This window comes from Nostoc sp. DedQUE05 (assembly GCF_034530955.1).
In the GTDB taxonomy this organism is placed as follows: domain Bacteria; phylum Cyanobacteriota; class Cyanobacteriia; order Cyanobacteriales; family Nostocaceae; genus Nostoc.
The window spans coordinates 1-42,512 of the sequence record NZ_JAVRCB010000062.1 but is presented as its reverse complement, the minus strand read 5'-3'; the positions used below and the strand labels follow the sequence as shown (position 1 = coordinate 42,512).

Below are 42,512 nucleotides of genomic sequence, written 5' to 3'. Positions count from 1 at the left end.
TAAAAACCAGATTCGTAAACGACTCCAGACTTGTGTGTACACCGTAGCTTATAAAGGGGGGAGACCGTAAATCTAGTTCCCTCCCCTTTATAAGGGGAGGGTTAGGGTGGGGTAAAACCCTGGTTAATCAGCTATTTCAGACTTGTGTGTACACCGTAGCCTTAAAGGAAGAGAGAAATAGAAGTGAGGTTTTCCAGATACCGCGATAAGTCAGGTGCGGGAGCTAGATCAGTAAGTGCGGGAGCTAGATCAGTAAGTGCGGGAGCTAGATCAACAAGTGCGGGAGCTAGATCAATAAGTGCGGGAGCTGCATCAACAAGTGCGGGAGCTGCATCAACAAGTGCGGGAGCTAGATCAATAAGTGCGGGAGCTGCATCAACAAGTGCTGGAGCTGCATCAACAAGTGCGGGAGCTGCATCAACAAGTGCGGGAGCCGTGTCAGTTGTCATTTTCACAACTACAGCTTTTTACAACTAGCAAAAATCGTTTTTTCTGCCCCCTGCCCCCTGCCCCCTGCCCCCTGCCCCCTGCCTCCTGCTTCCAAACCCATAATTTTATACTTTATGCAAAAGAAAACTGCTGTATGTTATGAGTAATCAGCAAGAACCGGAAAATTTAGCTTTTGATAATCAAAGTTCATTACAAACTTTAGTCAGAGCAATTACCTTTTCTCAGGGGCAGTTTTCGCTGATTATATTGCGCTGTAACTATGCTGCTTTACGTCAGCGAATGGTAGAACGGCTGCACCAATTATCTCCTGTACAGATTCACGAAATTACTTTACCTGCATCAGTCAAAACGCTTTACACAAATATACGCGAACAATTGGGAGATGAACAGCCACCTGCATTGATGGTTTTTGGTTTGGAGTCAGTTAAAAATATTGATACAGTTCTGACTTCAGCGAACCAAGTACGAGAGGAGTTTAGAAAAAACTTCCCGTTTCCGATATTGTTGTGGGTTAATGATTCAGTTCTGCAAAAATTTATTCGATTAGCAACCGATTTAGAAAATTGGGCAACTATCATTGAGTTTGAAAACCCTACGGATGAATTAGTCAACTTCCTTCAGCAAAAGACTGATGAAATCTTTGCTGATGATGTAACGCCTAATTCTCAAATGTGCCGGGAATTAGAAACCGCTCGTGAAGATTTGCAAAATCGAGGAGAAGTATTAGAAGCAGCAGTTGAAGCAAGTTTAGAGTTTTTGTTTGGCTTGAATGATTATCTACATGACCAGATAGATTCTGCTTTAACGCATTATCAACAAAGCTTGGAGTTCTGGCGACAAAGTAATTATTTAGAACGACAAGGTATATTACTTGTTAATATTGCTTTAGCTTATAACCGCCAAGCCGAAAAAAATCAGACAGAAAATCAACGCTATTGGCAAGAGTCGAGAAATTACCTTCAGCAAGCTATTGATATTTTTGAACAAGCACAACGTACAGATTTAGTTGCAAAACATATTACTAAACTGGGTGGAGTGCTACGACGTTTACAAGCATGGTTAGAGTTGCAAAGCCTTGTGGAAAAGTCTCTGCCGCTACATCAAAATTATGGCACGCCGTTGCAGTTGGCTCAAGATTATGGCTTTTTGGCAGAGGTAGCTTTAGAGCAGTCACGCTGGGATGAAGCTCATCAACTTGCAGGGCAAGCATTGCAAATATTAGCTGAGATACCTAATTTACAATCAAATGAATTTGGCTTGTATCGGTTTATTTTAGCTAAGTCTCAACAGGGTTTAGGTGAAATTCCAGCAGCAATTAATAGTTTAAAAACTGCAAAAGCTGAAAGTAATCATCAGTATAACCCACGATTATATATATCTATATTAGAAAGGTTGCGCTTACTCTATTTTGAACAAGGTGAATATCTTAAAGCGTTTTATATTAAGCAAGAGCAGTTACAAATTGAACAACAGTATGGTTTTCGTGCTTTTGTTGGTGCATCTTTTCTAAATCCCCAGCGACAGGCAATTAATTTTGCACAGTTGCAAGTAGAAAATCTTGAAACAATCGCTCAAGAAATTGCCGCTTCTGGTCGGGGACAAGATGTGAAGCGGTTGCGAGAAAGAATTGGCGGGACTGAGCATAAATTGACTGTAATTCATGGTCAGTCAGGAGTGGGGAAAAGTTCGATTTTGCAGGGTGGATTAATTCCGGCGCTGCAACAGCAAGCAATTGGTGAGCGAGATGCTTTACCCATTTTGTTGCGAGTTTATACAGATTGGGTAGGGATGTTAGGGCAGAGTTTGGCTAAAGCTTTCGAGGAAGTCAGAGGTAATCAATTATCTGTTAATCTTGATTCTTCAGCAGCTATTTTAGAGCAATTACGGAGAAATGCCGATCGAAATTTGTTGACAGTTTTAATGTTTGACCAGTTTGAGGAGTTTTTCTTTGTTTATCCAGACCAAGGTCAACGACGAGCATTTTATGAGTTTTTGCGAGTTTGTCTAGATATTCCTTTTGTAAAAGTAATTCTGTCCTTGCGGGAAGATTATTTACATTATTTATTAGACTTAGAACTTCTGTTTAATTTAAGTACAATTAATAATAATATTCTCGATAAAAGCATTCGTTATTACTTGGGTAACTTTTCGCCAGACGATGCTATGGCTGTTGTGCAGAGTTTAACAGAACGCTCTCACTTTTACTTAGAGCCTGCATTGATTGATGAATTAGTGCGGGATTTAGCAGGTGAATTGGGGGAGGTACGCCCCATTGAATTACAAATTGTGGGTACGCAATTGCAAACTGAAAAAATTACAACTTTAGAAAAATATCTTCAGTCGGGAACAAAAGAAAAACTAGTCGAGCGATTTTTGGAAGCAGTTATTAAAGACTGTGGTTCTGAAAACGAACTCTGTGCCAAAGTAGTTTTATATTTGCTAACAGATGATAAAAACATTCGTCCACTCAAAACTTCCAACGATTTAGCGGAAGGTTTAAAAACAGCAGATATAGTCTTAGAAAAAGAACAACTAAATCTAGTTTTAGAGATTTTAGTGGGTTCGGGACTGGTGTTAAAAATTCCTGAAGACCCTGCTGACTTATATCAACTGGTTCATGACTATCTGGTATCTTTTATCCGGCAGCCACAACAAGCAAGAGAATTAGAAGAACGGGAAAAGCAGAAGGAAACACAACAAATCGTTGAAGAAAAACTCAATCGTATTTTAAAACAACAACGAAACTTGGCGATCGCTGGAAGTGCCATAATGACCTTCTTAGCAACCGTATCAGTGATATTCGGGTTTCAAGCAGAGTATCAAAGAAAACAATCAGAGTATCAAAGAAAACAATCAGAACAAAACCAAAAAATAGCCATTATTGAAACTTCAAAAGCACTTTTTACCTCACACGAGACATTTGATGCCCTCAAAGAAAGCATCTATGCTGGAATATTACTGAAAAAATCGCCTTTTGCACAAAGCGATAGTCAACTTCGCAGCCAAGTTATAGCGGCATTACAACAATCAGTTTACTGGATAGTAGAGGGCAATCGCTTGGAGGGACATCAGGCTTTGATCTGGGGTGTGACTTTCTCACACGATGGTAAGTTGATTGCCTCAACTAGTTATGACCATACTATAAAACTATGGAATATAGATGGTAGTTTGCAAAATACGCTCAAGGGACATAAAGATAAAGTCTTGGGTCTGAGTTTCTCACCTGACGATCAGACAATTGTCTCAGGCGATTTCAAGGGCATTATAAAATTTTGGAAGCGTGATGGCACCCCGCTAAAAGAAATCAACACACATAGTAAGGGAGTTTACGATAAGGGAGTTTATAGTATCGATTTCTCACCTGATGGTCAGACAATTGCCACAGGAAGTCGGGACGGCACACTCAAACTCTGGAAGCCAAATGGCATTTTGTTAAAAACAATTCCTGACGCGCATAAAGATGGAGTTAATAGTGTTGCCTTCTCACCAAACAATAAGATGATTGCCACTGGTGGACGGGACAAAACTGTGAAACTCTGGACACATGATGGTAAGTTTATTCACAAGATAGAAGACTATGAAGACTCTGCTTGGGATGTTGCTTGGTCAAGCGATAGCAAAACAATTGCTGCTGTGGCTGGTAGCGACAACAGAATAAGAATCTTCAACCAATACGGCACTTTGTTAAAAACAATTTTGAACCCACATAAAGATGGAATCAATAGTGTGGCTTTCTCACCGGACGGTAAGATGATTGCTACAGCTAGTGATGACAAAACTGTAAAGCTTTGGAAGCCTGACGGTACCTTCCTTACAACTTTATCAGGACATACCAATGGAGTTTATGCTGTCAGGTTCTCACCTGACTGTAAGACTCTAGTTTCTGCCAGTGCTGACGATACAATCAAACTTTGGCCAATTGGTAGTATGAACTGCTCACGCAACGCCAAAACTCCTGCTTCTGCTAGCGCTGACAGCACGATGAACATTCCGTTTGGTACTGGCGTGGTAAGCATCATAAACGCTCATAGCAATCGGGTTAATAAAGTAAATTTCTTACTTGATGACAAAATAATTGCCTCAGCCAGTGATGACAATACGGTGAAACTCTGGAGGCGGGATGGAACTTTGGAAAAAACTCTTGACAGGGATAGCAATAACGTTAGTTTCTCACCCGATCGTAAGACAATTGCTACCGCAAGTGATGATAATACAGTGAAACTCTGGAACCGTGACGGTAAATTCCTCAGAACCCTTTTTCAAAACAGAGATAAGATATACGACTTGAATTTCTCGCCCAACAGTAAGTTTATCGCTTTAGGTAGCAGGGATAACAAAGTAATAATATTAGGGACAGATGGCACTAAGCGTCAGGTTCTCGACAAACATGACGACTGGGTAAAAGCTGTAGCTTGGTCGCCAGACAGTCACATACTTGCTTCAGCTAGTGATGACAATACAGTAAAACTTTGGAAGCAGGACAACAAGGGCGAGTTTCATATCTACAAGACTCTTGCAGGAAAAAACGGGCATAATAGTTGGGTTTTGAGCGTTAGGTTCTCACCTAGTGGTGACATGATTGCGACGAGTAGTAATGATAAGACGGTGATACTTTGGAAGCAGGACGAAAAGGGGGAGTTTCGCTGGTACAAAAAGCTGAAAGGTCACACCGCTCAGGTTAATAGCGTGACTTTTTCAAATGATGGTAAGATGATTGCTACAGCTAGTGATGATAAGACCGTAAGACTCTGGACAAGCGATGGTAATTTAATCAGAACTCTGACTGGGCATAGCGATTACTTGTTAAGCGCGACTTTCTCAGCCGATGGCAAGACTCTTGCCTTGGGCAGTGCAGATGGAGCTATAATTCTCTGGAATTTGAATGAGCTAAATCATCTCAATAATCTAGATAGCTTACTGGGGCGTGGTTGTGATTGGTTACATGATTATTTGCAGAATAACCCCAATTTGAGCGAGAGCGACAAGCGCCTGTGCGACGATATCAAGTAAGAGCCAAGTGAAAAATTATGCATCGCCGGATTAATTATCAGCTTGCCAGATGAGACAAATAAAACGTCATTGCGAATGCAACGAAGCAATCACAATGTCTCTGCGATTGCTTCACTGCACTTCGTTCCGTACCCTACGGGAACGCTAAAGGCGAACGCAATGACATATCACAAATATACCGAACATTATATAATTGCTCGATCCGGTAGCAATGCGATCGCCAGAAAACAGATTCTCATTGTAGGACAGGCGATCGCCTCTGCTTGAATTTGGCAAAAAAACCAACTCATCTACTCCCAAAGCCTAGATGCGATCGCCTGCCTGCATCAGCCATTTTGCACCATCCAAACCAGTTTGCCCAAAATTTGCTCAACAGGTGGCAGTGGATAATCGGTCAGGTCAATCGTCACAGTTTGCCCTTCTAGTTTAAGAAACCGCCAAACTGTACCACTCGTTACTGTTCCGTAGATGGTTGAAATCGGCTGCTGCTTCTGTTGATTAAAACGTTGAGCTGCCACCATCTCGGCTAAACATTGTCCCAGTGCTGGTTTAAGGTCTTCTTTCTTCGCTGACACCAAAACCACCGCAGGAGCCTTAATAAACAACTGCTCTGAAGAGCGACTAATTAGAAAATCGACATAACCCGTCAAATCAACCTCTGGCTGCACGCTGAACTCTTCACCCGAAAAGACACTAATTTGTCCTTTGAACTGACGTTTGACTTCTAACAAAACTGGATTGATAATACCTTCAGAACGCGCTTTTTCAGTACTGACTGCGATCGCCCAAGGCAGCGTTTCTTTGAGTGTATCTTTGAGTAAAGAACTTGGATTGACTGGGGAAATTTCAGGCAGAAAGCGATCGCCCTCAATGATAGTGAGTTGAAAATCCTCTACAGCTTTACTGAGAGTAAATTTACTATAAGGCATGAGGATTTTCCCTATTATTTTTTTATATAAAAACTATTTAATTAACCCGTAGCGAGCAAGATGCTTTCAATCCCACACTCGTCGCAAATTCAAGACAAAACCCGGCAACACCGCTTCACCCGACAACTCAGCAGGATTCTCTAACACTTCCACATCCTTAGCCAGTCGATAAATTTCCACCCGTCGCTGCTGCGGATCTAGTAACCAGCCTAGTTTCGCGCCATTGTCGATATACTCCCTCAATTTATCTTGCAGGGACTTGAGGGTATCTGAACTAGAGCGTAACTCAACTACAAAATCGGGGCAGATATTAGCAAACGTTCCTTTTTGTGCCGAAGTAAGCGCCTGCCATCGTTCTCCACTCACCCAAGAGGCATCGGGGGAGCGAGTCGCACCATTGGGTAAAATGAAGCCTGTAGAAGAGTCAAAGGCTTTACCAGGTTCGCCTGCATTACGCCACCACAAATACAATTCGCCAGAAATACTCCAATTACGTCTTCCAGTTTCCCAGCCTGTTGGTGGGTTCACTATTAATTCTCCTTGTGCGGTTCTTTCTAGTCTCAAGTCTCGGTTGGCTGCGGCTAAAGCAGCAAACTGTTCTTGGGTAACATACAGCCCAATGGACTTAGGCAACTCAATCAATAGGGTTTCGGTTTCTGGACTAGCGGGTGTTTGTACCATCTTGACCTCAAGGATTCGTTTAGGAGGCAGGAGGCAGGGGGCAGGGGGCAGGGAGCAGGGGGCAGGAGTTAGAAAGAAGCTTTTTCTGTTTGATGAATCAGTGCTGCTTGTAGTTCACTTACTTGCAATCTGCTGTAATTATAAGCGATCGCCTTCTCAACTCTTACCCTGTTCTCTTCTGATGGGACGATGAATTAAAATATTTGCCATGCCATCATCAATGAAACAAAACGTCAGTCGAGGTTTTTCATGGCTTTAGAGGGAGTGATTTTAGATATTGATGGCACACTGGTATTAAGTAATGATGTTCATGCAAATTCCTGGGTAGAAGCATTTGCAGCTTATGGCTTAGAAGTGCCATTTGAAAAAGTCAGACCACTTATAGGTATGGGTGGAGATCAAGTGATTCCCAAAGTAGCGCCAGAATTAAATAGCGAAGAAGGAACTGGCAAAGCGATCGCTAAACGGCGCAAAGAACTCATATTGAACAAATTTACATCGCAAATTACTCCTGCCAATGGTACCAGAGACTTAATATTAAAGATGCAAAAATCGGGATTACATCTAGTTGTTGCTAGTTCAGCAAGTTCTCAAGAACTTGACATATTACTCAAAATTGCTCAAGTAGATGATTTAATATCGGAAGTAACTACATCCGATGATGCCGAAGCGTCTAAACCTGCCCCTGACATTGTACAAGCCGCCTTGAAAAAAGGGCAAATGACCCCCGATAAAGTAGTGATGCTAGGTGATTCTCCTTATGATATTGAGTCTGCCGGCAAAGCAGGAGTAGGTGTAATTGCTTTGCGCTGCGGTGGCTTTAGCGATGAACAACTATCGCTTGCGATCGCAATTTACAACGATCCAGAAGATTTACTACAGCACTATGACTCTTCTATTCTGGGTGCAAATGCTTAAATATTAAAAGAAGGAAGAAGGGTAGGCGATCGCACTCGATTCATTAACGAAGCTGTGCAATATTATACTACTCAAAAAGCCCTAGTCAATCTTGGAGAACAGTTATAGCAAGGAACTGGGGACTAGAAACTGGGGACTGGGTGAAAAGCCTTTTTGTGTCTAAATTTTATCATCTGTTAATGTCCTAACCATTTTGGCTGTTGCTATAAAAGAAAAAGCCATCCAACGGGCGGGACTTGATTTGAAGTTGGTAAAATTTTGAGGCGATATCTGGTGAAAAGCTACTTTGCATCTGCGTTTCCCACTTTTTTAGAAGACGCGATTAATCGCGTCTCTAACCTTTGGCTCAGACCTTAGTGTAATTATTGATTACCTTAGCTAAATCTGGCACTGCTTCTTCTACGTGCTTTTTGGCGGAACCGCGAAGTTTTTCATAGGTTCCTCGCACAATTTGGCGGGTTGAGTTCTTGACTCTCGCATCGGTAACACTCAGTAGCGCGTCTGCTGTATCAGAGCGATTTGCACTCAGATATTCAACTGGATCGCCTTTCTCTACGCCTCTACTCCAGATGGGATCGAGAGCTGTAAAGCATTGCGGTAATATCTGCTCAACGACATAAGGAATATACCCTGGCTTAATCCCTTTCAAAGCAGCAAAGGCAGTTTTCAAAGCGATGCCGCTCATGCCTGACTTGGATGCAAGCTGTCCTTCAATCATGTTGCAACAATCATCTACGACCATAGCCTTTTTGGTCGGATTTAAAAGTCCCTCACTAAGTCCCATTTCACTCTTCCTTATCTAAGTACTAATTCTATTCGGCTAATTTTTTTAGCAAGCAGGAAATTACAGAAAATGGTATCAGAGTTAGAGATGTTGTGGATAAGCTGATACGCTTTTAAGCTGCATAGTTGAAAAGAGGCAAGGGGGCAGGGGAGAAATCAATTCAAAATTCAAAATTCAAAATTAAAGAACTTCTGCCCCCTGTGTATAAGACTTAAGAGCTTATCCCATCCTCCTGAGACCTAAGTTGCGTCTCTGGATGACTTGAGCCAGCAGGTAGAACTTCATGTCTAGTTCCCGAAGCTCCATTTGGTGAATCTGGTGGATTTGAACCTCCTCGCTTCCGAGGTAATATAGCCTGAGCCAAGCTCTTAACCAAAATATAGAGAATTGGCACTAAAAACAAACTCAAGAATGTGGAAAGCATCAGCCCCCCAAACAGCGCTGTTCCTAAAGACCAACGGCTGCTGGCTCCAGCCCCTTGAGAAATTACCAGGGGCAAAAATCCTAACAACGCTGCAAAGGATGTCATTAAGATCGGTCGCAAACGTTCTTGTCCCGCTTTCACCGCCGCCCGCGTGTAGCTCATGCCCTGCTCATGCAGTTGATTGGCAAATTCCACAACTAGAATTGCATTTTTTGCAGCTAGACCAATCAAAGTCACCAAACCTACCTGGCAATAGATATCATCTACTACCTTGGGAAAGAGGCTACCTACCATGAAAATATTGGAACGCAGCCAAATCGCTGTCATTGCTCCCAAAACTGCCAAAGGAACTGTCAGCAAAATAATAATTGGGTCAACGTAGCTTTCATACTGAGCTGCCAGCACCAGAAAGACAATAACGATCGCTAAGGCAAAAATCAAACCTGTAGCTCCCCCCGATGTCTTTTCTTGGAGATAAGTGCCTGTCCACTCATAACCAAACCCTTGAGGTAAATTCTCTGCTGCTAGTTGCTCCATTGCTTTAATCGCCTGCCCAGAACTAGCACCGGGAGCCGGAGCGCCCTGTACTTTGATTGACCTGTACAAGTTGTAATGCGCGATGGTTTTCGGCCCTACAAAGGGAGTAATTTTTACCAAACTGCTCAACGGAATCATCGCCCCATTGGCAGAGCGAACATACAGCTTGCCAATATCCTCTGGATTAGAACGGAACACTCCATCTGCTTGGACATATACCCGATACTGTCGCTGTCCCTGCACAAAGTTATTCACATATTGCGACCCCAGATAAGTTTGCAATGCCCCAAAGATGTCGTTAATTTCAACATTGAGAGCTTTGGCTTGGTTGCGGTTTACCTGAATGTCAAATTGGGGAGTATCTGCGGTGAACTGAGTGAAGACTCCTTGGAGAACAGGGCTTTTACGTGCTGCCCCAATCAATTTTTGAGCAGCATCAATTAGGCTTTCAATCGGCGCACTGCCGGTTTTGTCTTGAACGATAAACTCAAAACCACCCGTAGTACTTAATCCTCTCACTGGAGGAGCATTTACTGCGATCGCTCTGGCTTCTGTAATTGTAGAGAGCTTTGCGTTCAGTCTTTGAAGTATGCCATAAACAGATTGAGATTGTTCAGTTCTCTCTTTCCAGGGTTTCAGGTTAGCAAAGGCAATGCCTAAATTAGAAGCATTACCGTCGAAACCAAAGCCACTGATCATAAAACTAGCTCTAACTTCGGGAGCCGATGTGACTTCTTTGACTACCTTATTCATCACAGATTCAGTATATTTCAAAGAAACCCCGTCAGGCCCCTGGACAATGACAAAGAAGTAACCTTGATCTTCCTCTGGAATAAATCCGGTAGGTACTGCTCTGTACATCAAAACTGTTGCTAATAAACCAGTGAGAAAAACGCCAATTACAATCGGCTTGATATGGGTAAGGTAGCTAATAAACCCGACATATCGCCGCGTGAACCAGCTAAATCCTCGATTAAATTGTGTAAAAAACCACCCCAAAGGGCCGCGTGGAGTCTGAGCAGGGCGCATGAGGATGGCTGCCATACTCGGAGAGAAGGTTAAGGCATTGAAGGTGGAAATGCCAATGGAGCAAGCAACGGTTAAGGCAAATTGTTTGTAAACAATCCCAGTAGTACCTGGAATAAAGGCAACTGGAATAAATACCGCCATGAGTACAAGTGAAGTGGCAATGATTGCCCCAGTTAACTCCTTCATGGCTTCCACAGCCGCCTCAAAGGGTCTCATACCCTGCTCTAGTTTGACTGCAACTGCCTCCACCACAATAATGGCATCATCCACGACGATCCCGATCGCGAGAACAAAACCAAATAAGGTGAGTGTATTAATTTGAAATCCTAAAACCAACAGAGCCGCACACGTCCCAATCAAGGAAACGGGAATCGCCACAGTCGGAATGATCGTGGTACGCCAGTCTTGTAAAAAGACAAAAATTACCAAGACCACTAGGACAATTGCCTCAACTAGAGTGTGCAGAACTTCTTCTAAAGAAATTTCTACAAACGGAGTGGTATCAAATGCCAACTCGGCTTTAAGTCCAGGTGGAAAACTTTTCTCTAATATTTTGATCTGTTCTTCAACAGCATGAGCAACGTTCAGGGCATTACTACCGGGAAGTTGATATATCCCCAAACCCACGGCTGCCTTGGGAGCATTTCCTGGAATAGTGAATTTGGCATCAGCCAGATAGTTCTCTGCTCCTAGTTCAACTCGACCGACATCTTTGACTTTAACTAAAATGCTATTGGTGCTATTACTAGTGCTATTAGTAGTGTTATTACTGGTGCTACTAGTAGTACTGCCTGGAGTAACTTTCAGCACCATATCCTCAAATTCAGCCGCATCTTTAAATCGACTGGTTGCCCGTAAAGCAAATTCAAAGCTTTGATTATCTGGTGCTGGTTCCTTACCAATCGACCCTGCACCCACTTGAATATTTTGTTGTTGCAGGGCAGCTGTTACATCTTGAGGAGTTAGTTGATGTTGGGCAAGCTTGTTGGGATCGAGCCAGAGACGCATCGCATATTTGCGTTCTCCAAAAACCCTGGCACTTCCTACACCAGGAAGCCGTTTGATCTGATCGAAAATATACAGATCGACATAGTTACTGATAAAAATGTTGTCATACTCATTATTTTCTGAGTAAAACCCATAGACCAGCAATAAACTGCTCGATGCTGTTTCAACAGTTACACCTGTTCGTTGAACGGTATCAGGCAATTGAGGTGAAGCCAGTGCTTCTTTATTTTGAACGTTTACTTGAGCAATATCGCTATTGACATTAGTGGGAAACGAGACAGTTATATTGCTCGAACCATCATTACCCGTATTAGAAGATATATAAGATACATCTTTAACACCATTAATTTGTCGCTCAATAATGTTGGTGACAGTATTTTCTGTTGTTTGAGCATCTGCACCAATATTGTTGGAGCTAACTGTAATTTGTACTGGGGCAAGGTCTGGTAGCTGAGAAATGGGAAGAATCGGTATACAGATGCTTCCCAGCAGCAAGATAATGAACGTGCAGACCGTCGTCAGCACTGGCCGCCTGATGAAGGTATTGACAAACATAAATCAAGCAATAATGGAATTGTTTCAGACTGGTTAGGAACGTAGTAGCTTTTTATTAATATAAGGATTTATTAAGGCTTAATGTCGGCGATCGCACAAGATTGGGGATTGGGTACAAGAGGCAGAGGAGCAAACGCGGACAGAGGCAGAGGAGCAGAGGGGAAAGACTTACTGCAACTTCTCCCCTGCTCCCCCGGTTACTGAGCGTAGTCGAAGTATGCTCCCCTGCTAGGAAAAGTCACGGTAGGGTCGCATCAACTGAAAAATGCGGTAATGAATCTAAATTTCTAATTATCTTTGCCATTACTCGAAAAATTTAACGATTGCTCGTCATTGACCCAAATTGCTTGTTGAGGGACAGAAATCGAAATTCCCGCTTCGTCTAAGGCAACTTTTAGGCGGCGGCGAAACTCGCGTGCTACATCCCATTGCTTGAGGGGCAGTGTTTTAATCCAAACACGAATAATCAAACCGCGATCGCCAAATTGATCTATTCCCAAAACTTGCGGCGGTTCCAAAATTTGACTTTGCCATTGCATTTCTTGATTCATCTTATCGGCGATAGTTGCAATCAAGTTCAAAGCCTTTTCTGTATCGGCTTGGTAGGCGATGGGAATTGTTAAATCGGCTCGCGACCAACGACTAGAAAGATTGGCAACAACTTTAATTTCACCATTGGGGATCGTGATTAAACGCCCTTCAGAATCCCGCACTTGGGTCATCCGCAGATTCAGAGTTTCTACTAAGCCTCCCACGTTCCCCACATTAATCACATCGCCTAAAGCATACTGGTCTTCTAAAATGATCAAAAAACCGTTAATCGCATCTTTAATTAAGTTTTGCGATGCCAAAGACAATGCAACACCAACTAAACTCGCACCCGCTAGTAAGGGAACGATATCTATCCCCAAGGATACCAGCGCGATCAAGAAACCTACTCCTACCCAGATCACAGTAGTGATACTTTTAGTTACACCAGAAAAAGTGGAAACACGCAGTTGCAACCGTGCAGAACTTTCTGGAGTGAGGAAAGCACCACTGCTAATCAGTGTGGAGGCGAAGCGGTCAATCAGGGCGTAGGTCAAACGAATTGCTACATAGGTTGCCAAGGATACAACACCTAATCGCACAGGAAACTGGGCGGCTGTGAGAATTGCTACCTGCAAACCTCGTGTATAGGGAAATAAACCCAAAATAAAGAAGCTTCCACCTCCCCAAATTCCGGCTTGACTGAGCTGAAACAATCGTCTCTTGGCTTCTTGGAGATGTTGCTGTTGCCGTTGATTTAGTTGTGTTGTAATTGCTTGGTCTGTTGGTTTTGGGTAATTGAAGAGTTCCCTCTGGGGTTGAGAGGCAATGGAGTTTTCTAAATTCTTTTGGGAACGCCGCTGCCAGCTATATACCCCCCAACTCATAACAATCATTGCCAGTCCGATACCGCCAGCAATTTTACCTTGGTCGATTAAAGATTGAATTTGCCTTTCTTGCTTGGCTTGTTGCAAGTCTTCTTGTAATGATTCGGCGACTTGATTTGCCGATGTCGATATATCTACCTGTCGCAGTTCCGCATCTTCCGAAGTAACGGTCATCAGATATTGACCGTTGACATAAATTACTGGTAATTCGTTTACTTTGCGAACTTCTACCTTGACTGGTGTTTTTGCTGGTGATTGAAAGTAATTTTGACCAATTTTCTGCAACTTCTTTTGAATATCTTCTGAACGCTCAGGAAAGTTGGTTCTTGTTGCCGCTATTTGAAATAACCGACGACCATCTAAATAAATCCAGCCCGAAACAACTCTGTTATCTGAATCATTACTAATACTGCTGGGAGCTTGCAGTTGCGGTAACAAAGGTATCTGGGCCGTGGCTTTTGGCACAGATACAATGCCTATAGCCATTGAACTAGCGATGCCTACGGCGGGCAAAGCCAACGCCAAAAATTTAAAGCGCACTCAAACACCTCCTTAAGTAAAATCTATTAATTACTACTTTAACTATCCTGCTTAATACCTTTGGGTAGATGTACCTATCTAAAGTTGAAGTTTTCCCTTGAGTTGATGAAAGTTTGATGTTTTTTCGTTGTCTTCTATCTTGAGACAGATGACGAAAATCAGTATGTCAGCCCGAAAAGAGTCTTATGCTGACCAAAGATAAAACAAAAAGGAAGAAGCTGGAGAGGAAGTTGACATTCCGGCGATCAAACGTCAAGCTAGTTTTGAGGATTCTTGACTAGTGATTTGCTTTCATCCAAGCAAAAATTGCCAGTAGTAGAATAACCTAGTAGAGTGCGTAAAACTTACGTAGCTTTTTTAATTTTTTGAGGTAACTTTTGATGACCGCAACTTCTCCCCGATTAAAGCACGAGGTTAAAGACCTCGGCCTAGCTGCCTTGGGAAGACAGCGCATTGAATGGGCTGGACGCGAAATGCCAGTTTTGAAGCAAATCCGCGATCGCTTTGCAACCGAAAAGCCCTTCGCTGGTTTACGCCTTGTAGCTTGTGCCCACATTACAACTGAAACAGCACATTTGGCGATCGCTCTGAAAGCCGGTGGTGCAGACGCGCTTTTAATTGCTAGCAATCCTTTATCAACTCAAGATGACGTAGCCGCTAGCCTCGTCGTCGATCATGAAATTCCCGTCTTTGCTCAAAAAGGCGAAGATAACGAAACTTATAACCGCCACGTCCAAATAGCTTTAGATCATCGCCCCAACATTATTGTTGATGACGGTAGCGATGTGGTTGCAACTTTGGTACAACAACGCCAACACCAAATTGCTGATTTGATTGGTAGCACCGAAGAAACCACCACTGGGATCGTGCGGTTACGCGCCATGTTTAGAGAAGGCGTTCTCACCTTCCCCGCAGTCAACGTCAACGACGCTGACACCAAGCACTTCTTTGATAATCGCTATGGTACTGGGCAATCAACCCTAGATGGCATTATCCGCGCCACCAATATTTTGTTGGCTGGGAAGAATGTTGTTGTTGTCGGTTATGGCTGGTGTGGTAAAGGTACAGCCCTCCGCGCCCGTGGGATGGGTGCTAACGTCATCGTCACCGAAATCGACCCCATCAAGGCAATTGAAGCCGTAATGGATGGCTTCCGCGTCCTGCCAATGGCTGAAGCTGCACCCCAAGGTGATATATTTATCACTGTGACTGGTAACAAGCACGTCGTTCGTGGCGAACACTTCGATGTCATGAAAGATGGTGCGATCGTTTGTAACTCCGGTCACTTTGACTTGGAACTTGATTTGAAATACTTGGCTGCACAAGCTAAAGAAATCAAAGAAGTTCGTCCTTTCACCGAAGAGTATAAATTGAAAAATGGTAAATCAGTTGTCGTTCTCGGACAAGGACGCTTGATTAACCTAGCTGCGGCTGAAGGACACCCCAGCGCGGTAATGGATATGAGTTTTGCCAACCAAGCTTTGGCTTGTGAATTCCTGGTGAAGAATAAGGGTAAGTTGGAACCTGGTTTGCACTCAATTCCGGTTGAAGTCGATCAAGAAATTGCTCGATTGAAGTTGCAGGCTATTGGGATCACGATTGATAGCCTCACACCCGATCAAATTGAGTACATCAATTCTTGGACAAGTGGAACTTGATACATTGATTAGTTAATTGTTTGAGGGATAAGCTTTTGGGCTTATCCCTTTTTTTTGGGTTTTGCCCATACTGCAAGCGTAATCCGCAAAGTGCAAAAGCTTACTTACTTAATGGCTGCATAATTTGATAAGCGAAGTCTAGAATTTCATTTCATCATTTTTTAACTCTTATTTAGCGACAAGTCTAATACCTAGAATTATGGTAGAGTCGATGGAGGGTATTATCCCTCGCACCTCTCTGTTAAATCTGGACGTGTCACTTTAGATACATCATAATCCTTCCGTAAAGGGTGGTTATACGGAACTATGCAGACCAGTGCCAAAGTTTTAGAATTATGGATTTGAATTTAGCATTTATGCAAAATCAATTATGACAGTTTTAAGACAAGAAACATGTCTCTTTTTGAAGAAAAACTAACAATAAAGCAGTATATTGAGCTTGTCCAAAGAAAACGACCAGCATTAGTTCAACATGCTGATATTCCCATTACTAAATGGTGTAATCAGTTTTTAACAACTGAAGATCAATATATTGCGTTGAGGCTGCTTTTTGATTTTATCTACTATGATACAAAAAAAGCACGAAATGCTTTTGAATCTCTCCACTTAAAGTTGATGTCAAAATTAAGACTAGAGACCTACCAAAAAGAAAGCGAGGTCATATTCTTATTTCCTGGGCACGCTAAAAGTGGTGCATATATGAGCTACTTGTATAGTCAAGCCAATAACATAAAAGTTAAAGGTGCTTTGCACTCTGAGATGATATCTGGGAAAATCACAGAGAAGTTCTATCCTTTGGATTCTTTGAAAGACTATCACGTTATTGAGAAGATAGAAAGTTTAGGCGTAAAGAATCTAGTCTTAATTGATGATATCGTGGTCAATGGTGGGGGATTAAGTTATTATTTAACTGACGAAGTTAGAAAGAAATTTGCCCTTTTTGACAAAGTTTTCTTAGTTACTCTTGTGGCTAGTCAGTTAGGACTAGATAGATTAAAATTTGGTTGGAAAGATAGGTCAAAGCCTCCACTGCTTGACCCTATTCCTAACCTTGAAGCAATCTATCACCAAGAGATTTGGAATTTTGATGATCCTAAAAACGTTGCGTATTCTAAAGAGGAAAAATTAGTCTTAAATAATTGGCTCAGTAAGTATATGAAAATCATAGATAGCTCGAATTACAAAAAATTCGATCGATCGAAAGCACTTGTTACTTTCGATTGGAACACACCCGGAACTACACCAATGCCTTTTTGTCACTCCAGAGGCACTTGGATACCTCTTTTTCAAAGATATAGTGGATCTGGCTAATGTATTGACAAATTTGACAGCATTTAAGAAGCCATTTCTTAAACTACAATTAAGTTTAAAATCGTAAACCATAAGGTATTGCTTTCGAGAAGAGTTGTCTCTAGAAGAGGTTTATAGTGCCTTCCAATGATAATGACACAGTGAGTAAAACAGGGATCTTTGTTTTACCTAATAACAAATACCTGACAAAAGTTCAAAGTGTAGTCAATTCCTTTCAGGAATATGAATTGCCCAAAATATTTCTGAGTCACAAAACGGGTCTACATTTAAATGAGGAGGTCAATTATTTCATAGTTGCAGCAGGTAAAGGGAAAAGACTAAAAGCCTTGACACAATTAGTCGGTGATTATACTAAGGCTTGCTTTCCTTTTCCTCTTAATAATTATTACAGAGATATGTACGTGGCTGATTTTCCACTTGCACTAGGTACAAGCTTTGTCAATAAAACTGGGTATGATTTTTTCACATGCCCTCCCAACGGAAATATTTCAGGTGTAATAAACTATTATCTAAGAAATCCACAAAATATTAAAGCAACGCTTATCAGCGGAGTAGATTTAGTATATGACAGCAGCTCACAAGAAATCGCAGAATTCATTGAAATACAACTTAAACAACCTAGCAATCACTTGGCATTTATTGGCACAGAAAAAAGGCTGAACTATCCAAGTTCCGTTGGAATTTTCAGAGCAGAAAAAACATCAATCTCCGAAAGCGCGTTCACATTCATTGATTTTATAGAGAACCCTTCGCCAGAAGAGTTTAGAAGCTGTATTCTTCCAAATGGAAATCATATTGTAAATACAGGACTTGTATATTTCAGTAAGCTAGCCGTAACAAAATTAATGGATAAAGTTCGGCAAGAAATTGAAAATCAGGGTTGTGTAACTTTTTTAAAGAAAAACGATTCTGAAATATACAACGGAGCGCATGCTATAACTTATATTTTAAAGAATATGGATAAACTTTTTGGAGAAAAATCCAAAAAGCAACCTATGATAAAAATGGTTATCAATTGGGAAGACGTGGGTACTGTAAAGTCATATTTCAGGTTTCTGAGTCACGTGAAAAACGGCCTGTACTTACAAAATTTCTCTCCTGACTATGCAAAAGCGATTTGGACCTCTGTTTCGAACAGAGTCAGTATCGAACCTAACCAGAAAAAGATGCTATTTTCCCCTCGATATTTTTCAATTGAAGATATTCCAGAAAACGAGCATCACTTGTTCAATAGTATTGAGGGTATAAGTGTATTTGTCTAAAACATTCCAGTAATAACGGGATAAATTATTAGTATAATTACCAGCACAGAAAAGCCTCGGTTTGAATGTCCGATCTTTACTTTCTAATTCTGATGATTCATCACTGTCCTTGTTGAATATGAATAATATCTTGTTACATGATACGCGCTCTAAAATAGTAGAAATTGGACGCCTATTATATAAGCGACACTTAACTGACTCGGCTGGAGGAAATATTAGTATCAAGGTGAATGATCAAATATGTATTTCGCCGCGACGGAGTGGGAGTAATTTTCAATGGAATATTACCCCTGAACAGGTTTGTGTAGTTGACATCAAGGGGAACAAGATTGAAGGAGAAGGCGAGCCATCACGAGAATTGAACGTTCACCTTAAACTACATACTGAGTTTGTGGATTTTGGAAGGGCAGTTATTCATGCACATCCACGAAATATTTTAGTATTTGCCTCAACAAAAACACCAATTATCCCTATACTTGAGAACTCTATGAAGTTTGGTATTACTCCTATCATAGATTATCATCCGGCGTGCAGTCAAAAGTTGGCAGATGCTGTGACGGCTTCTCTAAAAGGGCGCGAAGATATTATTTATAACCATGCGGCTGGAGTTATTGTACCAAGGCACGGCCTTTTTCTTATGGGAAGAGATATTAATGCAGCGTATGATGCCGTCGAAAGACTTGAGTTAAATGCTTATTGTATTTTAATGTCAAAACTAATCGAATCTGATATTGCGAACTCTAAGTAGGATGGGCTTGAAAAACTCAATTATGTGGAGAGCGATCGCTGCTCACGTAGGTTGAGTTGAGTTTCGTACCTCAACACCCACAGGCTTTAGCCAGAACTAAGCAATCACTACTCACAGGCAGCAGCCACAACTTAAATTGCCTATGTCAGCGACCGCCTGGGAGTCAGAATGCCTTGAAGCGCAAATCCCCCACACTACCACCGTGCAAGTCATGTTCGGATGTGTTTGCCCAAGGCTTACCTGCCCGCGCTTTGTGCCAGTTGCGTAAGTCCTGTTGGTTTGTCTTCTTCTCTCACTTTGCAACTTTCACGGTCTCATTCGATTAATAGAGTTGTCGGGAAATAAGAGAGAATAGACAGCAGTGGTAGGGAAAGATCATGCTGAATATTAAGGGTGCGCTCAAGCAAGACCGACTGTTGCGGGCATGGGAGCAACGCGATTTTGTGAGGTCGGATCAAAAATCAGTGATCGCTAAAACTTACATTTGTGTATGAAATCTGAGTTTTGCGCTTTGTACTTCTAGATTCTGTCGGTTGTATTCGCATCAAAATTGCAATATTCTTCATCAAGATTGCAATATTCCTCATTAACATTGCAATGTTCCTCATCAAAATTGCAATATTCTTCATAAAGATTGCAATATTCCTCATTAACATTGCAACGTTCATCATCAACATTGCAACATTCATCATCAACATTGCAATGTTCCTCATCAACATTGCAATATTCCTCATCAATATTAAAGCAATTACAAAGAAAAATAGGTAAAAACTGGAAATATAGAGAAATTACTCAAATTGGTTGGAATTTTTTTAACAAATATAATTATCGCTAATTTTACTGAACCAAAAAACAGCTTTAGTAAGCCAAAGTAGCTTTAGAAACCTCTCTAAGGAATATATTGATGTCTCGTAAAAAACGTACATCCCGTGTTCTCGAAAAAGCTGAGTTGAGATCCGCTGGACTAAAAGCAATTGATTCAAATATGAGTTTTGGTGATGATTGCGATTTGCAAAATTTGAGTCAAGCAATTGAACAGCTAAGAACCATGCTTGATGCTTATAACACTGCGTTAACTGTAATTGATTCTTCTAAAACTAAAATTGATGCGATGGAGAAAACCCTCAGTAATCTTACAGATAAGATGGTCAGAGGGGTTGCTTTTAAATATGGCAAAGATAGTAGCGAATATGAAATGGCGGGTGGGGTTCGCGAGAGTGAACGGATTCGCAAAAGCAGATTGAGCCGCTTGAAAGCTGCTGGTGGAGAAGCATCAGATAAAAATCCTAAAACTACCTAATACAGCCCGGATAAAAGCATAAAACAGCAGGGAAAGCAATGTTCTTACAAGGGATGTAGAGAACGAACAAAGGTACTTGGCTGATTAAAATTATTTTCTCAATTATTGCAATTGTTTATGGTAAAGCATAATCTATTGCAATTTTTTATATTTACTAACGGTCTTTGATAAACAATAATTATATACAGCTACTATCATGCATCATCATGCATATTAGATCGGACATTTTGTAGTTATATCTAATATTTTAGAATACTGAGACTCTTACTGCATAATGTTTTCAACCATTTTACTTGTCTAAATACTGATTAGAGTTTATAGTGATACGGTGTTTTCCGTTCCTTGTCTCGGCAGATTCATAACATGATTTATTCTGGCAAATTACACAAGTATTTTGCGGGCATTTCTTTGTCTGTAATTTTAGTAGGTGACTTAGTTTTCACACAAAATACTGCTCCAGTTTTAGCTGAAACTATAAATACATCGGTCGGCGAACCTGTGACATTCAGTTGCAATGATAGTGAAGCGACAATCGCAGCTAAAAATGGCCCCAAAGTAGCTAATGGATCGGCAAGAATTTACATTGGTTATCAGCAATTCTCAAATAACAAAAACCCTATAACTATCCGCTTTAATAATGGGATAAAAGCATGGTGTCGTGACGATCACGAGACAACAGGCGATGATGGTACAGGTTACGGATTGTATTGGAATGGAAGTGATGTTTTATATGGCATTTACTCTTCTACAGGCAGTCAGACAGGTAACAATTTTAGCCGTTTTGCTAGTGGTCGGTGGTTGTCTAGCTATGGTAATGGAGGCGGGCCAAAAGTCGCAGTGATAGCCCGAATTAATCCAGCTAATGGCCAGGTTGATTATGCCACATTTTTATCTTCTAAAAAGCCAGATAATGGACAAACGAACTCTTTACTCGTCCAGTCTCTATCATGGAATGGCGCAAATTTGACTGTGAAAGCAATGTCATGGTGGAATCCCCGTAACACCTATACAAATTCCATGAATTGCTCTGGTTCATCACCTTATCAATACACAGCCGCATTTACAAGCGATTTAAGAACGATGACCTCAGCTTCAGCCAGTACTTGTAGGTAAAAGGAAAAATTTAGCTTTCAAATTAAGGAAACATATTGTTTCCAGTTGTTTAAGAATTAACAACAACCCTGGCGAATCGAATTTACAACCTTAAATCCCCAACTTATTATGGATTTAAGGTTTTCTTGTTGTTCGCAAATGATTTAAAATTGACTTTGTAGAAACAGCGATTCATCGCGTCTCTTGCCTTAACCGAATTGAAAGTAACGCTTCATTTAGGGACACGAACGAAGTTTTGCGTCGATTCGTGCCCTAGACACAATGGAATAGCTATTGCTCCAGAATTCCCAGAGGTACCAACATGACTGTTATCACTCCTGATAGTCTCATCGTGGAGGAAAGCCCCTCTCACGCCGCGCATAAACCAAATCGTATGCTCTGGATCAGCGAAGCAGGAGGACTTACCCAGTTCGGCGCGTTCATCGAAGTCTTGCAGCCTGGCTCTCGTTCGTCAATCAAACATTGGCATAGTGCTGAGGATGAAATGGTCTATGTCCTCGAAGGCGAGATCGTGCTCATCGAAGGAGACGCAAAGACTGTACTACGTCCTGGCGACGCCGCAACTTTTCAAGCAGGAGTGCCGATAGGCCACTTTCTCGAGAATCGTAGCTCCAAGGCAACGCAATGCCTGATAGTCGGCACTCGAGCGGAAGTAGACACAATCACGTATCCTGACCACGATCGGGTTTGTCACCGTAACCGATCGCTGCCAGACGACATTTGGACTAACGGCGCGGGAGAACCTGCCTCGAGTCCCTACTAGAAATGATTGCTGGATGCTTTTTGTACGCGCAGCGTGCGGCTGTGTAGAAATGCCCGACAATGTTCTCGCTAGGTGCACTATCAAAGCGTCGCCTAACAAGTTGCTGCACCGGAACGCCACAAGTTGGTCGGTTGAGTTGCCAAGGTTGTCTGCGTCCGGTGAGTTTGGTCGTTAAACACCCAGATTTTGCTGCATCTGTTCCTAATTGTTCCCATTTGGACGCTGAATAATTGTCTCCACCACACGCCGCTTGGCTTTGGGATCGATACCTACTAAGCGCACATACTCACCGCTATATTCTGCCAGAGTTGCCTCCAAATTTGAGATGGCATCAGTCTCAGCATCAATGTGGCTATGAACACAAGTTTGCCAAGAACCTGTGCGGAAGCGGCGCTCATCTACGTGTTCAATACTAATTTTGTAACCTTGAGCCAATAATTCCCTAATTTGAGCTTGTGTATCTAGAGTCAAATGTGGACTGGATGCTTCCTGTTTCTGAAATCCATTTGTTTTTACTTCTTGGGTTGGGCTATTTAACGGCTGACTAATTGGTTTAATTGGTGTTACAACAGCAGGTGGTGTGGATTGAGAATTTCTACCTCGATTGAGACGATTGTAATCATCAACCAAATGGGAATTTTCTACCCGTTTTTGTTCGCCAACCAGGAAGTTACCAGACTCGATTAAGTGAGACAGCCTGAAATCTGGCTTTTGAAATTCTGGTGGGCCTTTAGCGCTGTTAACCACACTCAAGGATATCTGCTCAAAACCTACTTTATGAATGTAGTTGCGGATTTGTTCGTCATAAATGCGCGATCGCAAAGCGCTAAAAAAGTCAATGGACTGATTGACAAAAGTATCAACTAGCTGTTCAACTTCCTTCTGTGACAGTCCATCCGCTTCAAAAATCCCCTTGACAATTCCCACCTTATCGTCTCTATCTGGTTCCCAGTAGAATTTCTCCATCCGTCCATCCCGAATTAACGGTGCATAGAGAGTAGAAAAATCATTACCTGTGACAATAATCGGCACGCGATGTAAAGGTGTGGAATCATAGCTTCCCGGCAACTGCACATCTGTGGGATTATCAGCAATATTCATCAGTGTGGCATTCACCAACTGCGTGTTTACAGTATATTGAGTCCCTTCATCAAAACGTCCAGCACCGGCATCTAAATCGTTAATCATCAGTACACACATTTTGCCGCGTACTTTGATCAGTTCTGCTGTTTCCCGATAGCGCAACCGAATCAACCGCGCTGGATCTCCCGCATCTGGACTTTCTAATTCGCCACCAGATATGTTAGTGACTTCGATACCCATTTTCTCGAAGACTAATTGACATTGAAATGTTTTACCTTCTCCTTTGCGTCCATGAATACCCAGTATCACGGGAACTCGCACGCCAGGAAGCTTCAGGAAGTTTTTGGTAATGTGGACAGCAAGTTTGTCCAAAAAGCGGGGAGCGATGTAGTAACCCATGAGTTTATGTGATGAAAAATTAACACTTCTAAGGTTAATGTTAATTTTTTTTGGGGATAGCGATCGCTTTTCTTTCAGACAAGCTTGTGTTTGTTCATCGTGTTGGGTTGATTAGACATCTTGCAAAAATAACAAATGCCAGGATATTGGGGTGCATGTTAAAGGTTAAAGGGTAAAGGAAAATTCCATACCTTTACCTTATTACCCCTTCCCCTTTTCCCTACAATGCCAAGAAGTCTATTGTCTGTTACCATTGAACACGCGCCCAAGCATGGAAGGAGTGAAAACTGCTGTTATTTGGTAGTGCCAAAGATTTGATTACAATATCAAATGACTTTGATAAGCCATTTGTATAATTTCAGGATTATTTAGATTAACCTATTTTTGAGAATAGAGCGTGTTTGAAAACACGCCCTAGTATTGCATATCGCTACAGTTAATAGAAATCGTTTGTATTTACTACGTCTCATTAGCCAAAATTTCTTTTAAAGCAGACAACGCCTCTACTGTTAATGTATTTGGGTTGTTAGGATCGTCAGGCAATATAATACCGCGCTTTGCAAGAGCAGCAATAATCTTAGGGTTTAGTAATACTGAATCAGCAGGCGTTGCGCCACCGTATACACTTTTCAATTCCCGATCATCTGTTATTTCTTCAATAAACATAACTGGAGCTTGATTTAAATCGACGTTATCTTTGATTTGGTTTTTAGTCATAAATCACATCCCAATTACGCATTTTTAGCTAATTATTGAATGCATACTTAATGTATCATTTGGAAAAAGCAAAAATCAAGGGTTGATATCGAAAAAACCTACTTTTACAACTAATTTTGCTAATTTTTGGATTAATGTAATAAGGCAAGGGCTGAGGACGCGATCGCACTTATTGGCAGTGTACCAGTTAACAAATGTTTAGCCCAACGCTGTCGTGGCTTTTCATATTATGGCAAAAACGATTGTAAAAAACCTTGAGAGTGTAGTCTCAACGTTACAATTGGCCCAATACTTTATTTGCACTTGTTGTGGTTTAACATCACTTTTGATTTAATTTTACTTCTGTAATGCTGATGGATACTTATAATATAGGAATTAAAATTTAACTATGGAAACACAACCGATAGAAGTAATTGGAGGTGGACTAGCTGGGACAGAAGCAGCTTGGCAAATAGCGCAAGCTGGAGTGCCAGTAATTCTGCATGAAATGCGTCCAAAGCGATTTAGTCCGGCTCATCATACAGAACATTTAGCAGAATTAGTGTGTAGTAATTCCTTTGGGGCAATGGCAAGCGATCGCGCGGCGGGATTATTGCACGAAGAGTTACGCCAACTCGGTTCGATTGTCATCTCAAAAGCTGACGAACACGCTGTACCGGCTGGTGGGGCGCTAGCCGTAGACAGGGGAGAATTTGGCCAAGATTTAACTAAAACTTTAGCGAGTCATCCTTTAGTTGAATTCCGTCGGGGTGAAGTGTCTGCAATTCCTGAAGGGATTGTGGTTTTAGCAACCGGGCCTTTAACTAGTCCCGATTTAGCAGAAGATTTGCAACGCTTTACGGGGATGGAATACCTCAGCTTTTTTGATGCAGCCAGTCCGATTATCGTCGGAGAATCGATTAATCGTGACATTGCTTTTATGGCATCACGTTATGACAAAGGTGAAGCCGCTTATCTCAACTGCCCAATGAATAAAGAGCAGTACTTGCACTTTCGGGAAGAACTCTGTAAAGCTGAACAAACAGAACTCAAGGGTTTTGAACGAGAAACGGCGAAATTTTTTGAAGCTTGCTTACCCATAGAAGAACTAGCCCAGCGCGGGGAAGATACCATGCGTTACGGCCCCCTAAAGCCAGTGGGATTGTCAGATACTCGCACAGGGGAACGTCCTTATGCTGTAGTGCAGTTACGACAAGAAGATAAAGCTGGTCAATTGTGGAATATGGTAGGATTTCAAACTAATCTGCGTTGGGGCGAACAAAAGCGCATCTTTCAATTAATTCCCAGTTTAGAAAAAGCAGAGTTTGTCAGGCTGGGAGTGATGCACCGCAACACTTTTATTAATGCTCCTCAATTAATGCATCCTACCTTGCAATTTAAAGAGCGTCCGACATTGTTAGCGGCTGGACAATTGATTGGTACTGAAGGTTATACTGCTGCGGCTGCGGGTGGTTGCTTGGCGGGAATTAATGCCGCGCGATTAGCTTTGGGTAAAGAAGCTTTGGTTTTACCACCAACAACCATGATCGGTGCGTTATTAGAATTTATTAGTTCTGCTTCGCCGAAGCATTTCCAACCAATGCCGCCTAATTTTGGGATTTTTCCCGATTTAGGAATGAAAATCAAAAGTAAACCAGAGCGTTATGGACGTTACCGCGATCGCTCTTTAACTGATTTGGCAACCTGGAAAGCTAATCTTAATTAATGGGCATTGGGCATGGGGCATTGGGCATTGGGCATTGGGCATGGGGCATTGGGCATGGGGCATTGGGCATTGGGCATGGGGCATTGGGCATTGGGCATGGGGCATTGGGCATTGATTATCCCCCTTGTCCCACCATTTCCCCATCTCCCCACCTCTATCTATTTTTTAATAGTGACTAATCCATGTATGCCAAGCGCTGTAATTACACCTCCTAGCAATCCCCAGGTACCATCGGCAAATACGTTAATGCGATGAATGTAGGTGCGATGATAGGCATACTCTAACTGTCTATCATTTACTATTCCTCCGACCTCTACCACGTTTTCCACATAGTTTTCAGCTTTGATCAGTGCTGCATAATCGAGATTAAACCAATACAACGATACTCCCACCACCGCCAAACCTGGAAAAACTAAGGTAATTAAAAGAATTGCTATGCGTGCGTTCATAAATCTCAGCCGCTAATAAACCTGCTCAATGCTGACATACTTAGAATCCTTGTGTTACAACTTGGCAGGCCAATTTAATAATGCGTTGGAGTGAGTGAATCAGATTTTGGGAATAATCCTCATAGTGTTTGAAAGCATCGTTTTAGTTAGGTTCGCACTATGAGAGGGCGATTTCTAGAAAAAAAGCAGATTTATTGCTGTTTATCTATTGCATTTTGCTGTATTTTGTGGATATGTTTAGCATTAATTCCAGCCGACGCAACATCTACAGAGTCTATTGATACTCTGCGACAACAGCAGCAACAAATGAACCAGCAGCGTCAGGGTGTAGTTGGAGAGCGCGATCGCTTAACTAATCTCCAACAAGAGGCCCAAAAACACCTGACTGGTTTAAAGCAAAATCTGCAAACTACAGATAGCTATCTTCAAGAGAGCGAATCACGATTACAACTTGCTAGCCAACGCCTCCAGCAGTTAGAAGCTGATTTAGATGTGGCAGAACGTTCGTATCAGGAGCGGCAAATCGCAACAGTAGCACGATTGCGTTATCTCCAGCGATCTCCTGCTTTTGCGGGATGGGCAGTTTTGCTCGAAAGTGAAAATATCAGCGACTTTTTCAGCCGTCGTCATCAGTTGAAGTTAGTGTTTCAAGCAGATCAGAAAATTTTGGTAAAACTCAACACCCAAGCAAACTCGATCGATAAACAAAAAACGGAAGTAGAACAGCAAAAAAACGAAATTGGTTTAATTCGCGAGCAACTGTTGGCACAAAAAGCCGATTATCAAACCCAGGCACAATCACAATCAGAATTGATTCAACGCCTGAATAGCGATCGCCTCGCCTTAGAAGCTGCACAAAATCAGCTAGAAAGAGAATCCAAAAATCTGGAAGTTTTGATTCAACAAAAGGTAGCAGAAGCCCAAGAAAAAACCAACAGCCGAACAGGTATCATCATTCGGGGAACTGGTGTAATGGGATATCCTAGTGATGCTCCTACTAGCAGTCCCTTCGGCTGGCGGATACACCCAATTCTTGGCTATCGTCGCTTTCATGCCGGGTTAGATTTTGCCGCCAGCTATGGTAGTAAAATTCGGGCAGCCGATTCGGGAACAGTAATTTTTGCTGGCTGGTATGGTGGTTATGGCAGAGCGGTAATTATCGACCACGGCAATGGTATGACTACACTCTACGGGCATACCAGCGAGTTATATGTTTCTGAGGGACAAGCAGTTGAACGCGGACAAGCGATCGCAGCTGTCGGTTCCACAGGTTTCTCAACTGGCCCCCACCTCCACTTTGAAGTTCGTCGCAATGGTACACCCGTAGACCCAGCTAATTATCTTTAAAGCTGCGAATTTTATCACAGACGTGCTATAATATAGAAGATTAAGGGCGCGTGGCTCAGTGGATAGAGCAACAGATTCCGGTTCTGTGGGTCGGGGGTTCAAATCCCTCCGCGCTCGTTACCTTTTGTACGTTAACTAATAATTTGTCCGCGTTGACAAATTATATTTGACAGCAGTTTTCTGCCTTATATCAAGTATGGCAGAACTCTTTTTATATGGAGCGGCTAATTAGTATTTAATATTTAGAGCATTCCTAAAATAGAGGTAGAGGCTAAATCTTCCTTATTAGCCGCGCATGGGTTTGATGCAACTAGGATTTTTGTGGGAAGAAAAACCTAACCCCTAGCCCCCTTTTTTATAAGAGAAAGGGGAAACTCAAAGCCTCTCTCCTTGTAGGAGAGAGGAATGGAAGTGAGGTCAATATTTAGTTTTGATGGTGTTTAATTATGACAGCTTTGACTTTACAATTACCTGCTAATCTGCAATTTACTGATGAGGAATTTGCACAGATTGTCGCTGTGAATAAAGAATTACGATTAGAGTTAACTGCTGAAGGGGAATTAATTATCATGTCACCCACTGGGGGAGAAACGGGAAACCGTAATTTTGAACTGTATCTTGATTTAGGAGTTTGGAACAGACAGAACAAGCTCGGAAAAGCTTTCGATTCTTCTACTGGGTTTAAACTGCCAAATGGGGCAACTCGTTCACCTGATGCTTCTTGGGTAAGGATAGCAAGATGGAATGCTCTTACTCCAGAACAAAGAAAGAAATTTCTCCCTTTGTGTCCTGATTTTGCAGTGGAATTAGTTTCTGAAACTGATGATGTAGAAGATACTAAAGCCAAAATGACAGAATATTTAGCAAATGGCTTACAACTCGGTTGGTTAATTAATCCTAAAGAGAAACAAGTAATAATTTATCGCCCAAATCTGGTACCTGAAGTTTTACAATCTCCTACAAGTTTATCGGGTGAAGATGTTCTCCCTGGTTTTGTTTTAAATTTACAGCATATTTTTGCATAGATAACTGATTGTCTTGATTTTATTTCTACTCAAATTCGCTTAAACCATCGACACTCCCTTTAAAGCTCAAACCAGATTCGACACCGCCACAAGTGCTGAGTGTAATAACTTTAGAAAAGTGAAAATCTTTTTTGATGGCGATCGCACTTCTTCAGCAAAAAAATCAACTAACTTAAAGCCAATATGGTTTTCCAGTACACTAACGCATTTGTCACCATAGCATCGGTTAATTTTGAGAAGTTAGTTAATTTCTATACCAAATTGCTGGAGCAAAAGCCAGTTATTTTGATTCCAAATGTCTATGCTGAGTTTAATTTAATTAGTATGCGATTAGGTATTTTTAAACCAAAGAACACAAATGAATCAGAATTTGAAGCGAATGCCAAAAGTAAGATAAGTTTGTGTTTAGAGGTGAGTAACTTAGAAGATGCGATCGCTCACCTAACTGCTTTGGGCTATCCTCCACCAGGAGACATTTCCATTGCTTCCCACGGCAGAGAAATTTATACCTATGACCCTGATGGCAATCGTCTGATTTTACATCAAGCGGCTACAGGGAGTCATTAGTCATTTGCAAAGGACAAATGACTAATGACAAAGGACAAATAACAAAGGACAAATAAAAAAATGGCTATAACTCAAAACTATAGATTAAACCTGATTCAATGGTATCCAGGTCACATTGCGAAAGCTGAAAAGAAGCTCAAAGAACAGCTAAAGCGTGTAGATGTGGTGTTTGAGGTACGAGATGCTCGGATTCCCTTAGCAACTCACCATCCCCAAATAGGTGAGTGGGTAGAAGGTAAAAAACGGGTGTTGATACTTAACCGAGTAGATATGATTACACCACAAATGCGATCGCTATGGATCGATTGGTTTAAACGTCAAGGAGAAGTCCCTTATTTTACCAACGCTCAACATGGTAAAGGTATAGCAGAAGTAGCACGGGCAGCGCAAGCTGCTGGGGTAGAACTTAATCAAAGAAGAAGCGATCGCGGGATGTTACCCCGTCCAGTGCGAGCTGTGGTGATTGGTTTTCCCAATGTCGGTAAATCAGCTTTAATTAACCGCCTGTTGGGAAAGCGAGTTGTGGAAAGTGCAGCTCGTCCTGGCGTAACTCGCCAACTACGCTGGGTGCGAATTTCCGAACATTTAGAATTGCTTGATGCTCCTGGTGTCATCCCTTTGAGATTAGAAGACCAAGACGCAGCCTTGAAATTAGCTATTTGTGATGATATCGGTGAAGCATCTTACGATAACCAGCTAGTAGCAGCAGCCTTAGTGGATTTACTCAACTATTTAGAAGCTGTAGCAGGAGATTTATTACCAAAAAAACCATTACAGTCTCGTTACCAACTCGATTCAACATCAGACACCGGAGATACCTATTTACACGCCTTGGCAGAGCATCGTTACAAAGGTGATGTAGAGCGAACAGCAAGGCAACTTTTAACAGATTTTCGTAAGGGATTGTTGGGTGAAATGAGTTTAGAATTACCACCTAACTAGATTACAAGCATTTCAGACCGTTTTTGAGTAGTAGGTGAGTAGCATATCAAAAGTCTGGGCACTCTGCTTTGGTGACATCTGGGTGACAGTAGTATCTCAAAACTGTTTGGACGTTATCGCCGATCCAGTAAGCTACCTTTTCGGGCGATGCTCCAGAAGCGATCGCCCAAGTAGCGAAAGTATGGCGAGTACTGTAAGCCTTTAGATAAGGCACTATGCCTTGGTCAGCTAATTCTGTTACAACACCGATATAGCGATACCCTCCGGCATTGTGGGCCCGCCAGCATTTATCTAAAATGTTTAAATTCAGCCTTTCCCCGCTCGTGCTTTTAAAAATCAGTTCTTTTGGATCTGGGGAATCTGGTTTAACTCCTGCAAGCAAGGATTGCAGTTTAGAACCTTGCAGGCAGGCGAACACACGCCGCTTATTGTTTTTGGTTCCTTTGACAACACGAACGCGAGAGGCATAGGCTTTTGAAATAGAGATTCGGGTGCATTCACGGCTAACATCCCCCCAGGTCAGAGCAAATGCTTCTCCGTGTCGGCATCCAGTCCAGAATAAAAACTTAATCAGGCTACTGTAGTGTGAAAATTTGGGGTGAGATTCAAAGGCGGTGATGATTAAATCCCTTTCTTCTAGGGTGTAAGCTTTTTTTTCATTGCTGGGACTTTTGGGACTTGGTAACTGCATCTTTTCAAAAGGGTTTGAATGAATTAAGCATGAGTCACTAGCCCATCTACAGCACCTGGAAAAAGCTGCAAGCGCTTTGTGTGCTGTATGGTAACTGTATTTAGCTAACAGCCAATCTCGAACTTTTGGAGCATCTTCAAGTGATTGACTTGATAATTCCAGAACAATTTTAGTTATTTGCTTGTAATCACTTTCTAGGGTTGAACGCTCCAAATGTTGAGTTTGAAAAGCCAAGAATTTATCCCATAGCTTATTTATAGACAGCCTTTCTGTCGGGATTGCGGTATTCTGATAATTTCCAAATTTGTATGAGTTTAGTGTGGAATCAAAACGCCCTAATGCGATATCTCGCTGAATTTCTTCCCAGCGAGATTCAACAATAATTCTATTTTTGACTAAATCGTTAAGTCCGCTAGCTAAATAGAATTGCTTTTGATAGCCATTAACTCTAAAGCGAATATTTAATTTTTGCGTTTTCGGGTCTACGGTTATTGCCATAACTATTCCTCGACATCGAAAACATCTAATTGATCAGAATAAACAAGTAAATCGTCCTCCCAAAATTCATCAGGCTGAAGCTCTGGAAGCGGGGGGTGCCAGTGATAATAAGCTCTGGAATATTCATACCCCTCAGCAGGGATCTCAACTGCTGGCATGAATTCTTCTCCTTCCCAGTAGCATGGAGAATCATTAAGCCAACACTTAAGATGCTCATGGAAGCAATAAACCAGAGGGCAAATAAAGGTAACTTCTGCGGTTAGTTGCAGCAGACCAACTACCAGTAACCCTCCTTCTGGATGAGCTTGGTAAGGAAGTTGTATAGCCTCAACTTTCATCCGATGCTCCCTGTTCCGTCGCAATTAGGACAACATAGTAATTCGCCTTCTTCCTGAATCAACCCGCCGCCATTACACGTACCACACAGACTTGTGTCCTGATACACATACGTTATACTGTCGCCATAATCTGGGTCATCAGCATCCAATGCCCAGACATGACCGCAGTCTAAGCACTCCCAGTAGCCGTAATTTCCTTGGTATCTCAAGGTTGTGCAATCGCATTGAGGACAAGTTTTTTGAGTCATTGCAGATTTAAAAATTATTTGGATTTTTTTAAGGTTTCTAAATATCCTGGATGCAAATATTCATGGCATTCCCACCACGAATTGCCAACAAAAATTGGTGTCTCGGATTGATGAAGAGAACTAAGCAAGACAATGTAATTTTTGCAAATCTGTTCTCCTTCCTCGTCACAGTGACACTGTTTTACTACACAATATTTTTCGTTTTCGACTTCCATTTGTAAAAAACTCCTAAAAAAAGTTAAATTTTTGGTAGTTTCAAAAATCTATCTACAGTTGCTCAAAACCTTTGCTGGCGCTACTTTTGCCGTCTACGGCGATTTTTTGGGGCTAAAAAATTGTAGACGGTGTAGACGCACTCTTGAGTCGTTATCGGTGATGTGGTCAGCGATCGCACTTCCAATCAAGTACTGGTTAATAAACAGATAAATTGCCTAGAAAGCTTTACCTACAGACTGTAGACGGGCTGTAGGTAAACTGTAGGCATTACTTTGACCACCTCCAGCCCAGGCGATCGCCACTATCAACCACTTCCCCTAAGCCTTTATCAGCAAGGGAAGCAAAGATAATCCTGATGTTCTCTGGGTCATCTTTCTTAAATTGCTGGCTTGCTTGCTGGAGTACTCGGGCCTTCAAAATCTCCCCTGGATGCTCTTGTCCCCAAGTGACGATGATTTGCTCATATTCATTGAGTTCTTGGGGCAATTGCACCTCCTCATTTCCCCCGCCGGAGGTTTCTGGCTGCACCATGCTCCCCGCTCCCCAGTTACTCAGGTCAAGTTCACAGGGGCAGTCATCGACCATAAACCGCCTTTTACCGCCAGCTTTAAGCCACTGTTCTAGTTGAGGATCTTTAAGTTTAGTCCTGGCGTGGTCGCGCCCAAACTGCCCCAGGCGTACCAACACAAAGCAGCTGTAAAGAGTGTCTTTGTCACCTTGCAACCCAAAATTCTCGGCGGTGTCGTTTTGGGCTAGCGCACAAATGAACTGCTTGTATCGCCTGCCCCGTTTGGCGTGTCGCTTTATCCAGTGGGTAGAATTATCACACTCATCTACTAAAATTGGGAATTCCTCAGCAATTAGAAATCTCTCACGACCAGCGATCGCGTTATCTCCTCCTTCACCCCTAAGCTGAACTAAGTCTTCGAGAATTTCTAAGTCTTTACCCATTGCGGAGTCGATGGCTTTGAAATTTCCTTTTCTGCCAATGACATCGGCTCGATCGATCCATGACCAATCATCTGGTTTAGCGTCACTGTCGTAGACAATGACCCTACCACCGATTTTAGAGGATAGGAACTGGGTAAAGGTTGACTTCCCGTCACCCGTGCCACCTACTAAAGCAACGTGTTTCTGCTTTTTCTGGATGTACTCAACCGGATCGGTGATTAAGTTCTCTGGTTGCCAGGTGGCATCAATAGCACCAACTGTCAGCGCTAGCTGTGCTGTTGGTTGAGTGTTAGCTTTTGCCCAGGCTTGGAAGTTTAGCCGTGATGCTCGGTCGATATCGCCAAGCGATTCAGAGAGTAGCTTGGCTGTTTGGCGATGTCGCCGTCCTAGTTCTAGCGTGCCAACGGAAGCTGCAAGCACCCAAGGTTTGACACTCGGTTTCTGGCTAACTCCTAATGACAGTAAACTCAAGCTGACTATTAAACCACCCCAGGATGACCACTTAGCACGGGCATACATTTGTAAGTGCTGGTGTAACTGGGATGGGTGCAAGCTGCTAGTCATAAGCCGATCAATACTCCGATCGCAATTAGCCCGACGCGAAGCAATAAGGCATCCTTAACCTCTGGCACGGCTTGACGCACATATAACAGAGAGATTCCAGCAACGGACAGCAACCCCACCAAGCCTAATCTCATAAAAGTGGGAATAGGCAAATTTACCCAGCAGCTGCTAAATAGAGCCGGAATTGCAACACAGCTTGTCAGTTCAAAAGCCATGTCTGGTAGATTGTCTGGGAGGGCGATCGCCTTTATCCACCCCTTTTTAAATTCCTCCAACCTGGATAACTGGGGAATGGGAACTGGGGAATAATGACCGCGATCGCTCGGAACTTCAACGACGATTTTTTGCTCATCTGCCATACTGCACCTCGATTTTGAGGTAGAAAGGACGATTGCTCTCCTGTTTGCACAGGGCGGCGATCGCAATGACTAGAGCTGCTGTGGTGCAAACAAGGATCATTACTTGATTCACTCCTGCTCCTTCTTTACGATCTGGGCGTTCAGGTCAACCATTGCCTGGTAAGCGTCGCCGAGCGTCGCATCTGATTCATACCCTTTGGAATCTATCTCTTGGTACTCAGGATGGTTGTATATCTCGGAGATTTTTTGTGAGACTTCAACGACCAAATCGCTAAGTTTTTTGTTAGTCATGATTGACCCCCTAGCAATTTGTCGGCGGCATTCAATACAGTCTGCTGCTGATCTGGTGTTAGGTTGTCATTGCCGTTGCAGTCGATTACCTCCATGTGCGTTCCGGCACGGTAGAGGCAGTTGTTTTTCTCAGCAATACTGTCTGTGGACTTCGCTCGGTCAACATAACGCTGGACGTAGGATTTGTTGATGTCTTCTGTCATAATCTTGGTAACGTGTTGTTTTCTCTGTAAAACACCGCCCTTCTCCTGGGCGATCGCGTATCTGTGCGGATGGCGATCGCCTTTAAAAATCGGCTTTGGTAGCAGTAGTGCTGTTAAAAAGGGTTACAAGCCATATCTGCCAAGTTTTTCGCCTTGTTGGGCTAACTTCGATCGGTTGACGAGTATCAAGGCAAACTGCCCGACCATCATTAAGCTTGACGTAAAGGCTTTTCCCAGTTTTTGACCGAGAAAACAGTTGACCTGGTTCTAAAGTCCCAAAGCCTACCTGAGTTCTACCTACGACGTATTCAGCTTGGTGAGAATCGAACCCCTCTGAGAGCGGATCGTCTGCCATTTCTTTCCACTCTCGTGGTCTACCTTTGCGATCGCTCTTGTTGGTGGTCGATTTACCGTTAGTAATGGCTCGATCTGTTATTTGTTGGTCGGTCATAGTGGGTCACGAGTGCCTCATTAGTTAATCGACAGTGGGTCATTAGTTGGTGATGTGTGCCTCATTAGTTGGTCGATAGTGCGTTAATAGTCGCTCAACAAACTGGGTTGCTTTTGTGGCTCAATTGCTTGTACAACATGGTTTTGAGCGCTGTTCGCAAACATTGATTTGTTCGTTAGCTCGTCTAACAAGTGGGTGTTGATCGCTGTTGCGATCGCTAAAAGGTATTGGTCTTGAAGTTCATCGCACCACCTAGCAATAGGTACTGGGATATCATCAAAACCCCATTCCTTTTTTTGATGCATGACGGTGGTCTGTTCCCGCAGCGCTAGGAAAATTAGGCTGTTTAAGCCTGTTGCCTGGGTGCGGTTAAAGTTCTGCTCGATGTAGGTAATTATTTCTGTTACATTCATTTCATCCACTCTTTCAAAGTTATTTTTGAACGAATTTAGTTGAGGATATCCAGGGCATTTCGCTCTGGATTTTTAATGGCTGCTAACCCCGCGACGCTACGACTTACGGGTGAATGCAGTTGTCTGTTGTCCGTTGTCAGTTCCCCCTAGCAGGTCTTTGGTATTTGCTCAGTGCTGGCAGGCTGCTATCTCTGTCTGGTTTGGGGTGGGGTTGGAGCTAGAGGCAGAATATCTGCAAGACAATATTTCAGGGCATAGGCCCTGACTAGCTTTGTATTGGTCTACTGTTAGCTTTCTTCCTTTTACTTAGGCAGTGGCTTCAGCAGGAGCAGCTAAACTCGGAGGCAGTGCGTCAAACGCTACACCAACGTTCTGGCAAAAAAGCTGCCATTGGTGTCTAGTCATTGAGGGTTCCATCCCCTCGTTCTCCCATCTTCTGAGAGTGGAAACAGCGATACCAAGGTAAACAGCAAGCTGTTCCTGTGACAAACCTGCATTTTCTCTAAGAGCTTTTAACACTGATTTAGGTGCCAGTTGTTGCCTTTTTTGTTCTACAGTCATAATATCATAGCAGGCGCTCAAATCAAGCGGTTTTTAAAACCTGTTGAAAAAAGCGCCAATTCCATAAACAACATGAGCGGTCAATATCACCGCTCATTTTCTAGAATCTCACAACAAATTAGAGACGGCGATGCCTACTATCCAACGGACGCTTATTGCAGTGATGGTTGATGCATTTAACCGTGCTGATTAGTAAAACAGGTAAAAAATGTTATGACCGGACAAATAAGTGAATCTAAACAAAATACGGGTATCCTCTGATGCTTACATCAAGAAAACCCGTAGATGGTGGATTGAGTTGCTCTACCAACTCAATTTATGGAAATTTTAACTTACTGGATTTTGCAAGCAATAATTTACTTGCTGCCAGGTATCTGCTACTGCTGTTACTACTATTACGCCAAACAAGAGCAAGACCACAAATCTAAACCCTCTCCCCAGCGACAACCCAAATACTCCAATACTTATCTGACTAATCCCAGGAATCGCCAACTACAAGCCCAACTCCTGGAGATGTTGCAGGGCAATGTTTCTACCGCCAAACAATTACTACTGCAACAGCGCCAATGGTTTCCAGGTAGGCATGATAACTGGTATCTGGCGAAAGTCATTTACAACTTGGAGCACGGTATTGACGAACTCAGAGACTGCGAAATGTATTCACAGCTTCTGGTAATGCTGCAAGGAGATGCTACCTCTGCCGAACGTCTATTACTGCACGCAAGCAATGCCTACCCAGGCAAACAATACGGTTGGTATCTAGAAAAAGTAATTTCCGACTTGGAACGCGATCGGCGTTAGCTAACTCTCTTTTTTGAAGTTTAGCGGCGGCTGACTCTTCCTCAAGGTCAACCGCCATTTTTATTGACCACAGACCACCAAGGAACAAAACCAATGATCAGAGCTAAATTCACCTGCCAGCAAAATACTTTCAACCACGAAACCCAGACAGCCACAGTTATTCTTACCCCGGTAACTAGCAACCCGCCCAGTGCAGAAAACGAGGCTTTCTGGAAAGCGACACCAGCCGGTCGAATTGAACTCCAAATCACCAACCCAGAGGCAGCCTCTCAGTTTTATGTAGGGTATGACCTTTACGTTGATTTCACCCCTGCTAGATAGTGCCATCGCTCCTACCCAATGCCCAATGAGCCAACAAGAACCCGAACAACTAATTGATGCTGGCGAATTATTTGAGACAGCAAAAAAACATCTGCCACCCCCGCCGGAGTGGATCAACTTTCAGCATCCTGATTTCCCCAAGTACTTTTACATCGGCATTTTGGATGAAAACGGAGAAATCAAAACTTGGTGGCAACGAGTGCCAGAACACCTTCGTACCGAATTTCCTTAAGCGATCGCTCCTACCCAATGCCCAATGCCCAATGACTAGAAAATACAAACTCTCAGCAAAGGCAGTTGATACAAGGATTCTAGCCATTTATGCGTTAGACCAATTAATCGACTACATCCGCACCCTCGACCCAGACTTAAGACCCAACGAAGCCAACTTGCTAGCAGCAATTACATTACATAGCTTGCCAAAGCTATTTCAAGAGAACCCCTTGCTAGTAGAGCGCTTCAAAGAGGCAGCAACAGAGATGAAGCACAAGCGGAATCCCCAATGACCAATGACCGACCAAAAAACCGAAGGACAAAGACTCGAAGACCTCATGACCAAGATAGATACCGAGATGCAGCGCCTGGGCTGGACGGTAGAACAAGGTCGAGAACATTTGCAGAAATATTACGGGAAGCGATCGCGTTAACTAATGACTTTATGGAAACTTTGACAAAGCTAATCATCAGTAAAGTAAATCGACTTGTAGATTACATAGCAACCCTGGAACCGGACTTAAACGAGGGTGAATTAGCAGCGATCGCGGCATTTCTCATTGATGGACTGCCAGAGGTAGTTAAGTCGTGCCAGCTAGAAGAAAATATCCACCAAATGGCGACAAGCCTTAAAGATAGGCGGCAACAGTCCAGTACCGCCACTAACAACTAATGACTAATGACCAATGACCGACCAAAAACCGAAGGACAAAGACTCGAAGACCTCATGACCAAGATAGATACCGAGATGCAGCGCCTGGGCTGGACGGTAGAACAAGGTCGAGAACATTTGCAGAAATATTACGGGAAGCGATCGCGCCTCCTGTTGAACGAGGAGGAGCTAGACAACTTTCTGCTTTACCTGCAACTGACCGATACCCCAACCCCTAATGCCTAATGTTTGGTTTTGATGGCTCAACTAAAGCGATCGTTCATTTCCTTGAACAAATCAAAAACAACAAGGAAGGGGACAAGTTGACTCATAAGGAAGTACGGGCTTATGGAAGGCTGATGCTGGCATTAGTCCCCGACTTGTCGGTTGATCGCCCCGAAGAAATCAAGTGCCTCCTAGCGGCAATGTCCACCTCTGGGCTGCCACACTACGATCGCTCCTTTGCCGCAGCGCAGATCCTCAAATTGTTAGAAGAAGACGAGCAACGCAAATACCAGTCATCTGATGGGGAATTTTGAAGCTTCAAATAACAGTTAACAAATGCTTATCATCATGTTAACTAACCAAAACAAAAAAAAGACCCCAGGAATCAGCTAGAGTCAAAAAGGAATAAATGTATGAAAAATTACTTTCAAAAAAAGATTAAGGAATCTTCCTTTTCTGCTAACCATTATAACATTAATTGGAGGGTAGAACAATGATTTTATCTACCCTTAGTGTTGTTAACGGTGTGCTAGAACGCCACTGGAAAGAATTTAAATCTAGTGCTATTTCGGATACAATAATCAGGCTTAACTTCCGAACAATCGAAGACTCTAGAGAACTCGATAAAATCTTAAACCGGAATACTAAAAGCCGCCACAAGCATTCTGACCACCTAGTACCCGCATGGTGTGTTTCTGGAGTTGACCCATTGACTGGAGAAAACACATTAGAAGGGGTTCAAGTAAAACCAGATACACCTCCATCTGATAGAAAAGGTAAGCCTCAAAAATACATAGGCGCAACAGGAGCTAACACAGCACCCTTATTTTTGAACACAGGTATTGAGGATTTTTGGAAGGGAATAATAGAAGATAAAAGCCAGCCCATTATCATTACCGAAGGTGCTAAAAAGGCAGGTGCAGGTATAAGTCTGGGTATTCCAACCATCAGTATTCCCGGTGTTTCCACTTGTAGAAAGTTTGGACGCTTACACTATTGGCTAGAATCCTTCGCAGGGTTTGGACGAACATTCTATCTCTGTTTTGATGCTGACATTGTTGAAAAACGACCTGTGCAGAATGCTTTAATATCTTTAGCCCGTGACCTGTCTGCCACTGGTTCAAAGGTGATGATTATAACTTTGCCTGACATCAGCCTAAAGGGGCTGGATGACTTTATAGCTACCAAAGGTGGTAATGAATTTAGAAAATTGATTGAGGAGGCAACCACCATAGAAGAGTGGAAGAAAGAGCTAGACGAAAAACGCAAAGCTGAAGAATTTGATTTTGATGGTGAAGAGAGAAAATCTAAACTCTATCGTGCCTACAAAATCGTTCGAGAGGGATGGGGCGATTCCATTCGATTGAATCTACTTAAAAAACAAATTGAATTAGATGATTCCACGATGGATTTAGACCAATTAAAATTCGACATTGCCGAGAATTTTGATATGGACGTTTCAAAGGAAGATTCACTCTCAATAGTTATGGCGATCGCCAAGCGCAGCGCATACAACCCAGTTGTTGACTATCTCAACAGCCTAGCAGAGAGATATCCCAGCCCAGATACATCAATCTTAGACAATCTTGCCCTCAAGTACTTTGGCAGTGCCGACCCACTCCACAACACATATATAAGGAAAACACTAATCGCCGCCGTAGCCAGAGCCAGACAGCCAGGGTGTAAAGCTGATGACGCTTGTATTCTTGTTGGCACACAGGGCTTGAGGAAAAGTACTTTTTGGCAGGAGTTATTTGGTACTGATTGGTTCACCGACGAATTGAGCGACAGTAGCGAGAAAGATGAGTTAATGAAGCTGCACCAGTTTTGGGGTTTAGAGTTACCCGAAATTGAGCATATCTACAAAAGAAAAGATGTTGGTTCCATCAAAAAATTCTTGAGTAGCCGCACAGACGTTTTCCGTTATCCTTACGATCGCCAAATCAAAGAGCAACCTAGGTCTTGCATCTTAGTTGGAACCTCCAACGAACAAGAACTACTCAACGACCCCACAGGCAACCGCCGATTTTTAATTATTCCCGTTAGCCAATTGATTCCCGTTGACGAACTCGTCCGCGAACGAGATTTGATTTGGGCAGCTGCAAACCACCTTTATCAAATGGGACACCTTTGGTATTTGACTCATGCTGAGTATGCCCTGCAAGCTGAAGCCAACAAAGAATATCAATCGTCTGACCCGTGGGAAGAAATTGTTCTTCCATATATCCAGTGCAAGGGATGGGCAACAACTCACGATATTTTATTGAATGCTTTAGGCGTAGAGACAGCCCGTCAAGACAAACTGGGAGAAAAGAGAGTTGCGGCCATTCTGAAAATCAACGGATGGCATCAACAAAGGAAATGGGAAAAAGGTAATGCGTTACGAGTGTGGGTCAGAAAAGTTGAGAATTCTAATGGATCTAATGGATCATCTGGATCAACCCAGACACAGCAAGGCTTTGAACATGATCCATTAGAAAAAAATCTAATGGATCATCTGGATCAGTACGAACAAGTTGAGTTGCTTCAACCGATACAGCAGTCTATCAGTGATCCATTAGATCCATTAGAAAAAAATCTAATGGATCATCCAGAACCCAGTCACAGCAAGCTTGATCCAGATGATCCATTAGATCCATTAGATTTACCAAACTTTTCTGAAAAAAATAATGTACATAGCAAGACGACTACCCCCACTACCCGACCGCCAAAGTGTCGCTACTACCAAATAGTTGAAGTTGAACCCTCCACCTTTAAAATCGAAACAGACTTTGGAACGGTCAGCGTCAGCGCTGAACCTTATCACCGTTTTGGAACTGGTGAGAGCAAAATCTGGTTTGAATTCCAAACTCCCGAAGGGCAGACATTAACCAAGAGTATTAAGGGAGATCCAGATGAAAGAGTGCTGCCCAGATTAGCCAAAGAATGTGGTGTGATTCAGCAGTGGCAGGAGAGGCGAAGAAAAGAGTTCAGTTCCAAAATTGAAACTTGCAAGTTCAAAGTAAGAATTTTAGGAGAGGAGGATTACGAGTGGATTGACGATTGTACTCTCCAAGGTGTACCCAATTCGCCATCTAGCACCCACTTCATCTTCAAAACTCCCAAGAACACAGTCGCCACTGCTTACTTTGGGGAGTTTGAGGAGACGTAAAAAAAATGAAACGCGATCGCCCTTCTACCTTACAAGTCGAAGCGATCGCGCATCAGCAATTCATATTTCCACCCCCAAGGTATTCGCCTTAGAGGGTTAAGGCAAGTGCGATCGCTATTTCTCACAAGCGCGGTTAACACTGAGGTTTTAGCGAACTTTTCATCAAATCCGCCCTAGTTTAAAGATTTGTATAATTTATTTTCCTATCGAAATCAGTACAGCTACTCAGGCTGTTGAAAATTTGTTGGGGGTATGACTTCCGGTTTAACCCTGCCAAATGGTTAAACAGGTATATTTTAAATTAACAAAAACAGTAATCTTTCTAGAATTCAGTCGTTGCAATATGTTGGTTCAGTAAAGATGTTCCTTTTTTACATAAAAGTGGAACATTTACACAATTTTCATTGCCTCATAAAACTGAAGAGTAACTATTTATAAATCTCTTCAAATGACAGCATTTAATCCAGCAACAGATATTCCATCTCAAATAGATACATTAGAAAAACTTGCGGCATGGCTCGGATCGGCACTTTTTACTATCAATTCGGGATTGACTGTTGTTGAAGGCCCTGGTTATACGGAACGAGCTTGCCAAGCGAATAATTTTTGGGTGGCAGCCGACGGGAAAACACGTATGATCGTTCGTTTGTCGCTGGAAGTTTCCCCCGATCAAGCCAGTGGTAGCAACAAAAATTG

The 42,512-nt window shown here is 42.5% G+C and carries 44 protein-coding genes and 1 tRNA gene; 25 read left to right on the top strand and 20 right to left on the bottom strand.

From position 1 onward, the window contains the following. Nucleotides 1-161: 161 nt before the first annotated feature. Complete coding sequence (locus tag RMZ42_RS31535; RefSeq protein WP_322675120.1) at nt 162-449, bottom strand: hypothetical protein; 288 nt, start codon at nt 447-449, stop codon at nt 162-164. A gap of 139 nt (nt 450-588) precedes the next feature. On the opposite strand from RMZ42_RS31535, the gene RMZ42_RS31530 reads away from it, so the two are divergent. Then, the gene (locus RMZ42_RS31530; RefSeq protein ID WP_322675119.1) at nt 589-5,460 is read left to right on the top strand and encodes an eIF2A-related protein; all 4,872 of its coding nucleotides are present in this window, start codon (nt 589-591) and stop codon (nt 5,458-5,460) included. Nucleotides 5,461-5,786: 326 nt separating this feature from the next. Here RMZ42_RS31530 and RMZ42_RS31525 read toward each other — a convergent pair whose 3' ends face one another. Next, the gene (locus tag RMZ42_RS31525; RefSeq protein ID WP_322675118.1) at nt 5,787-6,389 is read right to left on the bottom strand and encodes a hypothetical protein; all 603 of its coding nucleotides are present in this window, start codon (nt 6,387-6,389) and stop codon (nt 5,787-5,789) included. 66 nt (nt 6,390-6,455) lie between these two features. Then, nucleotides 6,456-7,070 carry a Uma2 family endonuclease gene (locus RMZ42_RS31520; RefSeq protein WP_322675117.1) on the bottom strand — a complete coding sequence of 205 codons (615 nt, stop codon included), beginning with the start codon at nt 7,068-7,070 and terminating at the stop codon, nt 6,456-6,458. 249 nt (nt 7,071-7,319) lie between these two features. Between RMZ42_RS31520 and RMZ42_RS31515 the strand changes: the two genes are divergently transcribed. Then, a complete protein-coding gene (locus RMZ42_RS31515; RefSeq protein ID WP_322675116.1) occupies nt 7,320-7,988 on the top strand; it encodes an HAD family hydrolase in 669 nt (222 codons plus the stop codon). Nucleotides 7,989-8,334: 346 nt separating this feature from the next. Here RMZ42_RS31515 and RMZ42_RS31510 read toward each other — a convergent pair whose 3' ends face one another. The 3 genes from RMZ42_RS31510 to RMZ42_RS31500 all read right to left on the bottom strand — a co-directional run bounded on the left by RMZ42_RS31510 (nt 8,335) and on the right by RMZ42_RS31500 (nt 14,226). After that, complete coding sequence (locus RMZ42_RS31510) at nt 8,335-8,772, bottom strand: DUF6918 family protein (protein WP_322675115.1); 438 nt, start codon at nt 8,770-8,772, stop codon at nt 8,335-8,337. A gap of 211 nt (nt 8,773-8,983) precedes the next feature. Beyond that, nucleotides 8,984-12,325 (bottom strand): efflux RND transporter permease subunit, encoded by a 3,342-nt coding sequence (locus RMZ42_RS31505; protein WP_322675114.1) that lies wholly within the window; start codon nt 12,323-12,325, stop codon nt 8,984-8,986. A gap of 287 nt (nt 12,326-12,612) precedes the next feature. Beyond that, nucleotides 12,613-14,226 (bottom strand): mechanosensitive ion channel family protein, encoded by a 1,614-nt coding sequence (locus tag RMZ42_RS31500; protein ID WP_322675121.1) that lies wholly within the window; start codon nt 14,224-14,226, stop codon nt 12,613-12,615. A gap of 434 nt (nt 14,227-14,660) precedes the next feature. Between RMZ42_RS31500 and ahcY the strand changes: the two genes are divergently transcribed. From ahcY to RMZ42_RS31465, 7 genes are all read left to right on the top strand, one after another. Continuing rightward, nucleotides 14,661-15,938, top strand: a complete 1,278-nt coding sequence (gene ahcY / locus RMZ42_RS31495) for an adenosylhomocysteinase (protein WP_322675113.1) — start codon at nt 14,661-14,663, stop codon at nt 15,936-15,938. A gap of 393 nt (nt 15,939-16,331) precedes the next feature. Continuing rightward, nucleotides 16,332-17,249: a hypothetical protein gene (locus tag RMZ42_RS31490; RefSeq protein ID WP_322675112.1), complete on the top strand. Its 918-nt coding sequence runs from the start codon at nt 16,332-16,334 to the stop codon at nt 17,247-17,249. Nucleotides 17,250-17,365: 116 nt separating this feature from the next. Then, complete coding sequence (locus RMZ42_RS31485) at nt 17,366-18,511, top strand: hypothetical protein (RefSeq protein WP_322675111.1); 1,146 nt, start codon at nt 17,366-17,368, stop codon at nt 18,509-18,511. 61 nt (nt 18,512-18,572) lie between these two features. Further along, nucleotides 18,573-19,259 (top strand): class II aldolase/adducin family protein, encoded by a 687-nt coding sequence (locus RMZ42_RS31480; protein ID WP_322675110.1) that lies wholly within the window; start codon nt 18,573-18,575, stop codon nt 19,257-19,259. Nucleotides 19,260-20,163: 904 nt separating this feature from the next. Next, entirely contained in the window at nt 20,164-20,559 is a 396-nt protein-coding gene (locus RMZ42_RS31475; RefSeq protein WP_322675109.1) for a hypothetical protein, read from the top strand. A 363-nt stretch (nt 20,560-20,922) separates the two neighbouring features. After that, nucleotides 20,923-21,672, top strand: coding sequence for a hypothetical protein (locus RMZ42_RS31470; RefSeq protein ID WP_322675108.1), 750 nt, complete (start codon nt 20,923-20,925; stop codon nt 21,670-21,672). 301 nt (nt 21,673-21,973) lie between these two features. Beyond that, nucleotides 21,974-22,435 carry a cupin domain-containing protein gene (locus RMZ42_RS31465; protein WP_322675107.1) on the top strand — a complete coding sequence of 154 codons (462 nt, stop codon included), beginning with the start codon at nt 21,974-21,976 and terminating at the stop codon, nt 22,433-22,435. Nucleotides 22,436-22,636: 201 nt separating this feature from the next. Here the strand turns inward: RMZ42_RS31465 and RMZ42_RS31460 are convergent, their stop codons facing one another. Both RMZ42_RS31460 and RMZ42_RS31455 read right to left on the bottom strand, forming a co-directional pair. Continuing rightward, the gene (locus RMZ42_RS31460) at nt 22,637-23,917 is read right to left on the bottom strand and encodes a ribulose bisphosphate carboxylase small subunit (protein WP_322675106.1); all 1,281 of its coding nucleotides are present in this window, start codon (nt 23,915-23,917) and stop codon (nt 22,637-22,639) included. A gap of 459 nt (nt 23,918-24,376) precedes the next feature. Next, entirely contained in the window at nt 24,377-24,634 is a 258-nt protein-coding gene (locus RMZ42_RS31455; RefSeq protein ID WP_322675105.1) for a hypothetical protein, read from the bottom strand. A 388-nt stretch (nt 24,635-25,022) separates the two neighbouring features. Between RMZ42_RS31455 and trmFO the strand changes: the two genes are divergently transcribed. Beyond that, nucleotides 25,023-26,339: an FADH(2)-oxidizing methylenetetrahydrofolate--tRNA-(uracil(54)-C(5))-methyltransferase TrmFO gene (gene trmFO, locus RMZ42_RS31450; RefSeq protein ID WP_322675104.1), complete on the top strand. Its 1,317-nt coding sequence runs from the start codon at nt 25,023-25,025 to the stop codon at nt 26,337-26,339. 158 nt (nt 26,340-26,497) lie between these two features. Here the strand turns inward: trmFO and RMZ42_RS31445 are convergent, their stop codons facing one another. Further along, the gene (locus RMZ42_RS31445; RefSeq protein ID WP_322675103.1) at nt 26,498-26,788 is read right to left on the bottom strand and encodes a hypothetical protein; all 291 of its coding nucleotides are present in this window, start codon (nt 26,786-26,788) and stop codon (nt 26,498-26,500) included. 159 nt (nt 26,789-26,947) lie between these two features. Between RMZ42_RS31445 and RMZ42_RS31440 the strand changes: the two genes are divergently transcribed. The 5 genes from RMZ42_RS31440 to ylqF all read left to right on the top strand — a co-directional run bounded on the left by RMZ42_RS31440 (nt 26,948) and on the right by ylqF (nt 30,669). Continuing rightward, nucleotides 26,948-28,135 (top strand): murein hydrolase activator EnvC family protein, encoded by a 1,188-nt coding sequence (locus RMZ42_RS31440; protein WP_322675102.1) that lies wholly within the window; start codon nt 26,948-26,950, stop codon nt 28,133-28,135. A 44-nt stretch (nt 28,136-28,179) separates the two neighbouring features. Continuing rightward, a tRNA-Arg gene (locus RMZ42_RS31435) sits at nt 28,180-28,252 on the top strand. Nucleotides 28,253-28,581: 329 nt separating this feature from the next. After that, nucleotides 28,582-29,160 (top strand): Uma2 family endonuclease, encoded by a 579-nt coding sequence (locus tag RMZ42_RS31430; protein WP_322675101.1) that lies wholly within the window; start codon nt 28,582-28,584, stop codon nt 29,158-29,160. A 183-nt stretch (nt 29,161-29,343) separates the two neighbouring features. Beyond that, nucleotides 29,344-29,727 (top strand): VOC family protein, encoded by a 384-nt coding sequence (locus RMZ42_RS31425; protein WP_322675100.1) that lies wholly within the window; start codon nt 29,344-29,346, stop codon nt 29,725-29,727. 60 nt (nt 29,728-29,787) lie between these two features. Further along, nucleotides 29,788-30,669, top strand: a complete 882-nt coding sequence (ylqF, locus tag RMZ42_RS31420) for a ribosome biogenesis GTPase YlqF (protein WP_322675099.1) — start codon at nt 29,788-29,790, stop codon at nt 30,667-30,669. A 46-nt stretch (nt 30,670-30,715) separates the two neighbouring features. Here ylqF and RMZ42_RS31415 read toward each other — a convergent pair whose 3' ends face one another. From RMZ42_RS31415 to RMZ42_RS31365, 11 genes are all read right to left on the bottom strand, one after another. Further along, nucleotides 30,716-31,858, bottom strand: coding sequence for a tyrosine-type recombinase/integrase (locus RMZ42_RS31415; RefSeq protein ID WP_322675098.1), 1,143 nt, complete (start codon nt 31,856-31,858; stop codon nt 30,716-30,718). Nucleotides 31,859-31,860: 2 nt separating this feature from the next. Then, nucleotides 31,861-32,196, bottom strand: coding sequence for a hypothetical protein (locus tag RMZ42_RS31410; protein ID WP_322675097.1), 336 nt, complete (start codon nt 32,194-32,196; stop codon nt 31,861-31,863). Continuing rightward, nucleotides 32,193-32,444: a hypothetical protein gene (locus RMZ42_RS31405; protein WP_322675096.1), complete on the bottom strand. Its 252-nt coding sequence runs from the start codon at nt 32,442-32,444 to the stop codon at nt 32,193-32,195. The genes RMZ42_RS31410 and RMZ42_RS31405 overlap by 4 nt, the downstream gene beginning before the upstream one ends. Nucleotides 32,445-32,927: 483 nt before the next feature. Next, nucleotides 32,928-34,175 carry a hypothetical protein gene (locus RMZ42_RS31400; protein ID WP_322675095.1) on the bottom strand — a complete coding sequence of 416 codons (1,248 nt, stop codon included), beginning with the start codon at nt 34,173-34,175 and terminating at the stop codon, nt 32,928-32,930. Next, the gene (locus RMZ42_RS31395; protein ID WP_322675094.1) at nt 34,172-34,534 is read right to left on the bottom strand and encodes a hypothetical protein; all 363 of its coding nucleotides are present in this window, start codon (nt 34,532-34,534) and stop codon (nt 34,172-34,174) included. Before RMZ42_RS31395 ends, RMZ42_RS31400 begins: the two co-directional genes overlap by 4 nt. Beyond that, on the bottom strand, nt 34,524-34,646 hold the full coding sequence (locus RMZ42_RS31390) for a hypothetical protein (protein ID WP_322675093.1): 123 nt from the start codon (nt 34,644-34,646) through the stop codon (nt 34,524-34,526). The genes RMZ42_RS31395 and RMZ42_RS31390 overlap by 11 nt, the downstream gene beginning before the upstream one ends. Further along, nucleotides 34,643-34,825 (bottom strand): hypothetical protein, encoded by a 183-nt coding sequence (locus RMZ42_RS31385; protein ID WP_322675092.1) that lies wholly within the window; start codon nt 34,823-34,825, stop codon nt 34,643-34,645. Before RMZ42_RS31385 ends, RMZ42_RS31390 begins: the two co-directional genes overlap by 4 nt. After that, a complete protein-coding gene (locus RMZ42_RS31380) occupies nt 34,822-35,028 on the bottom strand; it encodes a hypothetical protein (protein ID WP_322675091.1) in 207 nt (68 codons plus the stop codon). The genes RMZ42_RS31385 and RMZ42_RS31380 overlap by 4 nt, the downstream gene beginning before the upstream one ends. An 82-nt stretch (nt 35,029-35,110) precedes the next feature. After that, nucleotides 35,111-35,479 (bottom strand): hypothetical protein, encoded by a 369-nt coding sequence (locus RMZ42_RS31375; RefSeq protein ID WP_322675090.1) that lies wholly within the window; start codon nt 35,477-35,479, stop codon nt 35,111-35,113. Between the two features lie 83 nt (nt 35,480-35,562). After that, nucleotides 35,563-35,892, bottom strand: a complete 330-nt coding sequence (locus RMZ42_RS31370) for a hypothetical protein (RefSeq protein ID WP_322675089.1) — start codon at nt 35,890-35,892, stop codon at nt 35,563-35,565. A 306-nt stretch (nt 35,893-36,198) separates the two neighbouring features. Beyond that, the gene (locus RMZ42_RS31365; RefSeq protein WP_322675088.1) at nt 36,199-36,453 is read right to left on the bottom strand and encodes a helix-turn-helix transcriptional regulator; all 255 of its coding nucleotides are present in this window, start codon (nt 36,451-36,453) and stop codon (nt 36,199-36,201) included. A gap of 318 nt (nt 36,454-36,771) precedes the next feature. On the opposite strand from RMZ42_RS31365, the gene RMZ42_RS31360 reads away from it, so the two are divergent. The 10 genes from RMZ42_RS31360 to RMZ42_RS31315 all read left to right on the top strand — a co-directional run. Then, complete coding sequence (locus tag RMZ42_RS31360; RefSeq protein ID WP_322675087.1) at nt 36,772-37,254, top strand: hypothetical protein; 483 nt, start codon at nt 36,772-36,774, stop codon at nt 37,252-37,254. Nucleotides 37,255-37,347: 93 nt separating this feature from the next. After that, complete coding sequence (locus RMZ42_RS31355) at nt 37,348-37,575, top strand: hypothetical protein (protein WP_322675086.1); 228 nt, start codon at nt 37,348-37,350, stop codon at nt 37,573-37,575. Then, nucleotides 37,541-37,807: a hypothetical protein gene (locus RMZ42_RS31350; protein WP_322675085.1), complete on the top strand. Its 267-nt coding sequence runs from the start codon at nt 37,541-37,543 to the stop codon at nt 37,805-37,807. Before RMZ42_RS31355 ends, RMZ42_RS31350 begins: the two co-directional genes overlap by 35 nt. After that, nucleotides 37,740-38,081, top strand: coding sequence for a hypothetical protein (locus tag RMZ42_RS31345; RefSeq protein ID WP_322675084.1), 342 nt, complete (start codon nt 37,740-37,742; stop codon nt 38,079-38,081). The genes RMZ42_RS31350 and RMZ42_RS31345 overlap by 68 nt, the downstream gene beginning before the upstream one ends. A gap of 3 nt (nt 38,082-38,084) precedes the next feature. Further along, nucleotides 38,085-38,222, top strand: coding sequence for a hypothetical protein (locus RMZ42_RS31340; RefSeq protein WP_322675122.1), 138 nt, complete (start codon nt 38,085-38,087; stop codon nt 38,220-38,222). Nucleotides 38,223-38,233: 11 nt separating this feature from the next. Next, nucleotides 38,234-38,461 (top strand): hypothetical protein, encoded by a 228-nt coding sequence (locus RMZ42_RS31335; RefSeq protein ID WP_322675083.1) that lies wholly within the window; start codon nt 38,234-38,236, stop codon nt 38,459-38,461. Nucleotides 38,462-38,467: 6 nt separating this feature from the next. Further along, nucleotides 38,468-38,686, top strand: coding sequence for a hypothetical protein (locus RMZ42_RS31330; protein WP_322675082.1), 219 nt, complete (start codon nt 38,468-38,470; stop codon nt 38,684-38,686). After that, nucleotides 38,686-38,979 carry a hypothetical protein gene (locus tag RMZ42_RS31325; protein ID WP_322675081.1) on the top strand — a complete coding sequence of 98 codons (294 nt, stop codon included), beginning with the start codon at nt 38,686-38,688 and terminating at the stop codon, nt 38,977-38,979. The genes RMZ42_RS31330 and RMZ42_RS31325 overlap by 1 nt, the downstream gene beginning before the upstream one ends. Nucleotides 38,980-39,158: 179 nt before the next feature. Next, complete coding sequence (locus RMZ42_RS31320) at nt 39,159-41,816, top strand: VapE domain-containing protein (RefSeq protein WP_322675080.1); 2,658 nt, start codon at nt 39,159-39,161, stop codon at nt 41,814-41,816. Nucleotides 41,817-42,264: 448 nt separating this feature from the next. Then, a partial coding sequence (locus tag RMZ42_RS31315) for a glucose-6-phosphate dehydrogenase (RefSeq protein ID WP_322675079.1) occupies nt 42,265-42,512 on the top strand: 248 nt, incomplete at its 3' end.

Coding starts and splice junctions, on each gene's coding strand:
- RMZ42_RS31355 (WP_322675086.1), top strand. CDS start 37,348: ATGATCAGAGCTAAATTCACCTGCCAGCAAAATACTTTCAACCACGAA.
- RMZ42_RS31520 (WP_322675117.1), bottom strand. CDS start 7,070: ATGGTACAAACACCCGCTAGTCCAGAAACCGAAACCCTATTGATTGAG.
- RMZ42_RS31535 (WP_322675120.1), bottom strand. CDS start 449: ATGACAACTGACACGGCTCCCGCACTTGTTGATGCAGCTCCCGCACTT.
- ahcY (WP_322675113.1), top strand. CDS start 14,661: ATGACCGCAACTTCTCCCCGATTAAAGCACGAGGTTAAAGACCTCGGC.
- RMZ42_RS31500 (WP_322675121.1), bottom strand. CDS start 14,226: ATGGCTATAGGCATTGTATCTGTGCCAAAAGCCACGGCCCAGATACCT.
- RMZ42_RS31400 (WP_322675095.1), bottom strand. CDS start 34,175: ATGACTAGCAGCTTGCACCCATCCCAGTTACACCAGCACTTACAAATG.
- RMZ42_RS31445 (WP_322675103.1), bottom strand. CDS start 26,788: ATGAACGCACGCATAGCAATTCTTTTAATTACCTTAGTTTTTCCAGGT.
- RMZ42_RS31460 (WP_322675106.1), bottom strand. CDS start 23,917: ATGGGTTACTACATCGCTCCCCGCTTTTTGGACAAACTTGCTGTCCAC.
- RMZ42_RS31350 (WP_322675085.1), top strand. CDS start 37,541: ATGACCTTTACGTTGATTTCACCCCTGCTAGATAGTGCCATCGCTCCT.
- RMZ42_RS31405 (WP_322675096.1), bottom strand. CDS start 32,444: ATGACTCAAAAAACTTGTCCTCAATGCGATTGCACAACCTTGAGATAC.
- RMZ42_RS31375 (WP_322675090.1), bottom strand. CDS start 35,479: ATGACCGACCAACAAATAACAGATCGAGCCATTACTAACGGTAAATCG.
- RMZ42_RS31530 (WP_322675119.1), top strand. CDS start 589: ATGAGTAATCAGCAAGAACCGGAAAATTTAGCTTTTGATAATCAAAGT.
- RMZ42_RS31465 (WP_322675107.1), top strand. CDS start 21,974: ATGACTGTTATCACTCCTGATAGTCTCATCGTGGAGGAAAGCCCCTCT.
- RMZ42_RS31335 (WP_322675083.1), top strand. CDS start 38,234: ATGGAAACTTTGACAAAGCTAATCATCAGTAAAGTAAATCGACTTGTA.
- ylqF (WP_322675099.1), top strand. CDS start 29,788: ATGGCTATAACTCAAAACTATAGATTAAACCTGATTCAATGGTATCCA.
- RMZ42_RS31410 (WP_322675097.1), bottom strand. CDS start 32,196: ATGAAAGTTGAGGCTATACAACTTCCTTACCAAGCTCATCCAGAAGGA.
- RMZ42_RS31475 (WP_322675109.1), top strand. CDS start 20,164: ATGTCTCGTAAAAAACGTACATCCCGTGTTCTCGAAAAAGCTGAGTTG.
- RMZ42_RS31345 (WP_322675084.1), top strand. CDS start 37,740: ATGAAAACGGAGAAATCAAAACTTGGTGGCAACGAGTGCCAGAACACC.
- RMZ42_RS31505 (WP_322675114.1), bottom strand. CDS start 12,325: ATGTTTGTCAATACCTTCATCAGGCGGCCAGTGCTGACGACGGTCTGC.
- RMZ42_RS31415 (WP_322675098.1), bottom strand. CDS start 31,858: ATGGCAATAACCGTAGACCCGAAAACGCAAAAATTAAATATTCGCTTT.
- RMZ42_RS31455 (WP_322675105.1), bottom strand. CDS start 24,634: ATGACTAAAAACCAAATCAAAGATAACGTCGATTTAAATCAAGCTCCA.
- RMZ42_RS31440 (WP_322675102.1), top strand. CDS start 26,948: ATGAGAGGGCGATTTCTAGAAAAAAAGCAGATTTATTGCTGTTTATCT.
- RMZ42_RS31365 (WP_322675088.1), bottom strand. CDS start 36,453: ATGACTGTAGAACAAAAAAGGCAACAACTGGCACCTAAATCAGTGTTA.
- RMZ42_RS31395 (WP_322675094.1), bottom strand. CDS start 34,534: ATGGCAGATGAGCAAAAAATCGTCGTTGAAGTTCCGAGCGATCGCGGT.
- RMZ42_RS31370 (WP_322675089.1), bottom strand. CDS start 35,892: ATGAATGTAACAGAAATAATTACCTACATCGAGCAGAACTTTAACCGC.
- RMZ42_RS31490 (WP_322675112.1), top strand. CDS start 16,332: ATGTCTCTTTTTGAAGAAAAACTAACAATAAAGCAGTATATTGAGCTT.
- RMZ42_RS31320 (WP_322675080.1), top strand. CDS start 39,159: ATGATTTTATCTACCCTTAGTGTTGTTAACGGTGTGCTAGAACGCCAC.
- RMZ42_RS31340 (WP_322675122.1), top strand. CDS start 38,085: ATGACCGACCAAAAAACCGAAGGACAAAGACTCGAAGACCTCATGACC.
- RMZ42_RS31325 (WP_322675081.1), top strand. CDS start 38,686: ATGTTTGGTTTTGATGGCTCAACTAAAGCGATCGTTCATTTCCTTGAA.
- RMZ42_RS31385 (WP_322675092.1), bottom strand. CDS start 34,825: ATGACTAACAAAAAACTTAGCGATTTGGTCGTTGAAGTCTCACAAAAA.
- RMZ42_RS31515 (WP_322675116.1), top strand. CDS start 7,320: ATGGCTTTAGAGGGAGTGATTTTAGATATTGATGGCACACTGGTATTA.
- RMZ42_RS31430 (WP_322675101.1), top strand. CDS start 28,582: ATGACAGCTTTGACTTTACAATTACCTGCTAATCTGCAATTTACTGAT.
- RMZ42_RS31510 (WP_322675115.1), bottom strand. CDS start 8,772: ATGGGACTTAGTGAGGGACTTTTAAATCCGACCAAAAAGGCTATGGTC.
- RMZ42_RS31470 (WP_322675108.1), top strand. CDS start 20,923: ATGATTTATTCTGGCAAATTACACAAGTATTTTGCGGGCATTTCTTTG.
- RMZ42_RS31360 (WP_322675087.1), top strand. CDS start 36,772: ATGGAAATTTTAACTTACTGGATTTTGCAAGCAATAATTTACTTGCTG.
- RMZ42_RS31525 (WP_322675118.1), bottom strand. CDS start 6,389: ATGCCTTATAGTAAATTTACTCTCAGTAAAGCTGTAGAGGATTTTCAA.
- RMZ42_RS31330 (WP_322675082.1), top strand. CDS start 38,468: ATGACCAATGACCGACCAAAAACCGAAGGACAAAGACTCGAAGACCTC.
- trmFO (WP_322675104.1), top strand. CDS start 25,023: ATGGAAACACAACCGATAGAAGTAATTGGAGGTGGACTAGCTGGGACA.
- RMZ42_RS31425 (WP_322675100.1), top strand. CDS start 29,344: ATGGTTTTCCAGTACACTAACGCATTTGTCACCATAGCATCGGTTAAT.
- RMZ42_RS31380 (WP_322675091.1), bottom strand. CDS start 35,028: ATGACAGAAGACATCAACAAATCCTACGTCCAGCGTTATGTTGACCGA.